Origin of the sequence: Nocardioides sp. CF8 (assembly GCF_000389985.1) — a bacterium.
Lineage (GTDB): Bacteria > Actinomycetota > Actinomycetes > Propionibacteriales > Nocardioidaceae > Nocardioides > Nocardioides allogilvus.
Genome location: NZ_CM001852.1, coordinates 1314298 through 1367207 on the forward strand (window position 1 = coordinate 1314298; position 52910 = coordinate 1367207).

Annotated in this window: 60 protein-coding genes (1 of these 60 running past the window's edge); 31 read left to right on the top strand and 29 right to left on the bottom strand. The window is 70.6% G+C overall.

Annotation, left to right across the window (positions count from 1 at the left end; all coding sequences use genetic code 11):
- Positions 1 to 2007: the 5' portion of a phenylacetic acid degradation bifunctional protein PaaZ gene (gene paaZ, locus CF8_RS06455; protein ID WP_010832324.1), read on the bottom strand. Its footprint begins 39 nt before the window's first position; only the first 2007 of its 2046 coding nucleotides appear in the window; its start codon is at positions 2005 to 2007; the stop codon falls past the left edge of the window.
- Positions 2008 to 2056: 49 nt separating this feature from the next.
- Here paaZ and paaA point away from each other — a divergent pair, with 49 nt between their 5' ends.
- From paaA to paaE, 5 genes are read left to right on the top strand one after another with little or no spacing between them, the layout of a single operon-like run.
- Positions 2057 to 2992, top strand: coding sequence for a 1,2-phenylacetyl-CoA epoxidase subunit PaaA (paaA, locus tag CF8_RS06460; protein WP_010832325.1), 936 nt, complete (start codon positions 2057 to 2059; stop codon positions 2990 to 2992).
- Positions 2989 to 3279, top strand: a complete 291-nt coding sequence (gene paaB, locus CF8_RS06465; RefSeq protein ID WP_010832326.1) for a 1,2-phenylacetyl-CoA epoxidase subunit PaaB — start codon at positions 2989 to 2991, stop codon at positions 3277 to 3279. Before paaA ends, paaB begins: the two co-directional genes overlap by 4 nt.
- 5 nt (positions 3280 to 3284) lie before the next feature.
- Positions 3285 to 4211 carry a 1,2-phenylacetyl-CoA epoxidase subunit PaaC gene (paaC, locus tag CF8_RS06470; protein ID WP_036492369.1) on the top strand — a complete coding sequence of 309 codons (927 nt, stop codon included), beginning with the start codon at positions 3285 to 3287 and terminating at the stop codon, positions 4209 to 4211.
- 4 nt (positions 4212 to 4215) lie between these two features.
- Complete coding sequence (paaD, locus tag CF8_RS06475) at positions 4216 to 4695, top strand: 1,2-phenylacetyl-CoA epoxidase subunit PaaD (protein WP_010832328.1); 480 nt, start codon at positions 4216 to 4218, stop codon at positions 4693 to 4695.
- 2 nt (positions 4696 to 4697) lie between these two features.
- The gene (gene paaE / locus CF8_RS06480) at positions 4698 to 5756 is read left to right on the top strand and encodes a 1,2-phenylacetyl-CoA epoxidase subunit PaaE (protein ID WP_010832329.1); all 1059 of its coding nucleotides are present in this window, start codon (positions 4698 to 4700) and stop codon (positions 5754 to 5756) included.
- Here the strand turns inward: paaE and CF8_RS06485 are convergent.
- Positions 5734 to 6339 carry a TetR/AcrR family transcriptional regulator gene (locus CF8_RS06485; protein WP_010832330.1) on the bottom strand — a complete coding sequence of 202 codons (606 nt, stop codon included), beginning with the start codon at positions 6337 to 6339 and terminating at the stop codon, positions 5734 to 5736. The genes paaE and CF8_RS06485 overlap by 23 nt on opposite strands.
- Positions 6340 to 6573: 234 nt before the next feature.
- Between CF8_RS06485 and CF8_RS06490 the strand changes: the two genes are divergently transcribed.
- On the top strand, positions 6574 to 8688 hold the full coding sequence (locus CF8_RS06490; protein WP_036490422.1) for a DEAD/DEAH box helicase: 2115 nt from the start codon (positions 6574 to 6576) through the stop codon (positions 8686 to 8688).
- A gap of 3 nt (positions 8689 to 8691) precedes the next feature.
- Here CF8_RS06490 and CF8_RS06495 read toward each other — a convergent pair whose 3' ends face one another.
- From CF8_RS06495 to CF8_RS06515, 5 genes are read right to left on the bottom strand one after another with little or no spacing between them, the layout of a single operon-like run.
- Positions 8692 to 9426: an SDR family oxidoreductase gene (locus tag CF8_RS06495; RefSeq protein WP_010832332.1), complete on the bottom strand. Its 735-nt coding sequence runs from the start codon at positions 9424 to 9426 to the stop codon at positions 8692 to 8694.
- Between the two features lie 8 nt (positions 9427 to 9434).
- Complete coding sequence (locus CF8_RS06500; protein WP_010832333.1) at positions 9435 to 10088, bottom strand: histidine phosphatase family protein; 654 nt, start codon at positions 10086 to 10088, stop codon at positions 9435 to 9437.
- Positions 10085 to 11125: a phosphotransferase family protein gene (locus CF8_RS06505; RefSeq protein ID WP_010832334.1), complete on the bottom strand. Its 1041-nt coding sequence runs from the start codon at positions 11123 to 11125 to the stop codon at positions 10085 to 10087. Before CF8_RS06505 ends, CF8_RS06500 begins: the two co-directional genes overlap by 4 nt.
- Positions 11122 to 11883: an SDR family NAD(P)-dependent oxidoreductase gene (locus CF8_RS06510; protein ID WP_010832335.1), complete on the bottom strand. Its 762-nt coding sequence runs from the start codon at positions 11881 to 11883 to the stop codon at positions 11122 to 11124. Before CF8_RS06510 ends, CF8_RS06505 begins: the two co-directional genes overlap by 4 nt.
- Positions 11880 to 13130, bottom strand: coding sequence for an acyl-CoA dehydrogenase family protein (locus CF8_RS06515; protein ID WP_010832336.1), 1251 nt, complete (start codon positions 13128 to 13130; stop codon positions 11880 to 11882). The genes CF8_RS06510 and CF8_RS06515 overlap by 4 nt, the downstream gene beginning before the upstream one ends.
- Positions 13131 to 13170: 40 nt before the next feature.
- On the opposite strand from CF8_RS06515, the gene CF8_RS06520 reads away from it, so the two are divergent.
- From CF8_RS06520 to CF8_RS06530, 3 genes are all read left to right on the top strand, one after another.
- Positions 13171 to 13755 carry a TetR/AcrR family transcriptional regulator gene (locus CF8_RS06520; protein WP_010832337.1) on the top strand — a complete coding sequence of 195 codons (585 nt, stop codon included), beginning with the start codon at positions 13171 to 13173 and terminating at the stop codon, positions 13753 to 13755.
- Positions 13756 to 13838: 83 nt separating this feature from the next.
- Positions 13839 to 14141: a hypothetical protein gene (locus CF8_RS06525; RefSeq protein ID WP_036490424.1), complete on the top strand. Its 303-nt coding sequence runs from the start codon at positions 13839 to 13841 to the stop codon at positions 14139 to 14141.
- 18 nt (positions 14142 to 14159) lie between these two features.
- Positions 14160 to 14624 carry a VOC family protein gene (locus CF8_RS06530; RefSeq protein WP_036492374.1) on the top strand — a complete coding sequence of 155 codons (465 nt, stop codon included), beginning with the start codon at positions 14160 to 14162 and terminating at the stop codon, positions 14622 to 14624.
- Here the strand turns inward: CF8_RS06530 and CF8_RS06535 are convergent.
- Positions 14566 to 16062 (bottom strand): hypothetical protein, encoded by a 1497-nt coding sequence (locus CF8_RS06535; protein WP_010832339.1) that lies wholly within the window; start codon positions 16060 to 16062, stop codon positions 14566 to 14568. The genes CF8_RS06530 and CF8_RS06535 overlap by 59 nt on opposite strands.
- A gap of 66 nt (positions 16063 to 16128) precedes the next feature.
- On the opposite strand from CF8_RS06535, the gene CF8_RS06540 reads away from it, so the two are divergent.
- A complete protein-coding gene (locus tag CF8_RS06540) occupies positions 16129 to 17010 on the top strand; it encodes an aldo/keto reductase (protein ID WP_010832340.1) in 882 nt (293 codons plus the stop codon).
- On the opposite strand, the gene CF8_RS06545 is transcribed toward CF8_RS06540, so the two are convergent.
- The 3 genes from CF8_RS06545 to CF8_RS06555 all read right to left on the bottom strand — a co-directional run bounded on the left by CF8_RS06545 (position 16985) and on the right by CF8_RS06555 (position 20433).
- Positions 16985 to 18511, bottom strand: coding sequence for an MXAN_6640 family putative metalloprotease (locus CF8_RS06545; protein WP_010832341.1), 1527 nt, complete (start codon positions 18509 to 18511; stop codon positions 16985 to 16987). The genes CF8_RS06540 and CF8_RS06545 overlap by 26 nt on opposite strands.
- Positions 18512 to 18574: 63 nt before the next feature.
- Positions 18575 to 20038, bottom strand: a complete 1464-nt coding sequence (locus tag CF8_RS06550; protein ID WP_010832342.1) for an MXAN_6640 family putative metalloprotease — start codon at positions 20036 to 20038, stop codon at positions 18575 to 18577.
- Positions 20038 to 20433 carry an adenylyltransferase/cytidyltransferase family protein gene (locus CF8_RS06555; protein ID WP_010832343.1) on the bottom strand — a complete coding sequence of 132 codons (396 nt, stop codon included), beginning with the start codon at positions 20431 to 20433 and terminating at the stop codon, positions 20038 to 20040. The genes CF8_RS06550 and CF8_RS06555 overlap by 1 nt, the downstream gene beginning before the upstream one ends.
- A gap of 37 nt (positions 20434 to 20470) precedes the next feature.
- Between CF8_RS06555 and CF8_RS06560 the strand changes: the two genes are divergently transcribed.
- Both CF8_RS06560 and CF8_RS06565 read left to right on the top strand, forming a co-directional pair.
- Entirely contained in the window at positions 20471 to 21742 is a 1272-nt protein-coding gene (locus tag CF8_RS06560; protein ID WP_010832344.1) for a DUF445 domain-containing protein, read from the top strand.
- Positions 21743 to 21747: 5 nt separating this feature from the next.
- Positions 21748 to 21993, top strand: a complete 246-nt coding sequence (locus tag CF8_RS06565; RefSeq protein WP_036490426.1) for an RNA-binding S4 domain-containing protein — start codon at positions 21748 to 21750, stop codon at positions 21991 to 21993.
- 3 nt (positions 21994 to 21996) lie between these two features.
- Here CF8_RS06565 and CF8_RS06570 read toward each other — a convergent pair whose 3' ends face one another.
- From CF8_RS06570 to hisN, 3 genes are read right to left on the bottom strand one after another with little or no spacing between them, the layout of a single operon-like run.
- A complete protein-coding gene (locus CF8_RS06570; protein ID WP_232211586.1) occupies positions 21997 to 22365 on the bottom strand; it encodes an FKBP-type peptidyl-prolyl cis-trans isomerase in 369 nt (122 codons plus the stop codon).
- 24 nt (positions 22366 to 22389) lie between these two features.
- Complete coding sequence (locus CF8_RS06575; RefSeq protein WP_010832347.1) at positions 22390 to 22821, bottom strand: CBS domain-containing protein; 432 nt, start codon at positions 22819 to 22821, stop codon at positions 22390 to 22392.
- 34 nt (positions 22822 to 22855) lie between these two features.
- Positions 22856 to 23755 carry a histidinol-phosphatase gene (gene hisN / locus CF8_RS06580; protein WP_010832348.1) on the bottom strand — a complete coding sequence of 300 codons (900 nt, stop codon included), beginning with the start codon at positions 23753 to 23755 and terminating at the stop codon, positions 22856 to 22858.
- 42 nt (positions 23756 to 23797) lie between these two features.
- Between hisN and CF8_RS06585 the strand changes: the two genes are divergently transcribed.
- Positions 23798 to 24268, top strand: a complete 471-nt coding sequence (locus tag CF8_RS06585; RefSeq protein WP_010832349.1) for a DUF2231 domain-containing protein — start codon at positions 23798 to 23800, stop codon at positions 24266 to 24268.
- Here the strand turns inward: CF8_RS06585 and rsgA are convergent.
- Genes rsgA through CF8_RS20775 form a run of 4 tightly spaced genes read right to left on the bottom strand, consistent with a single transcriptional unit; the run spans position 24262 to position 28899 of the window.
- On the bottom strand, positions 24262 to 25254 hold the full coding sequence (gene rsgA, locus CF8_RS06590; RefSeq protein ID WP_010832350.1) for a ribosome small subunit-dependent GTPase A: 993 nt from the start codon (positions 25252 to 25254) through the stop codon (positions 24262 to 24264). The genes CF8_RS06585 and rsgA overlap by 7 nt on opposite strands.
- Complete coding sequence (gene aroA / locus CF8_RS06595) at positions 25251 to 26543, bottom strand: 3-phosphoshikimate 1-carboxyvinyltransferase (protein WP_010832351.1); 1293 nt, start codon at positions 26541 to 26543, stop codon at positions 25251 to 25253. Before aroA ends, rsgA begins: the two co-directional genes overlap by 4 nt.
- Positions 26544 to 26587: 44 nt before the next feature.
- Positions 26588 to 27118, bottom strand: coding sequence for a DoxX family protein (locus tag CF8_RS06600; RefSeq protein WP_036490428.1), 531 nt, complete (start codon positions 27116 to 27118; stop codon positions 26588 to 26590).
- A 47-nt stretch (positions 27119 to 27165) separates the two neighbouring features.
- Positions 27166 to 28899 (bottom strand): sigma-70 family RNA polymerase sigma factor, encoded by a 1734-nt coding sequence (locus CF8_RS20775; protein ID WP_010832353.1) that lies wholly within the window; start codon positions 28897 to 28899, stop codon positions 27166 to 27168.
- A gap of 132 nt (positions 28900 to 29031) precedes the next feature.
- On the opposite strand from CF8_RS20775, the gene CF8_RS06610 reads away from it, so the two are divergent.
- The 5 genes from CF8_RS06610 to CF8_RS23665 all read left to right on the top strand — a co-directional run bounded on the left by CF8_RS06610 (position 29032) and on the right by CF8_RS23665 (position 31610).
- Positions 29032 to 29778 (top strand): SOS response-associated peptidase, encoded by a 747-nt coding sequence (locus tag CF8_RS06610; protein WP_010832354.1) that lies wholly within the window; start codon positions 29032 to 29034, stop codon positions 29776 to 29778.
- Complete coding sequence (locus tag CF8_RS06615) at positions 29775 to 30461, top strand: alpha/beta hydrolase family protein (RefSeq protein ID WP_010832355.1); 687 nt, start codon at positions 29775 to 29777, stop codon at positions 30459 to 30461. The genes CF8_RS06610 and CF8_RS06615 overlap by 4 nt, the downstream gene beginning before the upstream one ends.
- A 73-nt stretch (positions 30462 to 30534) precedes the next feature.
- The gene (locus CF8_RS06620; RefSeq protein ID WP_036492383.1) at positions 30535 to 31170 is read left to right on the top strand and encodes a sigma-70 family RNA polymerase sigma factor; all 636 of its coding nucleotides are present in this window, start codon (positions 30535 to 30537) and stop codon (positions 31168 to 31170) included.
- A complete protein-coding gene (gene rsrA, locus CF8_RS06625; protein ID WP_036490430.1) occupies positions 31170 to 31448 on the top strand; it encodes a mycothiol system anti-sigma-R factor in 279 nt (92 codons plus the stop codon). The genes CF8_RS06620 and rsrA overlap by 1 nt, the downstream gene beginning before the upstream one ends.
- A gap of 87 nt (positions 31449 to 31535) precedes the next feature.
- The gene (locus CF8_RS23665; RefSeq protein WP_397203189.1) at positions 31536 to 31610 is read left to right on the top strand and encodes a 50S ribosomal protein bL37; all 75 of its coding nucleotides are present in this window, start codon (positions 31536 to 31538) and stop codon (positions 31608 to 31610) included.
- A 58-nt stretch (positions 31611 to 31668) separates the two neighbouring features.
- Here the strand turns inward: CF8_RS23665 and CF8_RS06630 are convergent, their stop codons facing one another.
- A complete protein-coding gene (locus tag CF8_RS06630; RefSeq protein ID WP_010832358.1) occupies positions 31669 to 32040 on the bottom strand; it encodes a thioesterase family protein in 372 nt (123 codons plus the stop codon).
- 73 nt (positions 32041 to 32113) lie between these two features.
- Here CF8_RS06630 and CF8_RS06635 point away from each other — a divergent pair, with 73 nt between their 5' ends.
- Entirely contained in the window at positions 32114 to 32635 is a 522-nt protein-coding gene (locus tag CF8_RS06635; RefSeq protein ID WP_036490432.1) for an RNA polymerase sigma factor, read from the top strand.
- Positions 32632 to 34068 (top strand): hypothetical protein, encoded by a 1437-nt coding sequence (locus CF8_RS06640; protein WP_010832360.1) that lies wholly within the window; start codon positions 32632 to 32634, stop codon positions 34066 to 34068. Before CF8_RS06635 ends, CF8_RS06640 begins: the two co-directional genes overlap by 4 nt.
- 12 nt (positions 34069 to 34080) lie before the next feature.
- Here CF8_RS06640 and CF8_RS06645 read toward each other — a convergent pair whose 3' ends face one another.
- Entirely contained in the window at positions 34081 to 35739 is a 1659-nt protein-coding gene (locus CF8_RS06645; RefSeq protein WP_010832361.1) for an acetolactate synthase, read from the bottom strand.
- Positions 35740 to 35779: 40 nt separating this feature from the next.
- Positions 35780 to 36637, bottom strand: a complete 858-nt coding sequence (locus tag CF8_RS06650) for a DUF2785 domain-containing protein (RefSeq protein WP_010832362.1) — start codon at positions 36635 to 36637, stop codon at positions 35780 to 35782.
- A gap of 62 nt (positions 36638 to 36699) precedes the next feature.
- Here CF8_RS06650 and CF8_RS06655 point away from each other — a divergent pair, with 62 nt between their 5' ends.
- Positions 36700 to 38193, top strand: a complete 1494-nt coding sequence (locus tag CF8_RS06655; RefSeq protein WP_036492386.1) for a sensor histidine kinase — start codon at positions 36700 to 36702, stop codon at positions 38191 to 38193.
- A gap of 17 nt (positions 38194 to 38210) precedes the next feature.
- On the opposite strand, the gene CF8_RS06660 is transcribed toward CF8_RS06655, so the two are convergent.
- Positions 38211 to 38462, bottom strand: coding sequence for a WhiB family transcriptional regulator (locus CF8_RS06660; RefSeq protein WP_010832364.1), 252 nt, complete (start codon positions 38460 to 38462; stop codon positions 38211 to 38213).
- Between the two features lie 221 nt (positions 38463 to 38683).
- Here CF8_RS06660 and CF8_RS06665 point away from each other — a divergent pair, with 221 nt between their 5' ends.
- A complete protein-coding gene (locus CF8_RS06665; protein WP_156887166.1) occupies positions 38684 to 39076 on the top strand; it encodes a hypothetical protein in 393 nt (130 codons plus the stop codon).
- A 2-nt stretch (positions 39077 to 39078) separates the two neighbouring features.
- Here CF8_RS06665 and CF8_RS06670 read toward each other — a convergent pair whose 3' ends face one another.
- From CF8_RS06670 to sodN, 3 genes are all read right to left on the bottom strand, one after another.
- The gene (locus CF8_RS06670) at positions 39079 to 39924 is read right to left on the bottom strand and encodes an RNA polymerase sigma factor SigF (protein ID WP_010832366.1); all 846 of its coding nucleotides are present in this window, start codon (positions 39922 to 39924) and stop codon (positions 39079 to 39081) included.
- Position 39925: 1 nt separating this feature from the next.
- Positions 39926 to 40375 (bottom strand): anti-sigma factor, encoded by a 450-nt coding sequence (locus CF8_RS06675; RefSeq protein ID WP_010832367.1) that lies wholly within the window; start codon positions 40373 to 40375, stop codon positions 39926 to 39928.
- 202 nt (positions 40376 to 40577) lie between these two features.
- Positions 40578 to 40979 (bottom strand): superoxide dismutase, Ni, encoded by a 402-nt coding sequence (gene sodN / locus CF8_RS06680; RefSeq protein WP_010832368.1) that lies wholly within the window; start codon positions 40977 to 40979, stop codon positions 40578 to 40580.
- Positions 40980 to 41031: 52 nt separating this feature from the next.
- Here sodN and CF8_RS06685 point away from each other — a divergent pair, with 52 nt between their 5' ends.
- From CF8_RS06685 to CF8_RS06705, 6 genes are all read left to right on the top strand, one after another.
- Positions 41032 to 41382, top strand: a complete 351-nt coding sequence (locus CF8_RS06685) for a S26 family signal peptidase (RefSeq protein WP_232211587.1) — start codon at positions 41032 to 41034, stop codon at positions 41380 to 41382.
- Between the two features lie 52 nt (positions 41383 to 41434).
- Positions 41435 to 42613, top strand: coding sequence for an NAD(P)-dependent malic enzyme (locus CF8_RS06690; protein WP_010832370.1), 1179 nt, complete (start codon positions 41435 to 41437; stop codon positions 42611 to 42613).
- Positions 42614 to 42615: 2 nt separating this feature from the next.
- The gene (locus CF8_RS06695; protein WP_010832371.1) at positions 42616 to 43392 is read left to right on the top strand and encodes a serine hydrolase domain-containing protein; all 777 of its coding nucleotides are present in this window, start codon (positions 42616 to 42618) and stop codon (positions 43390 to 43392) included.
- A gap of 32 nt (positions 43393 to 43424) precedes the next feature.
- Positions 43425 to 43607 carry a serine hydrolase gene (locus CF8_RS23600; RefSeq protein ID WP_332248909.1) on the top strand — a complete coding sequence of 61 codons (183 nt, stop codon included), beginning with the start codon at positions 43425 to 43427 and terminating at the stop codon, positions 43605 to 43607.
- A 95-nt stretch (positions 43608 to 43702) separates the two neighbouring features.
- The gene (locus CF8_RS06700) at positions 43703 to 44671 is read left to right on the top strand and encodes a zinc-binding dehydrogenase (protein WP_010832372.1); all 969 of its coding nucleotides are present in this window, start codon (positions 43703 to 43705) and stop codon (positions 44669 to 44671) included.
- Positions 44672 to 44681: 10 nt separating this feature from the next.
- Complete coding sequence (locus CF8_RS06705; protein WP_010832373.1) at positions 44682 to 45374, top strand: SDR family oxidoreductase; 693 nt, start codon at positions 44682 to 44684, stop codon at positions 45372 to 45374.
- Here the strand turns inward: CF8_RS06705 and CF8_RS06710 are convergent.
- Positions 45343 to 45870, bottom strand: a complete 528-nt coding sequence (locus tag CF8_RS06710; RefSeq protein ID WP_010832374.1) for a nitroreductase family deazaflavin-dependent oxidoreductase — start codon at positions 45868 to 45870, stop codon at positions 45343 to 45345. The two genes, CF8_RS06705 and CF8_RS06710, sit on opposite strands and share 32 nt — an antisense overlap.
- A gap of 20 nt (positions 45871 to 45890) precedes the next feature.
- Positions 45891 to 46520: a TetR family transcriptional regulator gene (locus CF8_RS06715; RefSeq protein WP_010832375.1), complete on the bottom strand. Its 630-nt coding sequence runs from the start codon at positions 46518 to 46520 to the stop codon at positions 45891 to 45893.
- A gap of 144 nt (positions 46521 to 46664) precedes the next feature.
- On the opposite strand from CF8_RS06715, the gene CF8_RS06720 reads away from it, so the two are divergent.
- The 3 genes from CF8_RS06720 to CF8_RS06730 are packed head-to-tail and all read left to right on the top strand — an operon-like array spanning position 46665 to position 49091.
- Positions 46665 to 47756 (top strand): ferredoxin reductase, encoded by a 1092-nt coding sequence (locus CF8_RS06720; RefSeq protein ID WP_010832376.1) that lies wholly within the window; start codon positions 46665 to 46667, stop codon positions 47754 to 47756.
- A gap of 11 nt (positions 47757 to 47767) precedes the next feature.
- On the top strand, positions 47768 to 48883 hold the full coding sequence (locus tag CF8_RS06725) for a fatty acid desaturase family protein (protein WP_010832377.1): 1116 nt from the start codon (positions 47768 to 47770) through the stop codon (positions 48881 to 48883).
- 10 nt (positions 48884 to 48893) lie between these two features.
- The gene (locus CF8_RS06730; protein WP_036492391.1) at positions 48894 to 49091 is read left to right on the top strand and encodes a hypothetical protein; all 198 of its coding nucleotides are present in this window, start codon (positions 48894 to 48896) and stop codon (positions 49089 to 49091) included.
- Between the two features lie 86 nt (positions 49092 to 49177).
- Here the strand turns inward: CF8_RS06730 and CF8_RS22425 are convergent, their stop codons facing one another.
- Positions 49178 to 49354 carry a DUF6104 family protein gene (locus CF8_RS22425; RefSeq protein ID WP_198016959.1) on the bottom strand — a complete coding sequence of 59 codons (177 nt, stop codon included), beginning with the start codon at positions 49352 to 49354 and terminating at the stop codon, positions 49178 to 49180.
- A gap of 15 nt (positions 49355 to 49369) precedes the next feature.
- On the bottom strand, positions 49370 to 52910 hold a 3541-nt coding region (locus CF8_RS06735), incomplete at its 5' end, for a multifunctional oxoglutarate decarboxylase/oxoglutarate dehydrogenase thiamine pyrophosphate-binding subunit/dihydrolipoyllysine-residue succinyltransferase subunit (RefSeq protein WP_084623022.1).

A 52910-nucleotide genomic window follows, 5' to 3' on the forward strand; every position in this document is an offset into this window, starting at 1 on the left:
GTACGTCGCCACGGGCTCTCCGGAGGCGTTGACGACCGTCGCGTCCCAGCGGACCTCGCCGTAGTCGGCATTGGATCGCGGGGTGATCTGCTTGACCGTCAAGGTGACCTGGATCGAGTCGTCGGCCTTGACCGGCGTCAGGAACCGCAGCCGGTCGACGCCGAAGTTGGCGAGCACCGGGCCCGGGTCGGGGTCGACGAAGAGGCCGGCCGCGAGCGAGACGACGAGGTAGCCGTGGGCCACGATCCCGCCGAACAGCGGGTTCTTGGCAGCCGCCTCCTCGTCGGTGTGGGCGTAGAACGTGTCGCCGGTGAACTCCGCGAAGTGCTCGATGTCGTCGAGCGTGACCGTGCGCGTCGCCGAGCTGATCGTGTCGCCGATCGCGAGGTCCGCGAGCGATTTGCGGAAGGGGTGGACGTCGGTCTCCGTGCGGGTGGAGCCGCTGATCCACTGCCCGGTGATCGCAGTGAGCATGTCGGGGGAGCCCTGGATTGCCGAGCGCTGCATGTGGTGCAGCACGGCCCGGATGCCGCCGAGCTCCTCGCCACCGCCGGCCCGGCCCGGCCCGCCGTGCACCAGGACAGGCAGGGGAGAGCCGTGTCCGGTCGACTCGGCCGCGCTGGTCCGGTCGAGCACGAGCAGCCGCCCGTGCCACGGCGCGAGGCCGAGGGTGACGGCGCGCGCGACGGCCGGGTCGTGGGTGACGATCGAACCCACGAGGCTGCCCTGTCCGCGCGCCGCCAGCCGGACGGCGTCGTCGAGGTCGGCGTACGAGATGACCGTCGCGACCGGGCCGAAGGGCTCGATGTCGTGCGGCTCGCTGGCGCCGGGGTGGGCGCGCAGCAGGACCGGTGACATGAAGGCGCCGGTCTCCGCGTCGGCGTCGACGACCTCGACGACGTCGGGGTTGCCGAAGACGATCTCGGCGGAGGCACGCAGCGCCTGGACTGCCTTGCGGACCTCGTCGCGCTGGGCGAGCGAGGCGAGGGCGCCCATGCGGACGCCGTCGCTGGTCGGGTGCCCGACGGTGATCTCCGCGAGTCGCGCGGAGATCGCGGCCACCACGTCGTCGGCGATGGTCTCCGGCACGAGCACCCGCCGGATGGCGGTGCACTTCTGGCCGGCCTTGACCGTCATCTCGGTGACGACGCCCTTGACGAACAACTCGAACTCGGGCTCGTCGACACCCACGTCGGTGCCGAGGATGGAGCAGTTCAGGGAGTCGGCCTCGATGCCGAGCTGCACGCCGCCGTGCAGCACCGACGGGTGCTGGCGCAGGTGGGCGCCGGTCGAGGCGGAGCCGGTGAAGGCGACCGAGTCCTGCGCACCGAGCTCGTCGAGCAACCCGGCCGGCGACCCGCACAGCAGCTGCAGGCTGCCCTCCGGCAAGAGTCCCGAGTCGATGATGCGGCGGACGACGGCCTCGGTCACGTAGGCCGTCTGGCTCGCGGGCTTGACGATCGTCGGGAGGCCGGCGAGGAAGGCCGGCGCGAGCTTCTCGAGCATGCCCCAGACCGGGAAGTTGAACGCATTGATCTGTACGGCGACGCCGGGGCGCGACGTGTAGAGGTGCTGCCCCAGGAAGGTGCCCTCGCGGCCGAGCCGTTCGGGCTGGCCGTCGAGGACGACGACGTCGTTGGGCAGCTCGCGGGTGCCCTTCGACGCGATCGAGAAGACCGTGCCGATGCCGCCGTCGATGTCGACCATCGAGTCCCGCTGCGTCGCGCCGGTGCGGGCGGACAGGGCGTAGAACTCGTCCTTGTGCTCCCCGAGCATCTTCGCCATCGCCTTGAGGGCGGCGGCGCGCTCGTGGAAGGTCAGGGCGCGGACCGCGGGCCCGCCGATCTCGCGCGCATGGGCGGTCATCGCGGCGAGGTCGAGGCCGGTCGAGGAGATCCGCGCGACCTCCTCCCCGGTGCTCGCGTCGAGGAGGGGCTCGCCCTCGTCGGTCGCGCGGAACCAGGTGCCGCAGGAGTAGCTGGCGAGCATTGCGGTGTCTGAGGTCACCGTGCCAGACTATTACCGACCGATCGGTCTGTAAATAAGGAAGGTCGCCGTGACGGACACCGTGCAAGCCGACAGGCAAGCCGACTTCGAGCGCACCATCGAGCGCCACGACCGCATCGAGCCGCGCGACTGGATGCCGGAGAAGTACCGCGCCACCGTCGTGCGCCAGGTCGCGCAGCACGCCCACTCCGAGATCATCGGCATGCAGCCCGAGGGCAACTGGCTCACCCGCGCCCCGAGCCTGCGTCGCAAGGCGATCCTGCTCGCCAAGGTGCAGGACGAGGCCGGACACGGGCTCTACCTCTACTCCGCCTGCGAGACGCTCGGCGTCACCCGCGGCGAGCTGACCCAGAAGCTGATCGACGGCCGGCAGAAGTACTCCTCGATCTTCAACTACCCCGCCCTGTCCTACGCCGACGTCGGCACCATCGGCTGGCTGGTCGACGGCGCAGCGATCTGCAACCAGGTGCCGCTGTGCCGCACCTCCTACGGCCCCTATGGCCGCGCGATGATCCGCATCTGCAAGGAGGAGTCCTTCCACCAGCGCCAGGGCTTCGAGCTGCTGATGACGATGATGAGCGGCACCGACGAGCAGCGCGCGATGGTGCAGGAGTCGGTCGACCGCTTCTGGTGGCCGGCGCTGATGATGTTCGGCCCGCCCGACGCCGAGTCGCCCAACACCGCGCAGTCGATGGCGTGGGGGATCAAGCGCGACACCAACGACGACCTGCGGCAGAAGTTCGTCGACATGTCCGTCCCACAGGCCAGGGCCCTCGGTGTCACGTTGCCCGACCCGGACCTCGCGTGGAACGAGGAGCGCGGCCACCACGACTTCGGCCAGCCCGACTGGCACGAGTTCGCGGCCGTCGTCGCCGGCTCCGGTCCCTGCAACGCCCAGCGCATCGCGCACCGCAAGCGCGCCCACGACGAAGGGGCCTGGGTGCGCGAAGCAGCCACGGCCTTCGCTGCCAAGGAGACACAGTGACCGTCCAGCCCGAGTGGCCCCTCTACGAGATCTTCGTGCGCGGCAAGCGCGGCCTCAACCACGTCCACGTCGGCTCGCTGCACGCCGCCGACGACGAGATGGCGCTGCGCCACGCCCGCGACGTCTACACCCGCCGCAACGAGGGCGTCAGCATCTGGGCGGTCCGCGCCGACCTGATCGTCGCCTCCAGCCCCGACGAGAAGGACCCGCTCTTCGCGCCGGCCGGCGACAAGGTCTACCGGCACCCGACCTTCTACGCCATCCCCGACGACGTCCCCCACATGTGATCACCATGGAATCCCACGATCTCGACCTCGACCACGACTCCGTCTACGACGGACTGCTCGGCGGCGACCCCTCGCAGTGGGCCTTCGGGACCGACTTCGAGGACCCGCTCGCGGGCGTCGACACGACGATCCCCGCGGGCGTCGACGGCGCGACGCTGGCGGCCTACTGCCTGATGCTCGGTGACGACGCGTTGGTCTACGCCCACCGGCTCTCGGAGTGGACCAGCAACGCGCCCGACCTCGAGGACGACATCGCGCTGGCCAACATCGCGCTCGACCTGCTCGGCCAGGCGCGACTCCTGCTCGCCCGGGCGGCGGCTGCCGACGCCGGCGTGGTGCCGGGCCTGCCCGAGGGCTCGCCCGTCCCGGCCGAGGACGCGCTCGCGTTCTTCCGCGACGAGCTGGCCTTCCGCAACGTCCGCTTCGTCGAGGCCGTCAACGGCGACTTCGCCGTCACGATCGCGCGCCTGCTGCTGTTCGCGACGCACCGGCTCGCGCTGCTGCAAGGCCTGGTCCCCAGCGTCGACCCGGTGCTGGCCGCCATCGCCGCGAAGGGCGTCAAGGAGGTCACCTACCACCGCGACTACGCCGCCCGCTGGTTCGTCACGCTCGCCCAGGGCACCGACGAGTCGCGTCGCCGGCTGCTCGCCGGGCTGCAGACGGTCTGGCCGACGTACGCCGAGCTGTTCCGCTGCTCCGACGTCGAGGCCGTGGCCGCGAGGCAGGCGTTCGGGGTCGACCCGCGAGTCCTGGAGCCCGAGGTCGATTCCGTCGTCGACCACGTCCTCGCCACGAGCGGCCTCGAGCGCCCCGACCTGCCGCCGTCGGGCACCCGCCCGCTCGGCCGCGAGGGCCAGCACACCGAGGCGATGGGACACCTGCTCGCCGAGCTGCAGGTCGTCGCCCGCGCCCACCCGATGGGGAAGTGGTGACGTCATGAGCGCGCTAGCGGTCGCGGCCACCGTCACCGACCCCGAGATGCCGATGCTGACCCTCGTCGACCTCGGCGTGCTGCGCGACGTCGCCGAGGACGGCGAGCACGTCACGGTCACCATCACGCCGACCTATTCCGGCTGCCCGGCGATGGCGACGATGCGGGACGACCTACGCCATGCCTTGCACACCGCCGGCTATGCCGACGTCGACGTGCGGGTCAGCCTCAGCCCCGCGTGGTCCAGCGACTGGATCACCGAGCGCGGGCGACGCAAGCTGAAGGCCCACGGGCTCTCCGCGCCCGGCCCGGCGCCCACGGGCCCGATCCCGCTGACCCTCGTTCCGACCCGGCGGGCGATCGACTGCCCACGCTGCGGCAGTGCGGCCGTCCGGCTCACCTCCGAGTTCGGACCCACCGCCTGCAAGGCGCTCTACCAGTGCACTGACTGCCTCGAGCCGTTCGAGCACGTGAAGGAGATCTGAGGATGGCGCGCGGCACCTTCCACCCGCTCACCGTCGCCAAGGTCGAGCCCCTGACCGACGACTCGGCGGCCATCACCTTCGACGTGCCCGACGGCTTGGGCGATGAGTTCGACTTCGACGCCGGCCAGTCGCTCACGCTGCGGCGCATGATCGACGGCACCGAGCACCGACGCTCCTACTCCATCTGCGCTCCGGCGGGAGCGGCCCCGCGCATCGGCGTACGCGAGATCCCGGAGGGATTGTTCTCCCGCTGGCTGATCCGCGACGTGAAGCCGGGCGACGTGATCGAGGTGCAGACGCCGAGCGGCTCGTTCGCCGCGAGCGAGGACCTGCCCGGGCGCCACCTCTGCATCGCCGCCGGCTCGGGCATCACGCCGATGCTCTCGATCGCCTCGACCGTCCTGCGCAACCCCGATTCCCAGGTGACCTTGCTGTACGGCAACCGGCACACCAACACCGTGATGTTCGCCGAGGAGCTGGCGGACCTGAAGAACCGCTACCGCCACCGGCTCGAGCTCGTGCACGTGCTGTCGCGCGAGCCGCGCGACGTGGAGCTGTTCTCCGGCCGGCTCGACGCCGACCGGCTGCGGCGGCTGCTGACCACGCTGGTGCCGGTCGGGGGAGTGGACCACGTCTGGCTGTGCGGTCCCTTCGGGTTGATCGCCGATGCGCGCGAGGTGCTCGCCGAGCTCGGCGTCCCGGCCGAGCGCGTGCACTTCGAGCTGTTCTACGTCGACGAGCCGCCGCCCGAGCTCGAGCGGCTCGAACCCGTCGCGGAGGGCGACGTCAGCGACGTGACGATCTCCCTCGACGCTCGCACCACGACCGCGCCGATGCCGTGCGGGTCGACGATCCTCGACGGCGCCGCCGCGACGCGCAACGACCTGCCCTTCGCCTGCAAGGGCGGCGTGTGCGGCACCTGCCGGGCCAAGCTCGTCAGCGGCGAGGTGGACATGCGCCGCAACTACGCCCTCGACGACGACGAGGTCGCGCGCGGCTACGTCCTGACCTGCCAGACGTTCCCGGTCTCCGACGAGGTCAGTGTCGACTTCGACGCGTGAGCCCGTCGAAGGCGATCCCGGTGATCGCGTCGGCGAGCACCTCGGCGGCGACCTCGCCGTCCGGGTGGAACCACTCGACCAGGCCGTTCACCATCCCGAAGAGCAGCCGGCTGATCAGCTCCGGATCGATGTCGGTGCGCAGGCTGCCTTCGCGTACGGCGTCGCGCACCAGCTCGGCGAGCGCGTCGTCGATGGCCCGGCGCCGGTCGAGGGCGGCCTGCTCCACCTCGCTGTTGCCGCGGGCGCGCAGCAGCAGGGTCACCGCCGGGAGGTGATCGACCAGGATCTCGACCGAGGAGCGGATCGCGGTCCGCAGGCGGGCCTCAGCCGGTCGCTCGCTGGTGGCCGCGATGGCGGTCACGGTGCTGCTCAGCGCGTCCAGCGCCTCGTCGAGACCGGAGGCGAGGAGGTGCTCCTTGCTCGGCACGTGGTGGTAGATCGCCGACTTGGTCAGGCCGAGCTCGCGGGCGAGGTCGCCCATGCTGGTCGCGTCGTAGCCCTGCCGGTTGAAGAGGTCGATCGCGCGTCGGAGCACGGTCTCCTGGTCGTAGCCGGGCCGCCCGCGCCGTACCGCATCGGTCATGGGCTCAGCCTCGCACGCCCGCGTGTGCGGGGGTGCACGCTTTCAGATGGTGGGGAGGTAGTATGGGCACCGCCTTCGTCGCTCGATCAACCCGATCAGGTGACGGAGCCCCGGCTCATCCGGTGCCGCACGTGGCGCTCTGTCACGAGGCCCGAAGCGTCGCCCCGGGTCTCCTGCGACGCAGGTAGTGCTTGCCCGCCGTGGGGCGTGGCGAGCATCTCGAGGAGGAATTGAGTGGCTCAGCGAAGCCGACGCACATCCACCGCACGTCGCGGGGGCACCAAGGTGATCCGCAAGGACAACGAGGGCATCATCCCGGTGCTCGCGCGCTCCGTCCGTGAGGTCGAGCAGGCCGCCGAGCGCGGCAAGGTCGCCCCCCACGGCCGCGCGACCTTCCAGGTCGTGGCACTGCTGGTGCGCGACGAGCGCAACCGCCTCAACGCCGACACCGAGATCGGCGAGGCGCGCAAGGCCGAGCAGCTCAAGCGGCTCGACGGGATCGCCACGATCCTGGCCAAGACCGCGGCGCGCGACACCTCGCTGCTGCAGCTGCTGGCCGAGGACGCCGAGATCTCCGAGGGCGCCCGCGCCCTCAAGCGCCAGATGCTCAAGTCGGGCGGCATGGACGTCCCCGAGGAGGTCGAGCCGCCCAAGCCCGAGACGGCCGCGACCACGACCGGTCGCCGGGTCACCCCGCAGTCCGTGATCTCCCGCCAGCTCGCCAACCCGTTCCTGGTCCCCGACTTCTCGGCCGCCGACGCACGCCGCGTCGAGGCGCGCCGCCTCGCCAACTGGGAGCTGCTCGAGCCGCTCTTCAAGTCCTTCGAGTACGTCGGGGGCGGGGCCGCCGCCTGCATGAGGTTGCCCGACCCGGTGACCGTGCCCGGCGTGCCGCTCATGGCCCACCAGGCCCAGCTCGTGGCCGCCGCCGCAACCGGCCACCGCACCTTCCTGCTCGCCGACGAGCCCGGCCTGGGCAAGACCGCCCAGGCACTGCTCGCTGCGCAGGCCGCCCACGCCTGGCCGCTGCTCGTCGTCGTACCCAACGTCGTCAAGGCCAACTGGGCCCACGAGGTCAGCCTCTGGACGCCCAACCGCTCCGTCACCGTGATCCACGGCGACGGCGAGGAGATGGACGGCTTCGCCGACATCGTGGTCGTCAACTACGAGGTCCTCGACCGCCACGTCGGCTGGCTCGGCAACCACGGCTTCCGCGGCATGGTCGTCGACGAGGCCCACTTCATCAAGAACAAGTCCTCGCAGCGCTCGCAGCACGTCCTCGAGCTCTCGCAGCGCATCCGCACCCGCATCGCGCGGCCGCTGCTGATGGCACTGACCGGCACCCCGCTGATCAACGACATCGAGGACTTCCGCGCGATCTGGCAGTTCCTCGGCTGGATCGACGACCACAAGCCGCTGGCCGAGCTGATGAACAAGCTCGAGGACACCGGGCTGATGCCGGGTGAACCGGGGTTCTACCCCAACGCGCGACGTTCCGTGATCGAGATGGGCATCGTCCGTCGCAAGAAGATCGACGTCGCCGCCGACATCCCCGCCCGCCGCGTGGCCGACCTCCCGGTCGAGCTCGAGGGTGCCGAGGGTCGCTCCATCCGCGACGCCGAGCGCGAGCTCTCGCGTCGCCTCGTGAAGCGCTACGACGCGGCTCTCGAGGCCCGCACCACCAACGTCGTGTTCGACGGCATCGACACCGAGCTCGTGCGCCGCGTCGCCAAGTGGGAGCGCGAGGACATGGAGTCGGCCAAGGACGGCGAGAACGTCTTCTCGATGATGCGCCGGATCGGCCAGGCCAAGGCCGGTCTCGCCGCCGACTACACCGCCCAGCTGGCGCGCAACGTCGGCAAGGTCGTCTTCTTCGCCAAGCACATCGACGTCATGGACGAGGCGCAGGCGAGCTTCGCCAAGCGCGGGATCAACTTCGTCTCCATCCGTGGCGACCAGACCGCCAAGGCCCGCGCCGCGGCCATCGAGTCGTTCACCAACGATCCCGAGACCTCGATCATCGTCTGCTCGCTCACCGCTGCCGGTGTCGGCCTGAACCTCCAGGTCGCCTCCAACATGGTGCTCGCGGAGCTGTCGTGGACCGACGCCGAGCAGACCCAGGCGATCGACCGGATCCACCGCATCGGTCAGTCCGAGCCGGTCACCGCGTGGCGGATCATCGCCGCGCAGACGATCGACTCCAAGATCGCCGAGCTGATCGACTCCAAGGCCGGACTCGCCGCCCGGGCGCTCGACGGCGCCGACGAGATCGCCTCGTCCGTCGACGTACAGCTCGAAGCGCTGGTCGGCCTGCTCACCGACGCCCTCGACGCCCGCGGCGGTCGCTGAGCCTCAGCCCATCAGCTTCCGCGCGAGCGGGAGGGGCAGGTGCTCGAGCGCGAACCCGACGGGCACCCACGGCCAGCTCGGGACACGGGCCGACGCCTTCTGCTTCTCGATCGCCGAGACCATGGCGCGCACGCCCTTCTCGGTCGAGGCGACGAGGGGAGTGGTCTTCGAGGTGGCACTCATCTCGGAGACGATGTAGCCCGGGTAGAGCACCGTCACCTTGATCGGGGTGCCCAGCACGTCGGCGCGGAAGCCCTCGGCCAGGTGCGCGACGGCGGCCTTCGTGGCGGCGTACGTGGTGATGTTCTTCGGCATCCCGCGCAGGGCGGAGATCGAGGAGATCATCACCAGCTGGCCGGCGTTCTGCTCGCGGAAGATCTTCGCCGCCGCCTCGGTCTGGGCGAGCGCGCCGATGAAGTTGGTCTGCGCGGTCTCGAGGTTGGCGTCGAATCGGCCGGTGCCGAGGGGCTGGCCCTTGCCGAGTCCGGCGTTGACGACGATCTTGTCGAGGGTGCCGAACTCCGCCTTGAACTCGTCGAAGACCCGGAAGACGGCGTCGTGGTCGTTGACGTCGAGCGCCTTCACGGACACCTTGACGTCGGTCAGCGAGGCGGCCAGCTCCTCGAGCCGGTCGGTGCGGCGCGCGCACAGCGCGAGGTCGTAGCCGAGCGCGGCGAACTGGCGCGCCATCTCGGCGCCGAGTCCTGCGGAAGCGCCGGTGATCAAGACGGTGGGCATGCGGGGTCCTATCGGTAGGTCTGGTGGTCGGGGGAGAGGTGGGTGTGCTCGTTGTAGGCGAGCATCGTGGCGCCGCGGGCGCCGACGACGAAGCTGGTGACGGAGGCGTTGATCGTCACCTGGTTGAGGCGCAGCCACAGGTGCGCGCCGCCGTCGAGGCGGGCTGCGGCCGCCCACGCGATCGGGCCGCCGCTGGTGAAGACGACGGCCGTGGCCTTCGGTTCGAGCGCTGCGATGGCCCGGTCGAGAGCGGCGGAGACGCGGGTGGAGAAGTCGGCGAAGGACTCGTCGTAGTCGTCGTGCTCGCCGCCGGTCCAGCGGGACGTCGCGCCCTCGAACCAGCGCTGGAACGCGCGCGGGTCGGAGGTGATGTCCACGCCCTCGGGGGCCGGGTGGCGTTCGAGGACCTGGAGGTGGTCGAACTCGTCCCAGCCGTTGTCGACGGTGACCGGCAGGTCCCATCCGGCTCCGTCGCACACCCCGGCGGCCGTCTGCGAGTGCCGCTTCATCCCACCCGAGACCAGCACGTCGGGCGTGATGCCCTGCGCTGCGAGGGCGGCGCCGAGCGTACGCGCTTGGGAAGCGCCGAGGTCGGACAGCTGGTCGTAGTCGGCCGCACCCCACGACGCCTGGCCGTGCCGCACCAGGAGGATCCGGCTCACGTGAGAAGCTCCGCGATCCGGCGGTCCAGGATCTGCACGCCCGGTCCGAAGAGCGCGAACATCTCGTTGCTCGTCTGCTTGTGGAAGTAGCGGTAGTAGATCTGCTGGGCGATCACGGCGTTGCGGAACAGCCCGAACACCTCGTAGAACCGCCACTGCTCGGGCGTGAGCGTGAAGCCCATCCGCTCGCAGTAGGCCTGCACGAACTCCTCACGCGTGATCATCCCCGGCAGGTCGGTCGGCACCCGCTTGGTCAGCTTCAGCTCGTCGGAGTCGTCGGCCTGGATCCAGAAGGCCAGCGCCCCGCCGACGTCCATCAACGGGTCGCCGAGCGTGGCCATCTCCCAGTCCAGGACGCCGACGACCTTCGTCGGGTCGTCGTGGGAGAAGACGATGTTGTCGACCTTGAAGTCGTTGTGGATCACGCAGTTGGCGATGTCCTCGGGCTGGTTCGCGTCCAGCCAGGCCATCACCTCGGTGAACTCCGGGTTGTCCGGCGTGTGCGCGTTGCGGTAGCGCGTCGACCAGCCCTCGACCTGCCGCCGGACGTAGCCGGTGCCCTTCCCGAGATCACTCAGACCGGCTGCCGAGGCGTCGACGGTGTGCAGCTCGGCGTACACCTCGACGACGTTGAGGCACAGCTGCCGGGCCTGCTCGGGCGACAGCGGGACGTCGGCGGGCCAGGTGCTGCGCGGGATCAGGCCGTCGATGCGGCCCATGGCGTAGAAGTCGCCGCCGATGACCGAAGAGTCGTCGCAGAAGCCGACCATCGGGGCGACGTAGGGGAAGACCGGCGCGAGCGCCGACTGGATCGTGAACTCGCGGCGCATGTCGTGCGCGCCCTTGGCCTTCGTCCCCTGCGGTGCGCGGCGCAGGATCAGCTCGCGCCCGGGGACCCGCAGCAGGTAGGTCAGGTTGGAGGCCCCGCCCGAGAACTGGCGGACCTCCTCGATCGGTCCCTCGACACCTTGCGCCTTCAGCCACTGCGCGACCGCGTCGACGTCGAAGGCGTCCTCGTCGCGTACGGCAGAGGTCATGACAGCTCCTCCAGTCGCGCGGCCTGGTGCCTCATCACTTCGTCGTACGCCGGTCGGTCGGCCCACTTCAGGAAGTAGGCCTGGCGAGCTGCCTCGTCGGGGACGATCACGTCCTCACCGGCATCCATGCCCGCCAGGACGGCCGAGGCGATGTCGTCCGCGCTCACCTTCGAGGTGGCCACGAGGTTGCCGATCACCTTGCCGACCGCCTCATCGGCGCCCTGCATGGAGTCGACGAGGTTGGTCCGGAAGTAGGACGGGCACACAGCGCTTGCCTTGACCCCGAACCCGGCGAGCTCGTGCCCGCAAGTCTCGGTGAACGCCACGACCGCGGCCTTGACCGCGTTGTAGGAGCCCATCCCACCCGGGTGCACCAGGCCGGCGAGCGAGGCGACGTTGACGATGTGGCCGGAGCGCTGGGCCTTGAGCATCGGCGTGAAGGTCTGCACGCCGCGGACCACCCCGAAGAGGTTGATCTCGGTGATCCAGCGCCAGTCGTCGATCGAGCACAGCTCGATCCGGCCGCCACCGGCGACGCCGGCGTTGTTGACCAGCACGTCGAGCCCGCCCCAGCGCTCCTCGACGGTCGTCCTGGCAGCAGCCCAGTCGTCGTCGGAGGTGATGTCGAGGACGAGGTCGATGCCGTCGCCGGTCACCCGGTCGGTGGCGAGCACCTCGTCGCCGCGAGCGCGGAACGCGGCGGTGAGCGCGGCACCGAGGCCGGACGCGGCGCCGGTGACCAGGACCCGCCGGCTCATCGGGTCTTGCCCAGCTCGATCTTGGCGATCACGTTGCGGTGCACCTCGTCGGGGCCGTCGGCCAGGCGCAGCGAGCGGGCTCCGACGTACGCCCCCGCAAGCGGGAAGTCGTCGGTCATGCCGCCGCCGCCGTGCAGCTGGATCGCCATGTCGATGACGTCGAGGGCCATGTTGGGCACCTCGACCTTGATCTCGCTGACGGCCGACAGTGCGGCCATCGACATCCCCTGGTCGAGCAGCCAGGCGGCGTGCATGACGAGGAGGCGCGAGCGGTTGATCGCGATCCGGGCGTCGGCGATGCGCTCGCGGTTGCCGCCGAGGTTGGCCAGCGGCTTGCCGAAGGCGGTGCGGCTCGTCGCCCGGGCGCAGGCGAGCTCGAGGGCGCGCTCGGCGAGGCCGACGGCGCGCATGCAGTGGTGGACGCGGCCGGGGCCGAGGCGGCCCTGGGCGATCTCGAACGCGCGGCCCTCACCGAGCAGGATGTTGGCGACCGGCACCCGCACGTTGTCGAAGGACACCTCGCCGTGGCCGAGCGGCTCGTCGTAGTAGCCCATCGTGCTGAGCATCCGCTCGACCTTGACGCCCGGAGCATCGCGAGGGACCAGCACCATCGTGTGCCGCGAGTGCCGGTCTGCGTCGGGGTTGGTCAGGCCCATGAAGACCAGGACCTTGCACTCCGGGTTGCCGATGCCGGTGGAGAACCACTTGCGTCCGTTGATGACGACCTCGTCGCCGTCGACGACCGCGGTGGCCTCCATGTTGGTCGCGTCGGAGGACGCGACGTCGGGCTCGGTCATGCAGAAGGCGCTGCGGATCTCCGCGCGCAGCAGTGGCTCGAGCCACTGCTTCTTCTGCTCGTCGGTGCCGTAGCGCAGCAGCACCTCCATGTTGCCGGTGTCGGGAGCGTTCGAGTTGAAGACCAGCGGGGCGAGGAACGACCTCCCCATCACCTCGGCGAGCGGTGCGTAGTCGACGTTGCTCAGTCCCTCGCCGCCGTCGGTGCCGAAGTCAGCGGCGTACGACCCGGCGTGCTCCGCAGGCAGGAAGAGGTTCCACAACCCCTGCTCGCGGGCCTTCGCCTGCAGCTCCTTGATCCGCGGGTCCGGCGTCCAGTTGTCGCCCCCACTCTCGCGCGCCTGCGTGATCCGCTGGTGCATGTCGGCCTCGAGCGGCTCGATCTCGGTGTCCAGGAAGGCGCGCACCCGGGACTGCAGGTCCGCTGCGCGCGGGGAGAGGGAGAAGTCCATGGGTTGACCATAACCACACTGTTGAGCAATGCTCAATAGCGTGTCCGATCCTGTACGTCGACGGCTGAGCGCCGACGACCGCCGCCGCCAGCTCGTGGGGATCGGGCTGAGCCGGATCATCGACACCCCCATCCAGGACCTGTCGCTCGACCAGGTCGCGGCCGAGGCCGGCATCTCGCGGGGACTGCTGTTCCACTACTTCCCGACCAAGACCGACTTCTACCTCGCCTGCATCGCCGCGGCCGGGCGGCGGATCCTGCGCAACACGGCCCCCTCCGAGTCGGACCCGGGGGAGGTCCAGGTGCGCACCATGGTCACCGCGATGATCGAGCAGATCGACCGGCGCCGGGCGTTCTACCTCACGCTCGTGCACGGCAGCGGTGTCGCCGACCCCCGGTTGGCCGACGTGCACGAGAGCGTCCGCTCCGTCTCCACCGACCGGGTGGTCCGGGCGCTCGGCCTGGCTCCAGGCCTGCAACCCGTCGTGCATGCCTGGTGGGCGTACGTCGAGGACCGAGCGCTCACGTGGAGCGGCGTTGCCTCGGCTGAGCGCACCGAGACCCTCGGCGAGCTCGTGGCGCACTGTGAGCGCGCGCTCGCTGCGCTGTGCGGTCGGTCGAGCTGACCGCAACAACTGATAACCCTGCTGCCGCGAACCAGGCCAGCAGGCCCACGCCGGCACCAGCACGGTCACCATAAACTGGCCCGGTGACCCCGGAAGAGGTCGGCCGCTACGCGGAGTCGCTCCCGCAGGTCAAGCGCAAGGGAACCGAGTCGCGGCCGGCGTGGTACGTCCACGACCGCTTGGTCGTGCGTCTTCACGACGCCAACACGCTCGTGATCCGGGTCCCGCTGAGCCAGCGTGAGGCTCTCCTCGACAGCCACCCGGACACCTTCGGCGTGCCGCCTCGCATGGAGGCACACCACAAGGTCGAGGCCTATCTGGAACAAGCATCAACACCCGCGGTGTGCCGGGCCATCGAGCTCGCGTGGGAGATGCAGCACCGCTGACTCGATAGCGTGCTGCGCATGCCCATCACCCTCGAGAACGTCGGGATCGCCGTACGCGACATCGACGCTGCGATCGCCTTCTTCACCGACCTCGGCCTCACCGTGCTGGGCCGCGACACGGTCAGCGGGGAGTGGGCCGACACCGCCGTCGGCCTCGACGGCAACCACGCCAAGATCGCCATGCTCCAGACGCCGGACGGCAACGGTCGTCTCGAGCTCTTCGAGTACATCCATCCCGACGCGATCGAGACGGAGCCCACCCTGCCCCACGAGATCGGTATGCACCGCGTGGCCTTCTCGGTCGACGACCTCGACGAGGCCCTCGCGATCGCCGCGCGGCACGACTGCCATCCGTTGCGAGGAGTGGCGATCTATGGCGACGTCTACAAGCTCACCTATCTCCGTGGTCCGAGCGGCATCCTCGTCATGCTCGCCCAGGACCTGACGAGGAATAGCCCTCCACCGACAACGCCGCGTCGCTGAGGTAGATCTCGACGCCCTCCGGCGCGCTCAGCATGACCTCGGCGTCGTCGTCGCTGAGCCGCCTCGTGCCGGACCGGTCGACGAGGTAGGTCAGGTTGTTCGGCGTCTGCCAGAGATGGCGACCGGGACTCGCGACCCGGCAGCGATAGCCGCCGTGGGTCTTCCAACGATGGTGGCGTCTTCGCAGTGGCCCGGAGTTGTGCGGTCCGGTCTGGCCCGGCGGCCCGGTCGGGTCGTACGGCGACGAGTGGTCGAAGTCGACATCGGACCGGGTGGCCGTGCGGGGCGAGAAGGGGAAGACGTCGCCGCCGGCGAGTGACCAGACGTGGTCCTTGACGGCCTCGGAGTGCTCGTAGGCGTCGGACCTGGGGCGCGTCGACAGGTCGAGGACCGGAGTGACGGTCACGTCGGCGTGGCCCAGGACCTCGGCCAGCTGAGCCACGTCGATCGGGCCGACGCCCTCGATCCGCGCGACGCCGCGGCCCGACCGCAGGGCCGCGTCGGTGAGGTGCACGAACAGCCGACCGCGCCCGCGCAACGAGGCGAGACGCCTGGCGGGCAGGGCGCACAGCCGCTCGACCGTGTCGCGCGTGTGGTCGGGCGCCCATGCAGGCTGCTCGGCCGGGTCTGCACCCGGATCGGAATCCCTGTGCTCGAGCAGCAGCCTGAGCAGGTCGACCGGGCGGGCCAGCCAGCCCATCGCCAGCGAGCGGAGCTCGTCGTGGTTGTGGTCATGTCCCTGGGTCAGCGCAAGGATGTCGGCCACGTGGTCGACCATCGCGTCGATCCAGACGGCGTCGCCGGCGGTGACCCGGGCGATGATGCAGCGGTAGCCGAACTCGTCGGCCCGGGAGATCGAGACGTAGCGCTCGTGCCGCGACCGCTCGCGCTCCCCGGCATGGGTCTCCGGGTCGGCCTCGATCACCTTCGCCCGGGCGATCTCCAGCACGGTCGATGGTGCGTGGCCCGCGATCGCCCGGGCCACCGCACGATCGACGAGGCCGACGGCGTCGAGCAGCAGCCCGCGCGAGATGACCGCGACCTTGCGCGCGACCCACGGCTCGCAGGCACCGGCAGCCACGATCGCCCACGTGCGGGGGAGACGGTGCTGGAGGTCGAGCGCGTCGGCGATCAATGCGCGCGTCGTGGCGGGATGAGTCTCGCGGGCCATGGCGAGCTCGGGGACGGCGAGCTCGCGCACGGACGGCGTGCCGTCGCCGCCAGGAGTCGTCATGGGATCGCGCCCGTCGCGCGGGTGACCTGAACGGACTGCCCACTGCGCGGCGCGCACCAGCTCGGCGACCTCGGCCAGGCGGCGGGCGCGAAGATCGGCCGCTGCTGCCTCGAGGAAGTCCCGGTCCGACTGCTCATCACCGGCTGCCCGTGCGTCCGTCAGCGCCGCCGGAGCGGCGGTCTGGGGCGGAATGGGCGGGGCCATGTCCCATTGTCGCTCGAACAAATGTTCGAGTCAAGAGGTGTGCGTGACGCCGCTAAGGTCGCACGCATGCACACACGCACCCTCGGCAAGCACCAGGTCGGCGCGATCGGACTCGGCCTGATGACCTTCGACCAGAGCGGCACCCAGCCGCGCGAGCAGCTGCTCGACACCGTCCGCGCAGCGTTGGACGCGGGCATCACCCTCCTCGACACCGCGGACGCCTACGGGCCCGGTGACGAGCGCGGCGTCGACGCCCAGGGCGAGAACGAGCGGCTGATCGCATCCCTCCTCGACGAGCTGGGCGTGCGGGACCGGGTGCTGCTGGCGACCAAGGGCGGTCACGTCCGCACCGAGGGTGGCGGCTGGGCCCTCGACAGCCGACCGGAGCATCTCAGGAGCGCCGTCGACGCCAGCCTCGCTCGCCTCGGCGTCGAGCAGATCGAGCTGTGGCAGCACCACCGGCCGGATCCCGAGGTGCCCTACGACGAGGTCATCGGCACGCTGCACGAGATCGCGGGCAGCGGCAAGGTCGCCATGATCGGGCTGTCCAACGCGGACCCCGACCAGATCCGGGCGGCCCACGCCGTGCTCGGCGCCTCACTGGTGAGCGTGCAGAACCAGTTCAGCCCTCGGTTCCGCAGCAGCCGCCCGGAGATCGACGTCTGCGAGGAGCTCGGCCTGGCCTTCCTGCCCTGGAGCCCGCTGGGCGGACTGGGGGACGCGAAGGAGTTGGCGGACCAGCACCCGGCCTTCGCCCAGGTCGCGCAGGACCGTCAGGTCAGCGCCCAGCAGGTCGCGCTCGCGTGGGAGCTGGCGCAGTCGCCGTGCGTGATCCCGATCCCTGGCGCCAAGCGACCCACCTCGGTGCGCGACTCCGCGCAGGCGGCCGACCTGGTGCTGAGCGACGAGGAGCTGGCCAGCCTCAGCGGCGACGCTTCCGCTTCTTGACGGCCTTGGTCACGATCGCGAACTTCTTGTTCTCGTCGATCGCCCGGCCGTGGCAGGCGAAGTTGGTGCCCTTGTTGCACCGGAAGCGGGTCGAGACGTTGGCGATCGAGACCGTCACCGCGGCGACCTTCGCCGAGCTGAACGGAACGAGTGCCTGAGCCCGGCCGCGCCGGTTGAAGCGCATCTTGCGGGTGCCGATCGTGCCGTCGGTCCGGTGGAGCACGAGGCGGGCAGCAGGACTGGTGGCGCGGCCGGGGCCGCGGACGATGACGCGCAGCCGCCACTTCTTGCCACCCAGGTCGGCGCCGGGACGCACGTGCATCGCGTCGGCCGAGAGGTGGTCGAGCTTGGCGCGCTGCGTGTGCCTCTTGTCGGCGCGCGTCAGCGTGACGTCGGCGAGCACGGACGGCGCGGCATACTCCGGCGCTCCGGCCGCCTCGGGGTAGGTGCTCGTGGGGTGGGTGTTCGCGGCCGCGAAGTCGGCGTACACGTCGGTGAAGGACTTCTTCTTCTTGCGCAGCACCGACGCGATCGCGTCGGTCGAGTAGCGACCGCCGTCGCGGCGCAGGCTGCCGGCCGACTCCCACGCCTTTTTCACGAACTTCGTGCCGAAGCGCGAAGTGAGGTATTCCCAGAAGATCCAGTTGCCGTACTGGAAGCCGTAGGTCGAGCTGAACGCGTCGAGGGGGACGAACGCTGCCTGCAGCTGGCTGTAGCGGAGGTACTGCCGGTTGTCGTTGATGTGGTCGGCGACCTGCTCCTCCATCCAGGTGGCCGTGGACTCGAGCATCCACGGGTCCTCGTTGTAGTCGTAGGAGTACTGCACCGCGTGGAAGAACTCGTGGGCGGCGGTCACCGTGAGGTTGTTCTCGGGCGTCTGGCTCGGGAACTGCGAAGCGGCGTAGTCGTTGTCGAGGACGCAGAAGCCGCTGGCCGTGCGGCCCTTCTTGCGGAACTCGGCCGCGCAGTAGCCGTAGAGGCCGGCGCCGAGGTCCTTGAGGTAGACGTCGAGCTTGCCGTCGCCCCCGGCGTTGCCGTCGCTGCGCGGCGCGCGGTAGCCGAGCTGGGTGACCTCGCGTTCGTAGACGGCCTCCATCGTGGCCAGGCTCAGCGCGACCCAGTCGACACTGGGCGGCGCGTCCGCGGTCGTCGGGACGTAGTGCACGCACACATGGGCGCCGCACTGCTTCTCCGACGGCACCGTGTAGCCGTTGCCGAACGGGTCGGCGGAGCCGTCGGTCGGCCGGGCGAGCAGGGCGTTGGCCTCGACCGCCTCCGAACCGCTGAGGTCGGGGCGCGCGACCCACAGGTCACGCAGCGCGATCGTCGCCGAGGGATCGGTCGGGCGGGCGTCGCCGGCCAGCACGCGTCCGGCGGTGTCGAGGGCGCTCAGCGCGACCCTCGCATGGGGATCGGGCGGCAGCATCGTGTCGTCGGCACTCGCCACGGGCATCGCACCGGGCAGGGGTGAGAGCAGCAGCCCCACCAGCACGGCAAGCATGGTTGACCTACGCACGCAGAACATCCCCTTCATCGCTGACCCCAGTTCGCGATCGAGGTTACGTCAACGGTGCGCGCGGAGCAGACTCGCGGTGAGGCCGAATCGCTGGGCCTCGTCGAGAGGCGTGCCCTGGCAGGCGAAGTGGGTGCGCTGACGGCAGTCGTAGCGTGTCGAGGCGTTGGCCAGCACCACGACGACACGCCGCACCCGCCTGTCGCTGAACTTCACGACCCGGTCGCCGTGGCCGCGCCGCAGCCGGATCGGCAGCGTGACGACCTTGCCGGACTCGAGGAACACGCGCGCCGTCGCCGCCGCACCGCTGGAGCGGGTCGTCGTCACGGACAGCCGCAGCCTGACCCGGCCCCGGAGCCCCGACTTCGGTCGGAGGGAGATCGCATGCCCCGTGAGGTGGGGTACGGCGATGCGCTCCTCTCGCCACGAACGGCGGGCCGGCCCGAGTCGCACCGAGTCGTCGACCGCGGGCCTGCGATAGGCCCGCCCCTCGTCGTACCCGTGCTGGGGCGTCAGGTTGGCGTGCACGAAGGAGGCGTAGACCGAGGGGAAGGAGCCGCCCCGGCTCTCGACGAACCGGCGGACCGCCTTGACCGAGAAGTCGTTGCGGCGACCGGGACCGGTGGCCGCGAGCTCCCAGACCTGCCGCACGGCATCGACGCCGTAGCGCTGGGCCAGGAACTGGAAGAAGATCCAGTTGCCGTAGAGGCCAAGGTCGGCGGCGGAGTGGTCGAGCGGGACATGGCGTCGGCCGAGCTGGCCGGCGGAGAGGTACTGCCGGTTGTCGTCGACGTCGTCGGCGACCTGTTCCTCCATCCAGGTGGCCGTGGACTCGAGGAACCAGCGGTCCTCGTGCACGTCCATGCCGAACTGCACCGCGTGGAACAGCTCGTGGGCGGCGGTCACCCGCAGGCTGTCGTCGGCGGGCTTGGGGAAGCCCGTGAAGTCGTCGTCGAACACGCAGTAGGACGAGGCCTGACCGGACGCGCCCGGCACCGGGGCCTCCGGCGCGCAGTAGCCGTAGAGCCCCGCACGGCTGATGTCGGCGAGGTAGACGTCGAAGTGCGGGCTGCCGCCGCGACCGGCGTCGGAGGGCACGCCCGGATAGCCGAGCTCCGCCATCCGAGCGAGCGCGAGCTCGGTGACGTCCAGGCTGCGGCGTACCCAGTCAGGCGTCACGCCGTCGGAGGACGCCAGCGGAGGGGCGTCCGAGGTGGTGGTGACGTAGTGGACGCACGCGGCGGCGCCGCACACCTGGCCGCGGGGGGCCGCGGGGTCCCAGAAGAACTCACCGGAGCCGTCGGCGGGATCGCTCGGCCGTGCCGAGGTGCGGCCGCGCGCGGACCGGGCGTCGCCGCCGGGAGAGGCGTCGGGGGAGGCGTCGAGATAGGCGTCGCGAAGGTCGAGCGTGAGGTCGCGCGACGAGGGCGCGGGCTCGTCGGCTGCCGACGGCGCCTGGCCGGCAGGCAGCAGGACCGCGAGGAGCGCCAGCACCAGGCCGGCAACGGCTCGCACTACATGTCCGCGATGTGTTCGATGATCGCGGTCGTGGAGATGGCAGGAGTGCGGGTGAGGTAGACGACCTTGCACACGTCGGAGAACTCGTCGAACTTGCCGGCCCAGTCGTCGCCCATCACCAGGACGTCGGCGCCGTGGTCGACGATGTAGTCGCGCTTGGCCTCCAGGCTCTCCTCGACGAAGACCTCGTCGACGACCCGGAGGGCGGCGACGATCGCCAGCCGCTCCTTCTCGCTGAAGACCGGGACCCGGCCCTTCTTCTTCATGTTCAGGGCATCGGCCGACACGCCCACGACCAACCGGTCGCCCAGCTCGGCGGCGCGCTCCAGGACCCGCAGGTGTCCGACGTGGAAGACGTCGAAGGTTCCGAAGGTGATGACGGTGCGGGACATGCGCGAAGAGTATCGGCACGCCTGAGAGGATCTCGGCGTGGCCATCCCCGCACCGATCTCGATCATCACCCCCGACCCCGCTGCCGACGAGGCGCGCCGTCGGGGGCTCCGGCAGATGCGGACCGTCGCCGTCTCGCTGCTCGTGCTGGCCGCGATCGTCTACGTCGCCACGCTGGGGCGCGACGGCGCCTGGGGCTTCGTCAACGCCGGCGCGGAGGCGTCGATGGTCGGCGCCATCGCCGACTGGTTCGCGGTGACGGCGCTGTTCAAGCACCCGCTCGGCATCCCGATCCCGCACACCGCGCTGATCCCCAAGCGCAAGGACGAGCTCGGCAAGGGCCTCGAGGAGTTCGTGGGGGAGAACTTCCTCCAGGAGGACATCATCCGCGACCGCACGGCCGCGGCGCTGATCTCGGCCCGGGTCGGCGACTGGCTCTCCGACCCCGCCAACGCGCGGCGCGTGGTCGACGAGGTCTCCGACGTCGCCGCGATCGCGCTCGGCAAGGTGCGCGACGAGCACATCGCCGACCTCGTCACCGACGCCTTCGTGCCCCGCTTCCGCGAGGAGCCGATCGCGCCCATCCTGGGCAGCCTCATCACCGAGGCGGTGCGCGACGACCTGCACCACGGCGTCGTCGACCTCGCGCTGGAGGAGCTGCACCGCTGGCTGGTGCACAACGGCGAGACGTTCACCGAGGTGCTCAGCGAGCGCGCGCCGTGGTGGGCGCCGCCGCGCCTCAACGAGGCCGTCACCCAGCGCCTCCACCTCGAGGCGATCCGCTGGATCGCCGACATCCGCGACACCCCAGGCCACCACGCCCGCGGCGCCATCGACTCGATGCTCGCCCAGCTGGGCCAGGACCTGCTGACCGACCCGCGGACCATGGAGCGCGCGGAGCGCTTCAAGGAGCGGCTGCTCGACCACCCGCAGGTCGTCAGCACCGCGATCTCGCTGTGGAAGGCGATGCGCGCGGCGCTGCTCTCGTCGGTCCGCGACCCCCAGGGCGCGGTCCGCGAGCGGATGCTCCTCGAGCTCAGTGCCTTCGCCGAGCGACTGCGCACCGACGCCGAGCTGCGCGAGAAGCTCGACCGGACCGCGGCCGACATCGCGGTCTTCGCGGTCTCGCGGTACGGCGCCGAGCTGACCGCCGTCATCACCCACACCATCGAGCGCTGGGACGGCAAGGAGGCCGCGCGCCGCATCGAGCTGCACGTGGGCCGCGACCTGCAGTTCATCCGGATCAACGGCACCATCGTGGGCGGACTCGTGGGTGTGCTGATCCACGCGATCAGCCTGCTGGTTCACTGAGTGCCATGAGTGAACCTGTGGACGTGCCCATCCGTGACGAGAAGATCCGGCTCGGGCAGTTCCTCAAGCTCGCCAACCTGGTCGAGTCGGGATCCGACGCCAAGCCGGTGCTGGCCGACGGCCAGGTCAGCGTCAACGGCGAGGTCGAGCTGCGACGTGGCCGCCAGCTCGTGGCGGGCGACGTCGTGACGCTCGCGGGCCAGTCGGCCCGAGTTGCCTCAGGGGACGCCGAGATCGACGTCCCCTGGTAGCACTCAGCTGACCTTGAGCAGGTCCACCACGAAGATCAGCGTCTCGCCGGGCTTGATGGCGCCGCCGGCTCCGCGGTCGCCGTAGCCGAGGTGCGGCGGGATCACGAGGCGACGACGACCGCCGACCTTCATGCCCTGCACGCCGGTGTCCCAGCCCTGGATGACCTGGCCGATGCCGAGGCGGAAGTTGAGTGCGTCGCCGCGGTTGTAGGAGGCGTCGAACTCCTCGCCGGTCGAGTGGGCCACGCCGACGTAGTGCACGGACACGGTCGAGCCGGAAGTGGCCTCCGCGCCGTCACCCTCGACGAGGTCGGTGATCTCCAGGTCGGCGGGGGCGTCTCCGATGTGCGGGTCGACGTCGGGCTTGTCCATGGTCATACCTTCCGGTTGGTGTGCTCAGGTCTGGTGGACGTAGTTGTCCAGCTGGTCGCGCTCGAACTCGAGCTCGCCGATGCGATTCTTCACCACGTCGCCGATGCTGATGATGCCGGTCAGCTTGCCGGCGGTCACGACGGGCACGTGCCGGATGCGGTGCTCGGTCATGACCTGCATCAGCTCGGTGAGGGCCTCCTCGCCCTCGCAGGTCCGCACGGTCGTGGTCATGATCTCGGCCACGGCCGCGTCGAGGACGTCGTGGCGATCGTTGAGCCGGCGCACGACGTCGCGCTCGCTCACGATCCCCTCGACGGTCTCGCCGTCGGTGCTGACGATCAGCGCTCCGACGTTGTGCTCGGACAGCAGGGCGACCAACTCCCGCACGCTGGCCTCGGGGCTGATGGTGATGACGTCGTGGCTTGGCTTGCCCTTGAGTACGTCGTTGATGCGCATGGCTTCCTCCGCGGGTCGTGTGTCTCCCGTCACGCTAGTCACTTGCGTCGCCGGGCGACAGGGGCCATCTCGCCCGCAGGTCGTGCACCGACCCCGATCCGCTCGGGCGCGAGTCCGGATCGGTGTCGTCGTGCGACATCGAACCGAGGAAGGACAGCGCTGCGTCGTGCAGGTGGCCGTTGCTGGCGATGGCGTTGCCGCCGTACGGCCCGTCCGTGCCGTCCAGGGCGGTGAACCGGCCGCCGGCCTCGCGCACGATCACGTCGAGGGCCGCCATGTCGTAGAGCTCCAGCTCCGGCTCGGCCGCCAGGTCGACGGTCCCCTCCGCCAGGAGCATGTAGGACCAGAAGTCGCCGTACGCCCGCGTGCGCCAGCAGCGCCGGGAGAGCGAGATGAAGTCCTGCAGCCGTTCGCGCTCGTCCCAGCCGGAGAGCGAGCTGTAGGACAAGGAGGCGTCCTCGAGCCGGCGGACGTCGGAGACCTCGCACTTCGTCGCCTTCATCAGCGAGCGCCCGGTCCACGCACCGCCGCCCTTGACGGCCCACCAGCGTCGCTGCAGCGCCGGCGCCGACACGACCCCGACGACGACCTCGTCGTCGACGGCCAGCGCGATCAGGGTGGCCCAGACGGGCACCCCGCGGACGAAGTTCTTGGTGCCGTCGATCGGGTCGATGATCCACTGCCGCTGGCTGTGCCCGGAGGAGCCCTGCTCCTCGCCGAGGACCGCGTCACGGGACCGGGCGCGCGAGAGCGTACGGCGGATGCCCTCCTCCACCGCCTGGTCGGCGTCCGTCACGGGAGTGAGGTCGGGCTTGCTCATCACGTGCAGGTCCAGCGCCTTGAACCGTGACATCGTCAGCGAGTCGGCGTCGTCGGCCAGCACGTGCGCGAGGCGCAGGTCGTCGGTGTAGTCGGTGGGGCCGTTGATGGGCATGGTCCACAGGCTATTGCCACCCGTGCCGACTACCGTGAACCCATGGAGATCAACGGCCTGCCGCTGCACCCCCTGGTCGTGCACGCGGTCGTGATCCTCGGGCCGCTCGCCGCCCTCGCCGGCCTCGCCTACGCCCTCCTCCCGAGGTGGCGCTGGCTGCTGCGCTGGCCGCTCGTCGCGCTCTCCGTCGCCGTCGCGATCACCGCCGTGGTCGCGGTGCAGGCGGGGGAGTCGCTGCTCGACGCCCGGCCCGAGCTGGAGCCGCTGGTCGAGGACCACGAGGAGTGGGGCGAGCTGCTGCGCACCTGGTCGCTGACCTTCGTCGTCGACGCAGTGCTGGCCGCCTGGGCGCTGGGCGGTCCCTCCGCGCTGGCGTCGGGGCGCGGCGCCCGCGAGACGAAGGGCATCCTCGGCTGGATCGCGATGGCGTTGCTCGTCGGCGGCGCGATCGGGCTGCTGGTGCTGGTGTTCCTGACCGGCGACTCGGGCGCCCGAGCCGTCTGGGGTCAGTAGTCCGCTGCACCCTCGCGCGCGGCGAGGAGCCGGCGGAAGGACTCGACGCGATCCGGGTCGGCCTCGCCGTCGGTCACCGCGACGTCGAGCCCGCACTCGGGCTCGTCGGTGCCGTGGGTGCACCCACGGGGGCAGTCCTCGGTCATCTCCTCGAGGTCAGGGAAGGCGCTGATCAGCTCCTCGGGCTGCACGTGCGCGAGCCCGAAGGAGCGGATGCCGGGGGTGTCGATGATCCAGCCGTCGCCGTCGGGCAGCTCGAGGAGGTAGGCCGACGTGGAGGTGTGGCGACCCCGGCCGGTGACGGCGTTGACGATGCCGACGTCGCGGTTGGCGGTGGGGATCAGCGCGTTGACCAGCGTCGACTTGCCGACGCCCGAGTGCCCGACGAAGACGCTGGTGCGCCCGCGCAGCCGGTCCCTGACGACACCTAGGTCGCCGCCGCGCTCGGTCACGACCCACGGCACGCCGAGCGAGCGATAGGTCGCGAGGAGGACCTCCGGGTCGGCGAGGTCGGCCTTGGTGAGGCACAGCAGCGGCGCCATACCGGCATCGAAGGCAGCCACCAGTGCCCGGTCGATCAGCCGCGGCCGCGGCTCGGGATCGGCCAGCGCGGTGACGACGACGAGCTGGTCGGCGTTGGAGACGATGACCCGCTCGACGGGGTCGTCGTCATCGGCGGTACGGCGCAGCGTGGTCGTGCGTGGCACGACCTCGACGATCCGCGCGAGCGATCCGTCGACCCCCGACACGTCGCCGACGACGCGGACGCGATCGCCCACGACGACGCCCTTGCGGCCGAGCGGTCGCGACTTCATCGCCATCACGGTCCGGCCGTCGATCAGGAGCGTGAACCGGCCGCGGTCGACGGTCACGACGACTCCGGGAACGGCGTCGTCGTAGGTCGGGCGGTCCTTGGTGCGGGGGCGGGTGCGACGGCGCGGTCGCTCGTAGTGCTCCTGGTCGTGATCGGTGTAGCGGTTGCTCACTGGTCCACCCGAGCGAGCCCCACCAGGTCGAGCCAGGCGCCCGGGAAGTCGGGGAAGGTCTTGGAGGTGGTGGCGATGTCCTCCACCAGCACCCCGTCGACCGCCGAGCCGAGGATCACGCCGGCGTGGGCCATGCGGTGGTCGGCATAGGTCCGGAAGACGCCGCCGTGCAGGGGTGCCGGCCGGATCGAGAGCCCGTCGGCGTGCTCGGTGACGTCGGCGCCGAGGTTGCCGAGCTCGGCGGCCAGCGCGGCCAGCCGGTCGGTCTCGTGGTGGCGGATGTGCCCGACGCCGCGCAGGTGGGACGGCGAGTCGGCCAGGGCGCAGAGCGCGGCGATCGCGGGTGTGAGCTCGCCGATGTCGTGCAGGTCGAGGTCGACACCACGGAGCTCGCCGGTGCCCCGGACCGTGAGGCCGGTGTCGTCGAGGAAGACGTCGCAGCCCATGCGCGTCAGCACCTCGCGCAGCTCGTCGCCGGGCTGGGTCGTGCTGGCAGGCCAGTCACGGATCGTGACCACACCACCGGTGGTCGCGGCCAGCGCCACGAAGGGCGCCGCGTTGGACAGGTCGGGCTCGATGGCCTCGTCGATCGCCGCGATCGGGCCGGGCGCGACCGCCCAGCGGTTGGCGTCGCTGTCGTCGACCTCGACCCCGCGGGCGCGGAGCATGGCGATGGTCATCTCGATGTGGGGGAGCGAGGGCACCGGCTTGCCGTCGTGGCGGATGTCGACGCCGGAGTCGTAGCGCGCACCGGCCAGCAGCAGCGCCGAGATGAACTGGGACGACGCGCTGGCGTCGATCACGACCGTGCCGCCCGGCACTGAGCCCTGGCCGCGGACCACGAAGGGCAGCGAGCCGCGGCCACCGTCGTCGATGTCCACGCCCAGTCCGGCGAGCGCCGTGAGCACCTCGCCGATGGGGCGCTGGCGCATGTGCGGGTCGCCGTCGAAGGCGATGGTGCCGCTCGAGAGACCGGCCACCGGCGGCATGAAGCGCATCACCGTGCCGGCCAGGCCGCAGTCGACCTCGGCGTCCGCGGTCAGCGGGCCCGGCGTGATCCGCCAGTCGTCCTCCTCGTCCGTGACGCCCACGCCCATCGCCCGCAGACCGGCGACCATCAGCAGGGTGTCGCGCGAGCGCAGCGGCCGGCGCACGAGCGACGGGCCGTCGGCGAGCGCGGCCAGGACCAGCGCCCGGTTGGTCAGGGACTTGCTGCCCGGGAGCGACACGACCCGCTCGACAGGGGCGGTCGGACGAGGAGCCGGCCACGGGTCGGCGAGAGAGGTCACGCGGTGCACCTTATCGGTGCACGGTGACCTCCTTGGGGGCACGATCAGCCGATCTGGGCCTTCGCGAGCTTCGCCTCGCGTCGGGCGTCCTTCGCCAGCCGCCGGGCCTCGCGCTTGACGTCGGTCGCGGCGTGCCGCGCACGCCAGGCCACACCGGGCTTGCCGTCGGTGTCGGCGCCGGCGATGAGCAGCCCGCCGAACATCGAGACGTTCTTGAAGAAGTGCACCTTCTGGTTGCCCTTGAGAGCCGGGTCGGTCTCCTCCCAGAAGCGGTGACCGGCCAGCGTTGTCGGGACCAGGGTGGCCGCGAGGGCGGTCGAGGCCAGCCGCGGCGCGTGCCCGGTCGCGAGGGCTGCACCCGCCAGGATCTGCACCCCGGCGTTGAGACGGACCAGCGTGGTCGCGTCGGTCGGGATCGGCGCCTGCGGCACGACCCGCTGCACCATCGGCACGAACCGGTCGGTGACGGGCTGGGCCTTGCCGGCGAGCGCGCCGGCGTTCTTGAGGGCGTTGACGCCGCCCACCACGAACATGGAAGCCAGCATCGGACGGGCGATCAGTCTCGTGACGGTCATGCCTCCTTCCTACACGATCCACGGGTGGCCGAGTCCACCCCTGCGTGTCAGTTGGAGTCGAGCACGAAGGAGCTGGAGTTGTCGGCCGGGTTGCTGTCCGGGCCGTCGTTGCTGGTCACCACGACGGTCACGCTGGCGTTGCCGTTGGGGATCCGCTGGGCCTGTACGGCGATCGGTGCCGAGCCCGACACCGTGCAGACGAGACGTGCGTCCTGCTTCTGGCAGCGCTCGTCGCTGCTGGTCAGGACCATGGCGTTGATGCCCGAGATGGTGACGGTGGCGCTCTCGCCGGCGGGGATCCCGGTGGTGGTCACGGCGAGGTCCTCGTAGAGCGCCTTGCGGCCGGTCGAGGCGATGGCGACCGAGAGGTCGCGCGTCGACGTGGTCGTCGGCGACGACGTGGGGGAGGGCGTCGGGGCAGCGGTGGGGGACTGCGTCGGGGCCCGCGTGGGCGTGGCCGTCGAGGTGGGCGCCGAGGGCGGCGACGGCTTCGTCGTCGGCGAGGCCGTCGGCGTGCTCGTGTGCGTGGGAGCCGCGGTGGGGCTGCTGCTGGTGGTCGTCGGCACCGTGGTCGTCGGCTCGGAGGTGGGGGCGGACGTGGGTGCGGTCGTCGCCTGGCTGCTGGGCGTCGACGTCGAGGAGGGCGAGCCGGCCGGCGCGCTGGTGGTCAGCGGCAGACCCGCGGTGATCGCGGGCGCAGTGGACGCGGTCGTGGTCGTGGTCGTCGAGCCCAGCGGCGTACGGCGCTCGGCTGCCGTCGTCTCGGACCTCGTCGGGGACGAGGTCGACCCGCCCGGTTCGCGGGTGCTGGAGATGACGGCGACGTCGGCGGTTGCCAGCCGCTCGGTCGGGTCGTCCTGGAGCGCGACGAAGACGCCGCCGGCGACCACCGCGGCGGCGGCGACCCCGCCGACGGCGGCGACGGGCGCATGCGCGGCGACGACGTCCTTGGCGCGGTCGAGGAGTCCGAGGAGGAGCCCGCCCGCGGTCACCGCCGAGGCCGTGCTGGCGAGGTAGGCGGTGGCCGCGGACCCCAGCAGGAGCGGCGCGAGGATCGCGCCGAGGTTGGAGTTGACCTCGACGAGCTCGAGGTAGATCGCGGCGCACGGCCGGCACTCCTGGAGGTGCTGGTCGACCTGGATGACGTCGCGCCTGGACAGGCCGTTGCGGATGTAGGGACCCAGGTGGTCGTGCGTCCAGCGGCAGTCGTCGCCCTCGATCTCGGCCACGTGTTCGTTGAGGAAGGCCTGGCGCAGGCCCTCACGGGCGCGGTAGGCGAGCGCCGACACCGAGTTGGCGGACATGCCGAGCAGGGGAGCGACGTCGGCGGGCTTCTGCTCCTCGACCTCGGTGTGCCACAGCACGAGCTGCCAGCGCTCGGGCAGCGAGGCGAAGGCGCGGGCAGCCGCGGCGTTCTCGAAGCCCTCGATCGTGGTGTCGCGGAAGGGGACCCCGGGGTCGAACATCTCCATGTCGTCGCTGCTGTGCAGCTTGGAGGTCGCCCTGATCCGGTCGACGCGCAGTCGCCGGACGGCCGTCAGGAGATAGGCCCGAAAAGCGACGTCGGGTCCGCCGCCGCGCTGCAGCACCGCGAGCACCTTGACGAAGGCCTCGGAGACGAGGTCGTCGGCGTCGCCCGGCGAGACCAGCTGGCGGGCGAGCCGCCGGGCCGCCATCGAGTGGCGCTCGAACAGCACGCCGTAGGCGTCGGCGTCGCCCCCGCGGACGGCCGAGATCAGCTCGGCGTCGGCGCGGGACTCTTCGATCGCAACCGTGGTCATGGGTTCTCGACGTTCGTTCGGGTGTGGAGCGTCAGTGGAAGTCACTCTAGGACCGTCCGGGCCCGTTGACTCCGATTCCGGGTCAGACGTCTCGCACGAATCTGTCGAGGCGCTGTCACTAGTCTGGGACGCATGTGCGGCCGCTATGCCTCATCCCGACGTCCCGAAGACCTCATCGAGGAGTTCGAGGTCGTCACCGACCGCACCCCCGCGCCCCTGGCCGCCGACTACAACGTGGCGCCGACCAAGGAGGTCTACGCCGTCGTCGAGCGGCCACCGGCCAAGGACAGCCCGGAGCCGCCCGAGCGCCAGCTGCGGGTCTTCACGTGGGGCCTGGTGCCGTCGTGGGCCAAGGACCCGAGCATCGGCAACCGGATGATCAACGCGCGGATGGAGACCGTCGCCGAGAAGCCCGCCTTCAAGCGCGCCTTCGCCGTTCGGCGCTGCCTGCTGCCCGCGGACGGCTACTTCGAGTGGTATCCCACCTCGCAGTCCAACGCCAAGGGCAAGCCCGTCAAGCAGCCCTACTTCATCCGGCCCGCCGACGGCGGCGTGCTGGCCATGGCGGGGCTCTACGAGATCTGGCGCGACCAGAGCCTGGCCGACGACGATCCCGACCGCTTCCGCTGGACCTGCACGGTGCTCACGACCGCGGCCGAGGACTCCCTGGGCCACATCCACGACCGGATGCCGCTGATGGTGGAGCGCGAGCGCTGGGGCGACTGGCTCGACCCGCGCGTCGGTGGCGAGGTGTCGTTGCTCGTGCCGGCCGCGCCCGGCAGGCTCGAGGCCTACCCCGTCCCGCCGCTGGTGAGCAACGTGCGCAACAACGGACCCGAGCTCGTCGAGCCACTCCCGCTGGAGGATGCACTCTCATGATGAAGGCCGAGATCCGCCCCATCGCCACGGCGTACGGCGAGGGCCGCCTGCACGTCCGGCGCGCCAAGAGCCCCATCGCGACCCTGCTGCTCAGCCACGGTGCGGGCCGCGGCGTCGACGCCCCCGACCTGATGGCGCTCGCTGCCGCGCTCCCTGGCCACGGCATCAGCGTGATGCTCTTCGAGCAGCCCTGGCACGTCGCCGGGCGCAAGGTCGCGACCCCGCCCGCCACCCTCGACGTCGGCCTGACGGCGGCTGCCAACGCGCTGCGGACCCAGACACCGCTCGTCGTCGGGGGTCGGTCCGCGGGTGCCCGCTCAGGTGCTCGCTGCGCGAAGGCGCTGGGGGCTCGCGGCGTGCTCGCCCTGTCGTTCCCGCTCCACCCGCCCGGGAAGCCGGAGAAGACCCGGGTCGAGGAATTGCGCGGTGCCGGCCTGCCGATGCTGGTCGTGCAGGGGGAGCGCGACCCGATGGGACGGCCGGAGGAGTTCCCCGCCGACGTCACGGGCCTCGACATGACGGTGATCCCGGAGGCCGACCACGGTCTGGCAGTGCCCAAGCGGGCCGCGGTCTCGCAGCAGGAGGCGCTCGGCATCGTCGTGGAGTCGGCGCTGGAGTGGCTGATCCGCGACATCGCCGGTTCGAGCCGGGCTCGGGAATCAAGACCGGAGAAGTCGCGTTGAGGACGACATGCTGGCAACCCGACCCCGCCCGATCGAATTGGGCGACGCCGAAGCGGCGGTAGTGTGGAAGACGATGACTGAATCACTCTCCGAAACTTCGGCTGCCGACGACCTGCTCGCGACCGAGACCGCCGAGGAACGCTCGGCGCGCTTCGAGCGCGACGCCTTGCCGTTCCTCGACCAGTTGTACGGCGCTGCGATGCGCATGACCCGCAACCCGGCTGATGCCGAGGACCTGGTGCAGGAGACCTTTGCGAAGGCCTACTCCGCGTTCCACCAGTTCAAGCCCGGCACCAACCTCAAGGCGTGGCTCTACCGCATCCTCACCAACACCTACATCAACACCTATCGCAAGAAGCAGCGCCAGCCGCAGCAGTCGATGGCCGAGGACGTCGAGGACTGGCAGCTGGCCCGTGCCGAGTCGCACACCTCCACCGGTCTGAAGTCCGCCGAGATGGAGGCGCTCGAGCACCTTCCCGACTCCGAGGTCAAGGACGCGCTGCAGCGCCTGCCCGAGGAGTTCCGTCTGGCGGTCTACCTGGCCGACGTCGAGGGCTTCCCGTACAAGGAGATCGCCGAGATCATGAACACCCCCATCGGCACCGTCATGTCCCGCCTGCACCGTGGCCGGCGCCAGCTGCGCGACATGCTCTCCCACCACGTGCGCGCCAACGACCTGCTGCCCAGCGGCGCGACGGAGGCGAAGTGATGAGCGAGCCCACGAGCGAACACAGCCACGGCAAGGACGAGTGTTCCGACTACCTCGAACGCATCGTCTTCTTCCTCGATAACGAGCTCGACGAGGCCGACTGCTCCGAGGTGCGCATGCACCTCGACGAGTGCGGCCCGTGCCTGGAGAAGTACGACCTGCAGCGGACGGTCAAGCAGATCGTCGCCCGATCGTGCTCCGAATCGGCTCCCGACGGCCTGCGCGAGCGGGTGCGGATCCAGATCCGCGAGGTCCAGGTCCGCATCAGCGAGGGCTGAATTCGCCCCGCTGGCCGACATTTGAGAGGATGACCCTCAGCCCTGTCACGGGCAACGAGCAGGGCTATCAATTTCTGGAGGAACACCATGGGCAAGACCGGACGCAAGCGCCGCGCTCGCAAGAAGAAGAAGGCGAACCACGGCAAGCGCCCCAACGCCTGAGCGCATTCCAAGCAGACCCCCGGCTCCTTCCATCGTGAAGGCCGGGGGTTCGCTGTTCTCAGACGCGGGACATGAACCGCTCGGCGTCGACGACCACCCGGGTCACCTCGCCGGCGCCGACCACGCGACCGCCGTCGACATGGCGGGCGGAGACCGTGAACCTGTGCAGCCGCCCATCGACGTACGCCGTCGTGGCGCTCACCTCCAGCACGGCACCCACCGGGCTCGCCGCGAGGTGCTCGAGGGAGATCCGGGTGCCGACGCTGGTGCCGCCCGCGGGCAGTGAGCCCTCGAGGGCCGCGCAGGTCGCGGCCTCGCACCACGTCAGCAGCCGTGGGGTGCCGAGCACGGGCAGCGACCCGCTGCCGACGGCGATCGCGGTGTCGGACTCGGTCACGGTGAAGGTAAGTGTCGCCTGCTGCTCGGACATGCGCAGAGCCTACGGTGGCAAAGAAGTCGTGGCCCTGGAGCAACCTCGCGGCCGCGGCGGCGTCTATCAGGGTGTGAGCATCGACGTGGAGCGACCTGGCCAGGCAGTGGAGCTTGCCGAGCTCTATGCCGCGCACCGGCTCGCCCTGGTGCGGCTGGCCGTGCTGCTGGTGGACGACCTGGCCAGCGCCGAGGACGTCGTCCAGGACGCGTTCACCGCGCTGGCTCGCCGCCGCAACGGGCTGCGTGACCCGTCCGCGGCCGTCGGCTACCTGCGGGTCTCGGTCGTGAACGGCGCCCGGTCGATGCTGCGCCGGCGACGCACGGTACGCGGCTACACGCCGCCGCGCGCTGTCGAGACCGCCGGACCCGAGGACCGGGTCGTGGTCGCCGAGGAGCACCGTGAGGTGCTCGAGGCGGTCAGGTCCCTGGCCCCGCGCCAGCGCGAGGTGCTCACGCTGCGCTACTGGGGCGGCCTCTCCGAGGCCGAGATCGCCGAGACCCTCGAGATCAGTCCCGGCACCGTCAAGTCCACCGCCAGCCGCGCGCTCGACGCGTTGGAGCGGATCATCGAGGAGAAGGGTGGCCGGTCATGAACGAGCTCGAGACGCGTCTTGCCGAGGCGTTCGCGGCCCGCGCCGACCTGGTGCAGCCCGAGGACCTCCGCGACGAGCCCCTGCCCGCGCCGGTGGTGCAGCTGTGGCGGCGCACCTCGGTGCTGCTGGCGGTCGCAGCCTGCCTGGCCGTGGTGGCGGCCTCGGTCGCGCTGCTCGGCGACCGTGACCAGGATGGTCCGCAGCCTGCCGAGCCCCGCCCGACGCTCGAGCTCCCGGCCGACGTCGGCCGGGACTGGGACCGCGTCAAGGACACACCCCCCGCCGAGCTGGACCTCGACGGTGACGGCAGGAACGAGAAGGTGCTCTTCCTCGCCGAGCCCAGTGAGGGCTACGACGGCCGGTTGCGGCTGCAGACGACGCTGAGCAGCGACGGCTCGAGCGCCCACGGCATCGTCGACCTCGACCAGACACTGAGCGTCATCGCCCTGGAGCCGATCGACGCGGACAGCGACGGCGACCAGGAGCTCGTGATCGTGAACGAGAACGCCGAAGGCGGCGGTCCCGCCGCCGCCGGCCCGCCGCCGACCCAGCTCCTCGTCCTCGACCTCCGAGACGGCCTCCTGGTCAGGGCGCCGGCGACGGAGCCGGACCTGCTGTGGAGCGGCAACCTGGTGGTGCCGGGGGCCACGCAGGACTACTACGAGCTCGTGCACATGCAGGGCTTCTGGATCGAGGACGGCTCGCTGTTCACGAGCCGCTCCGAGCGCAGCTACCCGGCGTACCTGATGAACCTCGTCATCCCGGAGGAGTATCGGGTCGACGTGGTCGAGTGGCGGCTGGCTGACGACGGCGTGCTGTCGCCGGTCCCCGCGGAGACGCCCTGCCTGATCGGGGTGCCCGAGGGTGCACATCCGTGTGCGGAGGGTGAGCAGGACATCCTGCCTCCGCTCGCGCCCTTCGCGGACGAACGCATCGGCATCGGTGAGCAGTTCAGCTCCGAGTTCCCCTTCCCGTTCACGGTCGGCCTCGAGGCCTTCGCGGACGTCTCGTTGGTCGTCGAGATGCCGGACGGGACTCGGATCAACCACGGTCTCGAGCTCGGTGACCCGCGAGTCCTCACCCTCGCTCCCAACCTCGCCTACGACGGGGTGGCGGTCGTGGTCACCTCCGGGGAGGCCGACCAGCCTGCGGATCTCCAGGTGCTCGGGCAGGTCCGCGACCGGATGGTCGCGCTCGAGGAGATCGGTGGCGTCACCTTGGGGAGCGGCGAGACCGAGGACGGCCGGGCGTTCCGGAGCTGGCTGACTGCGAACGGCGCCCTCTACACCGCCCAGGCGACGACGTCCGGCGAGGACGGACCGTGGCAGGTCTACACCTGGGCCCTGGTGGCCAAGGGCCAGCTCGGCGCCATCCCGGTCGAGCAGCTCTGCTTCGACGACATCGCCGACCCGGCCACCGCCCGCCGCTGCTGAGGCCCGGCTTGCTCAGATCCCGAACGTGCTGCGCGGGTAGGCGGCCTCGACGTCGGTGATGATGTTGACGAGGTAGGGCACGCCCGAGTCGAAGGCCCGGTCGAGCGCGGGGCCGATGTCCTTCGGGTCGGTGACCTTCTCCCCGGCACCGCCGAGCGCCTTGACGACCTCGTGGTAGGCCGTCTGCTGGGCCAGGTCGGCCGCGACGTCGTAGCCGTAGAGCATCTGCATCGGGCCCTTCTCCAGGCCCCATGCGGAGTTGTTGCCCATCACCATCACGACGGGGAGGTCGTGGCGGACCAGGGTGTCGACGTCCATCAGCGAGAAGCCGGCGGCGCCGTCGCCGAGCAGCAGCGCAACCTGTGCGGACGGCCGGGCGATCCGGGCCGCGATGGCGGCGCCGAGACCCGCCCCCAGGCAGCCGTAGGGACCGGGGTCGAGCCAGCCGCCGGGCCGCTGGGGCTCGACGAACTTGCCGGCGAAGCTGACGAAGTCACCGCCGTCCCCGATCACGACCGCGTCGTCCGCGAGCCGGGGCACCAGCTCGCCGTAGATGCGCGCCGGGTGGATCGGGTCCGCCTCGGCCGTCAGCAGGTCGTCGTCGCGCGCGGTCGCGGCCTTCACGACGTCGGCCAGCTCGGCTGCCCAACCGGACCAGTCACGCGTCCTTCCCTGTGCGGCGATCACCAGCCCGTCGAGGACCGCGGACAGGTCACCGGCGACCGAGGCCGCCAGCTCGGCGTGCGTCGAGAGTTGGCCGGGGGAGTCGGCGACGTGCACGACATTGGCGAAGGCGCCGCTGGGGCTCTTGTCGGGGCCGCCGAAGATGCCGTAGCCGAGCCGGAAGTCGAGGGGGGTGCCGACCACGATGACCAGGTCGGCGCCGTTGATCGCGGCGCCGCGGGCCTTCGTGACGAGCAGCGGGTGACCGCCCGGCAGCAGGCCGCGCCCCATGCCGTTGGTCAGCGTCGGGATGCCGAGCGACTCGACCAGCCGCAGGGCGGCGCCCTCCGCGTGGTCGGCCCAGACGTCGGTGCCCAGGATCAGCAGCGGGTGGTGCGACTCGGCCAGCAGGGCGGCGATCCGGGCGACGTCGTCGCCGTCGGGCTCGAGGACGGCCGAGGCCGACCCCGCGGACGCCGGTCCGGAGCCGGAGCTGAAGAACTCGTCCATCGGGATGTCGACGTACACCGGACCGCGGTGCGAGGAGCGGGCGACGCTGAAGGCGTCGTCGAAGCCCGCGGCCACGTCGGCGGCGGTGTGCAGGGTGCGTGCCTGCTTGGTGACGGGGGCGACGATCGGCAGGTGGTCGATCTCCTGCAGGGCGCCGCTGCCCCAGCGGTTGGCCGGGGCGCGGCCGCCGACCACGACCATCGGGGACCCGGCGAACTGCGCCTGCGCGATCGCGGAGATGCCGTTGGTGACGCCCGGCCCGGCGGTCAGCACGGCCAGCCCCGGCACCCGGGTCAGCTTGCCGGTGGCCTCGGCCGCGAAGGCCGCCGTCTGCTCGTGGCGCACGTCGAGCAGGCGCATCGGCGGCTCGGCCTTGACCGCCCCGTCGTACATCGGGAAGACGTGTGCCCCCGACAGCGTGAACATGGTCTGCACGCCGTGTGCCCGCGCGACGGAGACCGCCAGCTCGCCGCTGTGGCCCGCGATGTCTTCACTCATGCCCGCACGCTAGAGCATGCGCCCAACACGGACGCGGGTTTCAGGCGGAGGCGGTGGGCAGCGACAGGAACGGGAAGTTCGTCGCCTTCAGTGCCTCGACCAGGACCAGGATCAGGTCGGGGCGCACGCCGGGAGGGTTGCTCGCCAGCGTCAGCTGCACGTGCAGCGAGCGGAGGTAGGCCTGGGCGTTGCCCGCGAGCTGGTAGGGGTCGTGGTCGCCGCTGCTGCCGAACGGGTTGGCACCGGCGGCGATGCGGAACACCCACGGCTCGAGCACCTTCAGGCTGACGACGTTGCGGCGCAGGATCTGCATCGTGGCCGCGGCCATCCGGTCGGTCTCGCCCGCGACGAGGAGAGGGGTGTCGATCATCAGCAGCCGGTCGGCGATGACGTCGAGGAAGACCGTCAGCTCGTTGGTGGCGAAGTAGGGCGACTGGGCGAGGATCCCGATCGCGTCGGCACCGTGCGCGATCGCGTGCGCCCAGCCCTTGCCGGGCACGAAGCCGCGGGTGTCGCGCTCACGCAGGAACCACGACGCGACCCGGTCGCCCCAGTCGAAGACGCGGGCCCCCGGCAGCAGCAGCTTGGTGTTGTCGCGGGCCAGGCACTCGGCCAGCGCGAGCACCGAGAAGCTGCGACGGAAGACGGTGTCGGTGCCCCTCTCACCGAGCCCGACGACCAGGCCGGCAGCCATGCCGTCGCCGAGGCCGGAGAGCAGGTCGTCGTAGACACCGCGGTCGATCCAGGTCGCCAGCGCGGGGTAGGCGGTGCCGTCGCGCTGCTCCGGATCGGGGGAGCCGAGCATGGTCGTGAGCTCGGCCGTGAGGTCGTCCAGAGGCCTGTCATCGGGGACGGCGAGACCCTTCGAGAGGATCTCCTGCCAGTACCCAGTGGCCATGGCCACATCCTGCCAGCCGATCGTCCGTGGGGCGAACCGGGGACGCTCACTAGGGTGTGGTCGTGCCGTCTCTCCTCGAGCTCGTCCGAGCACACACCGATCTCGACGACGACGACGTCGCGTGGCTGCACCTGTTGATGGCCGACTGGCAGATCATCGCCGACCTCTCGTTCGCCGATCTGGTGATGTGGCTGCCCGACCGGGAGGGCCACGGTTTCTGGGCCTGCGGGCAGATGCGCCCGACGACCGGGCCCACGTCGCTGCCCGACGACGTCGTCGGCACCTTCCTCCCGGTCGGGCGCCGGCGGATGGTGGACGAGGCCTACCAGCACGGTCGCCTCGTGCGCGAGGGCGACCCGGAGTGGCGCGACGACGTCCCCGTCCGGGTCGAGGCGATTCCCGTACGGCGGGCAGGCCGGATCATCGCGGTGGTGGCCCGCAACACCAACCTGCTCGGCGTGCGCACCCCGAGCCGGCTCGAGCTGTCCTACCTGCAGACGGCCGCCGAGCTGACCCAGATGATCGCGGGCGGCTGGTTCCCGCCGGCGGGCCAGCGCAGCGACCACGCCGACTCGCCGCGGGTCGGCGACGGGTTCCTGCGACTCGACGCGGACGGGAAGGTCGCCTACGCCAGCCCCAACGCGCTGTCGGTCTATCGCCGCCTCGGCCTGCACGGCGACCTGACCAACCTCGTGCTGGCCGACCTGACCCGCGAGCTCGTGCCACCGCGGCGCCGTCCCGACGAGGAGTCGCTCAGCGCGGTGCTGAGCGGGCGCGCCGACCGCGACACGGAGATCGCCGCCGAGGACGTCGCCCTGATCGTGCGCAGCATCCCGCTGCGACCGCACGGCGACCGCATCGGTGCGGTGATCCTGCTCCGCGACGTCACCGACCTGCGCCGGCGCGACCGTGAGCTGGTCACCAAGGACGCCACCATCCGTGAGATCCACCACCGCGTGAAGAACAACCTGCAGACGGTCGCGGCGCTGTTGCGCCTCCAGGCCCGCCGGATCGGCCAGCCGGAGGCCAAGGCCGCGCTCGAGGAGGCGGTGCGGCGCGTGGGCTCGATCGCGATCGTGCACGAGATCTTGAGCCAAGCGGTCGAGGAGACCGTCGACTTCGACGAGATCGCCGACCGGCTCTCCCGGTTGGTGACCGACGTCAGTGCCGTGAGCGGACGCGTCCGTGTCGCGCGCGACGGATCCTTCGGCGTGCTCGCCTCGGAGACCGCCACGGCGTTGGCCATGGTGCTGACCGAGATCTTGCAGAACGCCGTCGAGCACGGCTATCCCGGGATGGCCGACCTCGCCGAGACCGATCCCGCGCGCACCGGCCTGATCCAGGTCAGTGCGCGCCGCATCGTCGGCCGGCTGCACCTCGCCGTACAGGACGACGGTGTGGGCCTGCCGGCCGACTTCGATCCGGACGCCACCAGCAGCCTGGGCCTCTCGATCGTGCGCACCCTGGTCGAGTCAGAGCTGGGCGGGATGATCGAGATGGGCCCGGCCAGCGACGGCACCGGGGCGCGGGTCCAGGTGGACGTACCCCTGGACTGACGGCTCGGAGGTGACCCTCAGGCGGTGCGGACGCGGGCGCGGGCGTTGCGGCGCTTGAGCGAGCGGCGCTCGTCCTCGCTGAGTCCGCCCCACACGCCGTGGTCCTGACCGGCCTCCAGCGCCCACGCGAGGCACTGTTCGCGCACCTCGCAGCGTCGGCACACCTGCTTGGCCTCCTCGATCTGGAGGATGGCCGGACCGGTGTTGCCGATCGGGAAGAACAGCTCCGGGTCCTCGTCGAGGCAGGCAGAGCGCGAGCGCCAATCCATGGAGTGGGGGTTCCTCTTTCATCATCTGCAGGCTGTGTGCGGGCGGTCAGCGGAGCCCGGGCGTCGTGGTGTGGGCACGAAAGTGTGAACGCATTCACGAGCGCGTGCCCAGCGTGGCAAGAAGTGGATCGATTAACAACCCCTGTCAGGGTCACTTCCGTCACAAAGTCACTACATCGGGCCGACGGCCACCCCGCCATGATGCCGCATAGGCTGCCCTCGTGAACAGCGAAATGCCGCCGACCGCGCCGCCGCCCCTCGTGACGGCAGCCTCCGTGACGGCCGTCGAAGGCCTCGTGCTGGTGTGCCTGGCCGTGCTGGAGGTCGCCAGCCTCACCGGCGGCCGGCTCACCATGGGCCTGACCACGGCGGTGTTCTTCGCGGCGTTCGGGCTGCTGCTGCTGGCCTGCGGCTGGCTGATCACGCGCGGACACACCTGGACGCGGGGACCGATCCTGCTCGCGCAGCTGATCGCGCTGGGCCTGGCCTGGAACCTGCGCGGCGGCGAGACGACGCTCATCTCGGTGGCGATCGGCGTCGTCGCGCTGATCGTGATCGCCGGGATGCTGCACCCCGCGAGCATCGAGGCGATCAACGACGCGGACGGTCGCTGAGGTCAGTCCTGCTCGAGCGAGGTCCGCAGCTGCTTGAGGGTCTTGGTCAGCAACCGCGACACGTGCATCTGCGAGACGCCGATCTCCTCGGCGATCTGGGACTGCGTCATGTTCTTGAAGAACCGCAGGAGCAGGATCCGCTTCTCGCGCGGGTCGAGGCCCTCGAGGAGCGGCTTGATCGACTCGCGGATCTCGACGTGCTCGAGGTTGTGGTCGTCGACGCCGAGTGAGTCCAGCAGGCTCGGTGGCCCGTCGTCGGAGCTGTCGCCGCTGGCGTCGAGGCTGAGCGTGGAGTAGGCGTTGCTCGACTCCATCCCCTCGATGATCTCCTCCACCGTGCAACCGATCAGCTCGGCCAGCTCGCGCGGCGTGGGGGAGCGGCCCAGCTTCTGCGTCAGCTCCGCGGTGGCCGCGGTGATCTGCATCCGCAGCTCCTGCAGGCGCCGAGGCACGCGGATGGCCCAGCCCTTGTCGCGGAAGTAGCGCTTGATCTCGCCGATGATCGTCGGGGTGGCATAGGTCGAGAACTCGACGCCGCGGTCGGTCTCGAAGCGGTCCACGGCCTTGATCAGGCCGATGGTGCCGACCTGCACGAGGTCCTCGTGCGGCTCGCCGCGGTTGCGGAACCGGCGCGCGCAGTGCTCGACCAGCGGCAGGTGCAGGTGCACCAGGTCCTCGCGCGCACCCGCGCGCACGGCCTCTGAGGAGTCCTCGTCGCGGAAGGTCACGAAGAACTCCGCGCTGCGCTGGCGCGTGATCTCGATCTTGGTGAGCTCGACCGGCGCGTCGTCGTAGACGGCCTCCGCACCGCCCACCACCGCGCCGTCCCCCGTCGCGTCCTGGGTCATCTCAGAGCTCGGCACCCGTCGACTGGCCGGCCGCTCTCGCGACCAGCTGGGACGCCATGGTGAACCGGACCCGGAACACGCCCTGCTCCGAGACGACCGTCGCGTCGCTGGCCAAGGTGTCGAGCACCTGCCACGCGAAGCTGTCGAGGTCGGGCTCGGGGTTGTCCATCGCGTCGGTCGAGACCTCGACGGTCATGGTGCTGCGGCCGAGGTGGAAACGCGCGACCAGGTCGGCGTCCGGGTCGGCCGCGGGCAGCACCATCGCACCGGCCTCGGCGACCGCGATCCGCAGGTCCTCGATGTCGTCGATGGTGAAGTCCAGGCGGGCCGCCAGCGCGGCCGTCGTCGTGCGGAGCACGGAGGCGTAGGCGCCGTCGGCGGGCAGCCGCAGCTCGACGTCTGCGCGGGTGCGGTCGCCGGTCGCGCTGTCGTCGCTGGTGGGGGCACTCACAATCTGCGTCCCGTTCTCGAGATGGTTCGACCAGGTGGTCCGTCCAGGTGGCGGTGCGGACACACTAACCGGGGCCGGCTCCTCGGTGGAGGAACCGGCCCCGATCGTTTGCAGGAGGGGCTGAACGAAGCTCAGGCCTTCTTGAGCGGTCGCGACTTCGCGAGCTCAGTCGCGCTTCGGACCGCGAAGGCCTTCACTACGTTCAGGCCTTCTTGGTCTCCCAGAAAATTTCCGCGATCTCGTCGATCTTCGCGAGCAGCTCGTCGGCCTTGCCGGCGTCGAGCTCACCCTTGGTGCCGCCCGCGCCGGCCAGCTTGGTGGCCTCGTTGACGAGGGTGTGCAGCTGCGGGTACTTCTCGAAGTGCGGCGGCTTGAAGTAGTCGGTCCACAGCACCCAGAGGTGGTGCTTGACGAGCTCGGAGCGCTGCTCCTTGATCAGGACCGCGCGGGTGCGGAAGTCGGGGTCGTCGTTGTCGGCGACCTTGGCGATGATCGCCTTGATCGACTCGGCCTCGATGCGCGCCTGGGCGGGGTCGTAGACGCCGCACGGCAGGTCGCAGTGGGCGGAGACATCGATGGTGGGAGCGAAGAGCTGGGGGAACATCGCAGTCCTCTCAGGTAGGTGAGTTCTCACGTTCGCTGCGACACTACTCCGCGTGAAGGACCCAATTCATCGGGGTTCCACCCGGACGGGTGGCCGCTACGGCATGGCTGTCGTGCGCGGTCGCTCGATGGAGCCGACGCTGGGTGAGGGCGATCGCCTGGTCGTGTCGTACGGCGCCGTACCGACCGCCGGAGACCTGGTCGTGGCTCGCTTCCCGGACGGCACGGTGGCGGTGAAACGCGCCGCGGAGCGACGCTCCCACCGCTCCGCAGGGCAGGGCTGGTGGCTGCTCAGCGACAACCCCGACGAGGGAGTCGACTCCCGCCACCGGGGGCCGTTCGCGGACGACGCGGTGCTCGGCGTCGTGCGACTACGACTGTGGCCTTCCCCACGGCGGATGTGATGGTGCGTGGGACGCCGCCTGTCGCGGACCACGGCTGTGGAAGGATCGGGGCATGGAACCGGAGTCGCACCCCTTCGCCGGTGACCCCGTCTTCGACCTGCATCTCGGCGGCAAGATGGAGACCGTCTCGACCGTCGAGCTGACCGGTCGAGACGAGTTGTCACTGGCCTACACCCCCGGCGTCGCCCGCGTCTGTGAAGCAATCGCGGCAGACCCGGGCATGACCCAGCACTACACCTGGGTGCCCAACGTCGTCGCGATCGTCAGCGACGGCACCGCCGTGCTCGGCCTCGGCGACATCGGGCCCGCCGCCGCGATGCCGGTGATGGAGGGCAAGGCCGTGCTGTTCAAGCAGTTCGGCGGCGTCGACGCCGTGCCGATCTGCCTCGACACCACCGACGTCGAGGAGATCATCGAGACCGTCCAGCGGCTCGCTCCCAGCTTCGGCGGGATCAACCTCGAGGACATCTCCGCACCCCGGTGCTTCGAGATCGAGGACCGGCTCAAGGCCAGCCTCGACATCCCCGTCTTCCACGACGACCAGCACGGCACCGCCGTGGTCGCCCTGGCCGCGCTGACCAACGCGCTGCGCCTGACCGGTCGCACCCCTGAGGGCACCCGTGTCGTCATCTCCGGCGCCGGGGCTGCCGGCGTGGCCGTCGCCCGCATCCTGCTGGGTGCCGGCGTGCGCGACATCGCGGTCATCGACCGCCAGGGCGTGCTGAGCTCCACCCGCTCCGACCTCACGCCCGTGAAGGCCGCCCTCGCGAAGGAGACGGCCGACAACTTCGGTCGCAGCGGCACCCTCGCCGACGCGATGGACGGTGCGGACGTCTACATCGGCGTCTCCGGCGGCACCGTGCCCGAGGAGATCGTGGCGACGATGGCGCCCGACGCGATCATCTTCGGCCTGGCCAACCCGATGCCCGAGGTGCACCCCGACGTCGCGCACAAGTACGCCCGCGTCGTGGCCACGGGTCGCTCCGACTTCCCCAACCAGATCAACAACGTGCTGGCCTTCCCCGGGATCTTCCGCGGTGCCTTCGACGTGCACGCCACGGCGATCACCGAGAACATGAAGCTCGCCGCCGCGACCGCGCTCGCCGACCTCGTCGGCGACGACCTGGCCGAGGACCTGATCATCCCCTCGCCGTTCGATCCGCGGGTTCCCGACGCCGTACGCACGGCGGTCGCCGAGGCCGCTCGTCGCGACGGGGTCGGTCGCCTCTGAACGTGGAGTCGGGCGTCCTCGCCGAGCTGGAGCGAGGCGTACGCCGCCGCGCTGGTCTCGTCATCGGCGTGCTGCGCGACGGGGAGACGTCGGTGCGTGGGCGCACGGCCGACGGCGGGCTCCTGGACGGCCAGTCGATCTTCGAGATCGGCTCGATCACCAAGACCTTCACGTCGTTGCTGCTGGCCGACGGGGTCGTGCGGGGGGAGTGGTCGCTGGACACGCCCGTGCGTGACCTCCTGCCGGCCGGCACGACGGTGCCGTCGAGCTCCGGTGTCGAGATCACGCTCGAGCACCTGGCGACGCACACCTCGGGTCTGCCCAACGCCCCGATCCCGGTCGTCGCCGGATCCGTCGAGATGCTGCGCGGTCGCGATCCCTACGCGCGTCTCACCACTGAGGGCCTGCTCCGGGCACTGGGCGCGGCGACGCTCAAGCGCACTCCCGGCACCGGCCCGGTCCACTACTCCAACCTCGGGGTCGGCGTGCTCGGCCTCGCCCTGGCGACCGCGACCGGGCGGGCCTATGCCGACCTCGTCGTCGAGCGCATCTGTGCACCCCTCGGCCTGGTCGACACCGTGGTCGACGGCCACCTCGGTGTGGTCCAGCGGTCCCGGGTGGTGCCCGGGCATCGCGGTCGTGGCAGGCCGGCGCCGCCGTGGCCCCTTGAGGGCATGCCCGCCGCCGGCGCCCTGCGCTCGACGGCCGACGACATGCTGCGCTTCCTGGCGGCGCAGCTGGATCCCGACCACACGCCGCTGGTGACGCGATCCGGCTGACCCACGTCCTGCGCGACGACCCCAAGCTGACCATCGGCCTCGGGTGGATGCGCATCGACAAGCCGCAGCGGCTCTGGTGGCACAACGGTGGCACCGGCGGCTACCGCTCCTTCGCGGGCTTCCGGCCTGATCGGCGCGACGCCGTCGTGGTGCTGGCCAACCAGTCGCGCAGCGTCGACCTGCTCGGCATCCGGGTCCTGCGCTCGCTCGACTGACCCGCACCCGCTGGTTCGCCGAACACAGCGGTACTCCCCAGTCATCAGGTGGCTGCGGAACACCGCCATCTTCGACGCCCATTAGGGTCGGACCCATGTTCGCCGTGTACGCCGATGCCTTCTCCTCCGACGACCCGCTGTCCGGCCTCGTGGTCGGTGAGCGCCCCGACCCGACGCCCCCTGAGGGCTGGACGACGATCACCGTCAAGGCCGCAAGCCTGAACCACCACGACCTGTGGTCGTTGCGCGGGGTGGGCCTCAAGAAGGAGTCGCTGCCGATGATCCTCGGCTGCGACGCGGCCGGCCTGGACGAGGACGGCAACGAGGTCGTCGTGCACGCCGTCATCAGCGACCCCGACTGGAGCGGTGACGAGACCCTGGACCCGAGGCGCTCGCTGCTCTCGGAGCGCCACCAGGGCACGTTCGCCGACAAGGTCGTCGTGCCGCGGGCCAACGTCGTGCCCAAGCCCGCCTCGATGAGCTTCGAGGAGGCCGCGTGCCTGCCGACGGCCTGGCTGACGGCCTACCGCATGCTCTTCACCCAGGGCGGGCTGAAGGCCGGCGACACCGTGCTGGTGCAGGGTGCCGGCGGTGGCGTCGCGACTGCTCTGATCACCCTCGCCCGGGCCGGTGGGCTCAAGGTGCTGGCCACCAGCCGTGACGAGTCCAAGCGCGCCCGCGCCCTCGAGATCGGCGCCCACGAGGTCTTCGAGTCCGGGGCCCGGCTGCCCGTGAAGGTCGACGCCGCGATGGAGACCGTCGGTCGCGCGACGTGGTCGCACTCCGTGCGGTCGCTGCGCCCCGGCGGCAAGATCGTGATCAGCGGCACGACGAGCGGCCCCAACCTCGACGACGCCGAGCTGACCCGGATCTTCTTCCTGCAGCTGCAGGTCATCGGCTCCACCATGGGAACCCGCAGCGAGCTCGCATCGCTGGTCAACCTGCTCGACGCCACCGGCACCCGGCCGCTGATCGACCGCGTGCTGCCGATGGAGCAGGCTCGCGACGGGTTCGCGGCGATGGCCGAGGGGGACGTGTTCGGGAAGATCGTCCTGACCCGATGAGGACGAGCCGATGAGAACCCATGTCCTGACCGGTGCCACCTCGGGCATCGGCGCCGCCCTCGCCCGGGCGCTTGCCGAGCGCGGCGACCGGCTGGTGCTGCTGGCGCGCGGCGACGAGGCGGCGGCAGCGCTCACGGCCGACTTCTCGCAGGCACAGGTGCTGGTCGCCGACCTCGCCGACCCGGGGACGCTCAACGGTCTCGGCCGGCAGATCGACGGCCCGGTCGACTCGCTGCTGCACGTCGCGGGCGTCGTCGAGCTCAGCCCGGTGTCACGCCTTCGCCTGCACGACTGGGAGGAGCAGCTCGCCGTCAACCTGACGTCGCCGGCGGTGCTCACCCGCGAACTGCTCCCTCACCTGCGTGCGAGCCGGGGCATCGCGGTGTTCGTGAACTCGTCGGCCGGCCTCAGTGCGAGCGCCGGCTGGTCGTCGTACGCCGCGTCCAAGTTCGGCCTCCGCGCCCTGGCCGACGCGCTGCGCGCCGAGGAGTCGGAGCACGGTGTCCGTGTCACCACCGTCTACCCGAGCCGCACCGCCACGCCGATGCAGGAGAAGGTGCACGAGCAGGAGGGGAGCGCCTACGACGCGTCGCGGTGGCTCCGCGCCGAGACGGTCGTGAGCACGGTGCTGCACGTGCTCGACCTGCCTGCGGACGCGACGATCCCCGAGGTCACCGTGCGGCCGGCGCCGGCTCGAGCCTGAAGATCCGCACCCGGCGACCGCTGATGCGCTGCTGGTACTTCTCGTAGCCGCCGTAGATCGCGCGCGCACGCTCCATCACCTCGCGCACCTCGTCCGGCGACGCCGGGCGGGCCACGACCTCGACGGTGCGCTGCTGGTAGGTCACGACGGCGCGCGGGTCGGCTTCCAGGTTGAGCACCCACGCGGGGGTGCGGGGCTGGCCGAAGTTGGTGCCGAGCACGGCCAGGTCGTCACCGACGGGGACCGAGATGAGGTGGCTGGTGCGCGGCTGGCCGGACTTCCTGCCGGTGGTCGTCAGGTCCAGCACCGGCAGTCCCGCCAGCAGGCTGGGCGCGGTGTGCTGGCCGCGGGTCACGCGCAGGACGACCGCGTCGAGGTGTCGCAGCAGCTTCGAGAACACCCATGCGCCGGGTCGCGACGAGGCGAAGGCCTGGACCGCGCGCTGGAACGCGCCGGGGGAGCGGTGGTGGTAGCCGAGGTCGGTCGCGAGGCCCATGCCCGGAGCGTGCCACACCCTCAGCGTGCAGAGCGCCAGTTGATGGCGCCGACCATCAGCATCCGCAGCTGGGTGCGGGTGTCGGCCAGGATCCGCGCCTCCGCACCCGGGTCCTCGACCAGGCGCTCGGCCGTCGTGACGACGAAGGACACGATGAGGTCGGCGAGCAGGTTGAGGTGGTCGGTGGAGAACGCCTGCCCGTCGGGCAGCCGGGCGACGTCGGTGGCCAGCTCACGGCTGATGAGCTCGATCTCGTGCCGGATGGCCTCGCGCACGCGCGGGGGACCAGCCGCCCGCTCGCGCGCGATGAAGGAGTAGTGGGCGCGGTGGGCGCGCACGTGCTCGGCCAGCACCGGCAGCGAGCCGTCGATGTAGTCCTGGAACTGCGGCGAGCGGAGCCAGACCTCGCGCAACAGGCCGCGCAGCGACTCGAAGCTCTCGTCGACCAGGGCGAGACCGAGCGACTCGACGGATTCGAAGTGCCGGTAGAAGGCGGTGGGGACGATCCCGACCTCCTTGGCGACCTGGCGCAGGGAGATCGCGACGAGGCTGCTGTCCTCGGTGAGCTGGAGCGCGGCGTCGAGGATGGCGCGGCGGGTGCGCTCCTTGCGCTCGCTGCGGCTCTCGATCACCTCGACCTGTGCTGCCATGCCTGCGATCCTAGTCCAGCCGTTGGGTGGACGCATGTGCACACGGTGGTCTGGATCACGCTCGGGCCTGGTTGACCGGGAGCCCCGGGCCCGCCAGAATCTGAGTGAACACACGTTCACTCAAACTTTGGAAGGAGGCCCCGGATGGCACTCGTCACGACCCTGTTGCGGTCCCGTGCGGCCGCCGCGCTCGCCTCACCGCACGGCGTCGACCACTACCTCGAGCAGCTGAACCCGATGTGGGCCGCTCACGACGTGCGGGCGCGTGTCGTCGCCGTACACCGCGAGACGGACACGCCCGGCGCCTGCGTCGCCACCGTGACCCTGCAGCCGACCGGCACCTGGCGCGGGCACCGCGCCGGCCAGTACGTCCAGGTCGGCGTCGACCTGCCGGGCTCCGCACGCCGGATGACCCGCTGCTTCTCCATCTCCTCGGCCGCGTCGCTGCCGGGCGAGCAGATCACCCTCACCGTCCGTGCGCACGACGAGGGACAGGTCAGCAAGTTCCTCGTCCACGAGGCGCGCCCCGGCCAGATGGTGCACCTGAGCCAGGCGGCAGGGGACTTCACGCTGCACGAGAGTGCGGCCACCCCCACCAACAACCGCCTCCTGTTCATCACCGGTGGCTCCGGGATCACCCCGGCGATGTCGATCGTCCGGACCTTGTTGAGGGACGGGTACGACGACCGCGCCAACCGCAAGGTGACGTTCCTGCACTTCGCGCGCAGCGAGGCCGACCAGATCTTCGCCGCCGAGCTGGCCGAGATCGCCGCCGCCGACAACCACGTCGACGTGCACCTGCGCTACGGCGACCAGACGTTCAGCGAGTTCGAGCTGCGTCGGCTGGTGCCCGACTACCGCGGCACCGACACGTGGGTCTGCGGCCCCGGTGGGCTCGTGGACCTCGTCCAGGACGCCTACGACGGCGCGGACCGGTTGCGTGTCGAGTTCTTCAAGCCGCCGACGGTCTCCACCGGCACGGCCGAGGGTGAGGTCAGCTTCACCCGCGCGGGCACCGCCGCCGCCAACACGGGCGCGTCGCTGCTCGAGCAGGCCGAGGCGCTGGGCCTGCGCCCGGAGTTCGGCTGCCGCATGGGCATCTGCTTCTCCTGCACCGCCACCAAGACGGACGGCACCGTCCGCAACATCTTGACGGGCGAGGAATCCTCCCTGCCCGACGAAGACATCCGCATCTGCGTGAGCGCGCCCGTCGGCGACTGCTCCGTGGACCTCTGAAAGGAAGTCACATGACCACGACACTCACCCGTGACCAGCTCGACGAGTTCGGGCGCGAGCTCGACGCGATCCGCCAGCGGGTCATCGCCGACCTGGGCGAGGAGGACGCGGCCTACATCCGCGGCATCGTCAAGCGCCAGCAGCAGTTCGAGGTCGCCGGCCGCGCGCTCTTCTACGTCCCGCCGGCGTGGCCGCTCGCGGTCGCCGCGCTCTCCGTCTCCAAGATCCTGGAGAACATGGAGATCGGCCACAACGTGATGCACGGCCAGTACGACTGGATGGGCGATCCCAAGCTCAACTCGCGCATCTACGACTGGGACAACGTCTGCCCCGGCGAGCAGTGGAAGTACAGCCACAACTACATCCACCACACGTTCACCAACATCCTGGGCAAGGACCGCGACGTCGGCTACGGCATCCTGCGCATGGACGAGGACCAGCCCTGGCACCCCTACTACCTCGGCAACCCCGTCTACGCCCTCGCGCTGATGCTGTTCTTCGAATGGGGCGTCGCGATGCACGACCTCGAGGTCGAGAACCTCGTCAAGGGCACCCGTGAGTGGGAGCAGAACAAGGCCCTGCACGCGGGGATCATGCGCAAGGTCAAGCGCCAGGCGCTGAAGGACTACCTGCTGTTCCCGGCCCTGACCGGACCGCTGTTCCCGCTGACGCTGGCCGGCAACGCGAGCGCCAACCTGATCCGCAACATCTGGGCCTTCAACATCATCTTCTGCGGTCACTTCCCCGCGGGCGTCGCGACGTTCACCGAGGAGGAGTGCCTCGACATCGAGGGCCCGAACGGGCCCGAGGAGTCGCGTGGTCACTGGTACTACCGCCAGCTCCTCGGCTCGGCCAACATCTCCGGCTCCAAGCTGATGCACCTGATGAGCGGCAACCTCAGCCACCAGATCGAGCACCACCTCTTCCCGGACATCCCGGCTCGGCGCTACCCCGAGATCGCCGTCGAGGTGCGCGAGATCTGCGAGCGCTACGGCCTGGCGTACAACACGGGACCGCTGCACAAGCAGCTGTTGAGCGTCGCGAAGAAGATCGGTCGCCTGGCCCTGCCCACGCGCTCGACGTCTCAGGAACCGGCGCCGGTTGCCGAGCGTGCCGCCGCCGCGTGAGACTGGCGCCATGACGCGCTTGAGCAGGACCGAGATCCGCAAGGACGCCGTACAAGACGTCGTGGGCGCGGCTGCCACGACGGTGGGCCAGGTGACGACGATCATCACCGGGGCCGTGAAGGACGTCGCCGGGTCGCTCGGGGGCTTCGCCACGGAGCTCTTCGAGATCCGCGACGCCGCCAGGCGAGCCCAGGACGACGACGCCTGAGCGGCGCCGCCTGACACAACACGAAGAAGGAGACCGGTCGCCCTGCGACCGGTCTCCTTCTCTGTGTGTACGGGGCGTCGGCTCCGTCAGTCCTCGGGATCGTCGAGGCGAGCCAGCCAGGTGGCGAAGCGCTCGATCGGGATCTCGAACTCGGGGAACGTGTCGACGAAGACCTGCAGCTGCTCGGCGAGCCAGGCCAGGGTGACTTCCTCGTCACCCCGGCGCTTCTCGAGCTCCTCCAGACCTCGGTCCGTGAAGTACATCCGCCCCGACGGCTCTCAGTAGTCCCGGGCCGGAGCCGCGGTCGGGGCAGCGAACGCGGCGTCGAGCAGCGACTTCTGCTCCTCGACGTGGCGCTTGATCGTGCCCACCGACGGCGACGCGGACTCGGGCCGGGTGACCGGCTCGACCGTGAGGTCGAAGCCCGGCCACACGTTGAGCTGGTAGTGCGGCCACGGGCCCATGTTCTTCGGCTCGTCCTGCACCCAGCGGATCGCCTTGAGGTTGGGGTACTTGGCGATCTCGGCGGTGATCTCGTCGACCGGACGCGGGTAGAGGCACTCCACGCGGCCGATGGCGAAGGTCTCGCCGTTCTCGCGCTTGGCCCGGTCCACCATCAGGTCCCAGGTGACGCGACCCGAGCAGAGCAGCAGCGTCTCGACCTTGGCCGGGTCGGCCGTCTCGTCGCCGATGAAGGGACGGAACGTGGTGTCACCGATGAAGTCCTCGGGCTGCGAGGCCGCTTCCTTGCGCTTGAGCATCGACTTCGGCGTGAACACCACCAGCGGGCGGTGCTCCTCGCCGAGCGAGTGACGCCGCAGCAGGTGGAAGTAGGACGCAGGCGTCGACGGCTGGGCCACGACCATCGCGTCCTCGGCCGCCATGGTCAAGAAGCGCTCGATGCGCGCCGAGCTGTGGTCCGGGCCCTGGCCTTCGTAGCCGTGGGGGAGCAGGAGCACGACGCCCGACTGCTGGCGCCACTTGGTCTGGCCGGCGGAGATGAACTCGTCGATGACCGTCTGCGCGCCGTTGACGAAGTCACCGAACTGGGCCTCCCACAGCACCAGCGCATCGGGCCGGGCCACGGAGTAGCCGTACTCGAAGCCCAGGGCGGCGTACTCGGAGAGCAGGGAGTCGTAGATGTGGAACTTCGCCTGGTCCTCGGTGAGGTTGGTCAGCGGGGTCCACTCGTCGGCGTTGGTGCGGTCGATGATGGTCGCGAAGCGCTGCACGAACGTGCCGCGACGCGAGTCCTGGCCGGCGAGCCGGACCGGTCGCCCGTCCATCAGCAACGAGCCGAAGGCGAGGATCTCGCCGGTGCCCCAGTCGATCGGGCCGCTGGTGATCGCGGTCGAGCGGCGCTGGAGCTGCGGCATGACCTTGGGGTGGACGGTGAAGCCCTCGGGCGGGGTGACGTAGGAGTCCGCGATCCGCTTGAGGACGTCCTGGCTGACCGCGGTGGTGAACTCGCCGGCCGGCTTGTCGGGGTAGTCGGGGACGGTGGTCCACTCGGAGACCGCGTCGTTGCTGGCCTCGCGGACCTCGGTGAAGACCCGCTCCAGCTGCAGCTGGTAGTCCTTGAGGACCTGCTCAGCCTCCTCGACGGTGATGTCGCCACGGCCGATCAGGGACTCGGTGTAGAGCTTGCGGACCGAGCGCTTCTGCTCGATCAGGTCATACATCAGCGGCTGGGTGTACGACGGGTCGTCACCCTCGTTGTGGCCGCGACGGCGGTAGCAGACCAGGTCGATGACGACGTCCTTGTTGAACGCCTGGCGGTACTCGAAGGCGAGCCGGGCGACGCGGATGCACGCCTCCGGGTCGTCACCGTTGACGTGGAAGATCGGCGCCTGGACCATCCGCGCGACGTCGGTGCAGTAGAGCGACGAACGGGACGAGCCGGGCGAGGTGGTGAAGCCGACCTGGTTGTTCACGACGACGTGGATCGTGCCGCCGGTGCGGTAGCCGCGCAGCTGGGACAGGTTGAGCGTCTCGGCGACGACTCCCTGGCCCGCGAAGGCCGCGTCGCCGTGGACGAGCAGCGGCAGCACGGGGTACTCGGCCCCCTGGTTGAGGACGTCCTGCTTGGCGCGCGCGATGCCCTCGAGCACCGGGTCGACAGCCTCGAGGTGGGAGGGGTTGGCCGCGACGGAGACCTTGATCGTGTCGCCGAGCCCGGAGAGGAAGGTGCCCTCCGCGCCGAGGTGGTATTTCACGTCGCCGGAGCCCTGGACCGTGCGCGGGTCGATGTTGCCCTCGAACTCGCGGAAGATCTGGCTGTACTTCTTGCCCACGATGTTGGCCAGGACGTTGAGACGGCCACGGTGGGCCATCCCGATCGTGACCTCGTCGAGGCCGGCCTCGGCGGCCGCCTCGCAGATCTCGTCGAGCACGGGGATCGTGGTCTCGCCACCCTCGAGGCTGAACCGCTTCTGGCCGACGAACTTCGTCTGCAGGAAGGTCTCGAACGCCTCGGCCTGGTTGAGCTTGAGCAGGATGCGCAGCTGCTCCTCGCGCGGCGGCTTGGTGTGCGGCTGCTCGACGCGCTCCTGGATCCAGCGACGCTGCTCGGGATCCATGATGTGCATGTACTCGATGCCGACGGTGCGGCAGTAGGAGTCACGCAGGATGCCCAGCACGCTGCGCAGCTTCATGAAGCTACGGGCGCCGCCGAACTCACCGGTGGCGAACTCGCGGTCGAGGTCCCACAGCGTCAGGCCGTGCTGCTCGACCTCGAGGTCGGGGTGGCTGCGCTGCTTGTACTCCAGCGGGTCGGTGTCGGCCATCAGGTGGCCGCGCACGCGGTAGGAGTGGATCAGCTCGAGGATCCGCGCCTGCTTGCTGACGTCCTCGTCGTGGCTGGCCGAGACGTCCTGCGCCCAGCGGATGGGCTCGTAGGGGATCCGCAGCGAGCGGAAGATCTCGTCGTAGAAGCCGGCGTCGCCGAGCAGCAGCTGGTGCACGGCGCGCAGGAACTCGCCGGACTGCGCACCCTGGATGACGCGGTGGTCATAGGTCGAGGTCATCGTCATGATCCGCGAGACGGCGTTGCGGGTCAGGGTCTCCTCGGACGCACCCTGGAACTCCGGGGGGAAGTCCATGGAACCGACGCCGACGATCGCGGCCTGGCCCTGCATCAGCCGCGGCACCGAGTTGTTGGTGCCGAGCCCGCCGACGTTGGTGAGGCTGACCGTGGTGCCGGAGTAGTCCTCCATCGTCAGCTTGTTGTCCTTGGCCTTGCGCACGATCTCCTCGTACGCCGTCCAGAACTGTGCGAAGTCCATCGACTCGCAGCCCTTGATGGACGGAGCGACCAGCTGACGCGTCCCGTCGGGCTTCTGCTGGTCGATCGCCAGGCCGAGGTTGATGTGGGCCGGCGTGACCATGGTCGGCTTGCCGTTGACCTCGGCGAAGGTGTTGTTCATCGCCGGCTGCGACTTGATCGCCTTGACGATGGCGTAGCCGATGAGGTGGGTGAAGGACACCTTGCCGCCGCGGGCGCGCTTGAGGTGGTTGTTGATGACGATGCGGTTGTCCCACAGCAGCTTGACCGGGATGTTGCGCACGCTCGTCGCGGTCGGGACCGCCAGCGACAGGTCCATGTTCTTGGCGGTGGCCGCAGCGATGCCGCGCAGCACGGTGGTGGTCGGCTCGTCGCTCGCGGCAGCCGGGGCGGCGGGCTTCGGGTCCTTGGCGACCGGGGTGGAGGTGCCTGCGGCGGGCTCAGCGGCGGCGGCGGTGGGGCGCGGCTTGGCCTGGGCGGCCGGGGCCGGAGCAGCGGCGGCGGGCGCAGCGGGCGCAATGGCCGGAGCGGCGGGT

Coding starts and splice junctions, on each gene's coding strand:
- paaC (WP_036492369.1), top strand. CDS start 3,285: ATGGAATCCCACGATCTCGACCTCGACCACGACTCCGTCTACGACGGA.
- paaD (WP_010832328.1), top strand. CDS start 4,216: ATGAGCGCGCTAGCGGTCGCGGCCACCGTCACCGACCCCGAGATGCCG.
- paaE (WP_010832329.1), top strand. CDS start 4,698: ATGGCGCGCGGCACCTTCCACCCGCTCACCGTCGCCAAGGTCGAGCCC.
- CF8_RS06485 (WP_010832330.1), bottom strand. CDS start 6,339: ATGACCGATGCGGTACGGCGCGGGCGGCCCGGCTACGACCAGGAGACC.
- CF8_RS06495 (WP_010832332.1), bottom strand. CDS start 9,426: ATGCCCACCGTCTTGATCACCGGCGCTTCCGCAGGACTCGGCGCCGAG.
- CF8_RS06505 (WP_010832334.1), bottom strand. CDS start 11,125: ATGACCTCTGCCGTACGCGACGAGGACGCCTTCGACGTCGACGCGGTC.
- CF8_RS06510 (WP_010832335.1), bottom strand. CDS start 11,883: ATGAGCCGGCGGGTCCTGGTCACCGGCGCCGCGTCCGGCCTCGGTGCC.
- CF8_RS06515 (WP_010832336.1), bottom strand. CDS start 13,130: ATGGACTTCTCCCTCTCCCCGCGCGCAGCGGACCTGCAGTCCCGGGTG.
- CF8_RS06530 (WP_036492374.1), top strand. CDS start 14,160: ATGCCCATCACCCTCGAGAACGTCGGGATCGCCGTACGCGACATCGAC.
- CF8_RS06535 (WP_010832339.1), bottom strand. CDS start 16,062: ATGGCCCCGCCCATTCCGCCCCAGACCGCCGCTCCGGCGGCGCTGACG.
- CF8_RS06540 (WP_010832340.1), top strand. CDS start 16,129: ATGCACACACGCACCCTCGGCAAGCACCAGGTCGGCGCGATCGGACTC.
- CF8_RS06545 (WP_010832341.1), bottom strand. CDS start 18,511: ATGCTTGCCGTGCTGGTGGGGCTGCTGCTCTCACCCCTGCCCGGTGCG.
- CF8_RS06555 (WP_010832343.1), bottom strand. CDS start 20,433: ATGTCCCGCACCGTCATCACCTTCGGAACCTTCGACGTCTTCCACGTC.
- CF8_RS06565 (WP_036490426.1), top strand. CDS start 21,748: ATGAGTGAACCTGTGGACGTGCCCATCCGTGACGAGAAGATCCGGCTC.
- CF8_RS06570 (WP_232211586.1), bottom strand. CDS start 22,365: ATGGACAAGCCCGACGTCGACCCGCACATCGGAGACGCCCCCGCCGAC.
- CF8_RS06575 (WP_010832347.1), bottom strand. CDS start 22,821: ATGCGCATCAACGACGTACTCAAGGGCAAGCCAAGCCACGACGTCATC.
- hisN (WP_010832348.1), bottom strand. CDS start 23,755: ATGCCCATCAACGGCCCCACCGACTACACCGACGACCTGCGCCTCGCG.
- CF8_RS06585 (WP_010832349.1), top strand. CDS start 23,798: ATGGAGATCAACGGCCTGCCGCTGCACCCCCTGGTCGTGCACGCGGTC.
- CF8_RS06600 (WP_036490428.1), bottom strand. CDS start 27,118: ATGACCGTCACGAGACTGATCGCCCGTCCGATGCTGGCTTCCATGTTC.
- CF8_RS20775 (WP_010832353.1), bottom strand. CDS start 28,899: ATGACCACGGTTGCGATCGAAGAGTCCCGCGCCGACGCCGAGCTGATC.
- CF8_RS06610 (WP_010832354.1), top strand. CDS start 29,032: ATGTGCGGCCGCTATGCCTCATCCCGACGTCCCGAAGACCTCATCGAG.
- CF8_RS06615 (WP_010832355.1), top strand. CDS start 29,775: ATGATGAAGGCCGAGATCCGCCCCATCGCCACGGCGTACGGCGAGGGC.
- CF8_RS06620 (WP_036492383.1), top strand. CDS start 30,535: ATGACTGAATCACTCTCCGAAACTTCGGCTGCCGACGACCTGCTCGCG.
- rsrA (WP_036490430.1), top strand. CDS start 31,170: ATGAGCGAGCCCACGAGCGAACACAGCCACGGCAAGGACGAGTGTTCC.
- CF8_RS06630 (WP_010832358.1), bottom strand. CDS start 32,040: ATGTCCGAGCAGCAGGCGACACTTACCTTCACCGTGACCGAGTCCGAC.
- CF8_RS06640 (WP_010832360.1), top strand. CDS start 32,632: ATGAACGAGCTCGAGACGCGTCTTGCCGAGGCGTTCGCGGCCCGCGCC.
- CF8_RS06645 (WP_010832361.1), bottom strand. CDS start 35,739: ATGAGTGAAGACATCGCGGGCCACAGCGGCGAGCTGGCGGTCTCCGTC.
- CF8_RS06650 (WP_010832362.1), bottom strand. CDS start 36,637: ATGGCCACTGGGTACTGGCAGGAGATCCTCTCGAAGGGTCTCGCCGTC.
- CF8_RS06660 (WP_010832364.1), bottom strand. CDS start 38,462: ATGGATTGGCGCTCGCGCTCTGCCTGCCTCGACGAGGACCCGGAGCTG.
- CF8_RS06670 (WP_010832366.1), bottom strand. CDS start 39,924: ATGACCCAGGACGCGACGGGGGACGGCGCGGTGGTGGGCGGTGCGGAG.
- sodN (WP_010832368.1), bottom strand. CDS start 40,979: ATGTTCCCCCAGCTCTTCGCTCCCACCATCGATGTCTCCGCCCACTGC.
- CF8_RS06690 (WP_010832370.1), top strand. CDS start 41,435: ATGGAACCGGAGTCGCACCCCTTCGCCGGTGACCCCGTCTTCGACCTG.
- CF8_RS06700 (WP_010832372.1), top strand. CDS start 43,703: ATGTTCGCCGTGTACGCCGATGCCTTCTCCTCCGACGACCCGCTGTCC.
- CF8_RS06705 (WP_010832373.1), top strand. CDS start 44,682: ATGAGAACCCATGTCCTGACCGGTGCCACCTCGGGCATCGGCGCCGCC.
- CF8_RS06710 (WP_010832374.1), bottom strand. CDS start 45,870: ATGGGCCTCGCGACCGACCTCGGCTACCACCACCGCTCCCCCGGCGCG.
- CF8_RS06715 (WP_010832375.1), bottom strand. CDS start 46,520: ATGGCAGCACAGGTCGAGGTGATCGAGAGCCGCAGCGAGCGCAAGGAG.
- CF8_RS06720 (WP_010832376.1), top strand. CDS start 46,665: ATGGCACTCGTCACGACCCTGTTGCGGTCCCGTGCGGCCGCCGCGCTC.
- CF8_RS06725 (WP_010832377.1), top strand. CDS start 47,768: ATGACCACGACACTCACCCGTGACCAGCTCGACGAGTTCGGGCGCGAG.
- CF8_RS06730 (WP_036492391.1), top strand. CDS start 48,894: ATGACGCGCTTGAGCAGGACCGAGATCCGCAAGGACGCCGTACAAGAC.
- CF8_RS22425 (WP_198016959.1), bottom strand. CDS start 49,354: ATGTACTTCACGGACCGAGGTCTGGAGGAGCTCGAGAAGCGCCGGGGT.